Origin of the sequence: Aliiroseovarius sp. S1339, from assembly GCF_023195695.1 — a bacterium.
Lineage (GTDB): Bacteria > Pseudomonadota > Alphaproteobacteria > Rhodobacterales > Rhodobacteraceae > Aliiroseovarius.
On sequence record NZ_JALPQG010000003.1, the window covers coordinates 339,559 to 382,622 of the forward strand.

Genomic DNA, 43,064 nt, shown 5'->3' on the forward strand with positions numbered 1-43,064 from the left:
CAGACTTCCCCGAAATGATGGACGGTCGCGTGAAAACCCTGCACCCGATGGTGCATGGTGGCCTTTTGGCCCTGCGTGACAATGATGACCACGTCGCGTCGATGGAAGAACACGGTATCTGGGCCATCGACCTGCTTGTCGCGAACCTTTATCCGTTTGAGACAACCGTTGCCTCGGGTGCCGATTATGACACCTGTATCGAGAACATCGACATTGGCGGCCCCGCAATGATTCGCGCTGCCGCCAAGAACCACGCGTTTGTGAGCGTCGTGGTGGATGTTGAAGATTACCCCAAGCTGTTGGGTGATCTGGACCAGCACGTTGGGTCCACCTGTCCGAAATTCCGCAAGAAACTGGCGCAGAAAGCCTATGCGCGCACGGCAGCATATGACGCGGCTGTTTCGAACTGGATGGCAGAGGCACTTGAACTGAAAGCGCCTCATCGGCGCGCCTTTGCGGGCACGTTGAAGCAAACCCTGCGCTATGGTGAAAACAGCCACCAGAAGGCAGCGTTTTATGCCGACGGTTCGAACCGCCCCGGTGTTGCCACCGCGACCCAGCTTCAGGGCAAAGAACTGTCATACAACAACATCAACGACACCGACGCCGCGTTCGAATTGGTGGCGGAGTTTGACCCGGCAGACAGCCCCGCCGTGGCGATTATCAAACACGCGAACCCCTGTGGTGTGGCCCAAGGCGCGACACTGGCCGAGGCCTATCAGAAGGCGTTCGACTGCGACCGCACCTCGGCTTTCGGAGGAATCGTCGCGCTGAACCAGCCGCTGGACGCGGACACCGCCAAGAAAATCACCGAGATTTTCACCGAGGTCGTGATTGCCCCCGGCGCGTCTGATGAAGCACGCGAAATCTTTGCGGGTAAGAAAAACCTGCGCCTTCTACTGACGGATGGCTTGCCCGACACGCGTGCGCCGCTGACGGCATATAAGCAGGTTTCCGGCGGTCTGCTGGTGCAGGACAAGGACGTGGGCTATGTCGGCATGGATGACCTGACGGTTGTGACCGAAAAAGCGCCGACCGAAGAGCAGATGCGCGATTTGCTGTTCGCATGGAAGGTCGGAAAACACGTCAAATCCAACGCGATCGTATATGTGAAAGACAAGGCGACCGTGGGTGTTGGCGCAGGCCAGATGAGCCGACTGGACAGCGCCAATGTTGCCGCAGCCAAAGCGCAGCGGATGGCGAACGAACTAGGGCTGTATGAGAGCCTTGCCAAAGGTTCGGCAGTCGCATCGGACGCCTTCTTCCCGTTTCCCGACGGCCTTTTGGAAGCCGCCGCCGCCGGGGCGACCTGCGTTATTCAGCCCGGCGGCTCGATGCGCGACAATGAAGTGATCGACGCGGCCAATGACGCAGGCCTTGCGATGGTGTTCACCGGCATGCGCCACTTCCGGCACTGATCAGACGATGCGTTTGATTCTGATAGCTGCCGTTTTGGCCTTCGCCCTTGATCAGGGCAGCAAGTATCATGCGCTCTACGTGCTTGATCTGGACCGCGTTGGCGTGGTCCAGATCTGGCCGCCTTATCTGGTTTACCAAATGGCGTGGAACACGGGCGTTAATTTCGGCCTGTTCGGGTCTGACGGCGCGGCCATGCGTTGGGTGCTGGTGGCGCTTAGCTTCGTGATCTCGGCTTGGGTCGTCATCTGGGTTCGCCGCGAAAAGCTTGGCAGACTGGCACATATATCCGCTGGGCTATTGGTTGGTGGCGCGCTGGGCAACGTCGTTGATCGTATCTATTACGGGGCGGTGGTCGATTTTCTGAACATGTCCTGTTGCGGCATACAGAACCCGTTTTCCTTCAACGTTGCCGACATTTTTGTATTTGCGGGGGCTATTGGTCTGGTTCTCTTCTCATCAACGCACAAGACCCCGTGACGCGCGTTTCCAGATGGGCTAAGAAGCGGTAGGAAACGAGGGTTTTTCGTCACATGCGATTTTTTTCCGTAAAGCTTTTGACCGTTCTTGGTGCCGGTTTTCTTCTGACTGCTTGTTCCGGCGGTGATCCCAAGTTGATGAACTTGCGGTCCAGCCAGGCGGGTCCGGATGAATTTGCGATTCTGCCGACAAAGCCGCTGCAAGAACCCGAAAACTATGCTGCACTGCCGCCTCCGACACCGGGCGGAACCAACGTTAGCGACCCGACACCCAACGCGGATGCGGTCGCAGCACTTGGTGGACAGCTGCGCAATACCGGCCTGCGCGGTGGTGAAGGCGCGCTTGTGACAGCCGCCAGCCGTTATGGCGTTGGGTCCGGCATTCGCAATCAACTTGCGGCGGAAGACCTGAAATGGCGTCAGGAAAATCGCGGTAAAGTGCTTGAGCGGTTGTTCGGCGTGAATGTCTATTACAGCGCTTACGAGGCGCACGAACTGGACCAGCATCGCGAACTGGAACGGATGCGCCGCAGCGGCGTTTGGACGCCTGCGGCCCCGCCCGATCCGGCGGCTGCGCAATAACACGGGGGGCCAAACGGCCCCCTTTTTCGTCTTGTGATGGCCGTTGGGATCGACAGTGATCACATCTGTGTTTTCATGCCTTGAAGCTCGCGCCATCGCGCGTAACTTGATCACCAACAGACAGGAGTTACGAATGCGGTTCTTACTTGCTGCTTTTCTTGCCATTGGGTTGGGCACGCCCGCCGCCGCCAAGGAAGGCGTCACAGATTTCACCTTGGACAATGGGCTTGAGGTCGTGGTGATCGAAGATCACCGTGCGCCAGTTGTGGTCCATATGTTGTGGTACCGGGCAGGTGCGGCAGATGAAAAACCCGGCGTTTCGGGCATCGCGCATTTTTTGGAGCATTTGTTGTTCAAGGCGACCGAAACCATGGAGTCAGGCGAGCTTAGCCGTGTGGTTGCCGAAAATGGCGGGTCTGACAATGCATTCACGTCGCAGGATTACACCGCGTATTTTCAGCGTGTCGCGGCTGATCGACTGGGTCTGATGATGCAGATGGAAGCGGACCGGATGCGCAATCTGCGGCTGACCGAAGATGATATTGCGACCGAACGAAACGTCATTCTGGAAGAACGCGCACAGCGCACCGACAGCGATCCGTCAGCGTTGTTTCATGAGCAGATGAATGCGGCAGCTTACCTGAATCACCCTTACGGCACCCCGATCATCGGCTGGCGCCATGAAGCCGCGCAGCTTTCGCGCGAAGATGCGTTGGCCTATTATGAACGCTATTACGCGCCCAATAATGGTATCCTGATCGTTGCGGGCGACGTCACGCCCGATGACGTCAAAGTGCTGGCGCAGGAACATTACGGCCCCTTGATGCCGACGCCTGATCTGACAGAACGCAAACGGTTGGTCGAGCCGCCCCAACTGGCCGCGCGTCGCATTCGATTTGAAGACGCAAGGGTGTCGCAACCTTATGTTTTCCGCCAATATCACGCGCCGGAACGCGATGCAGGCGCGCAGGAACAGGCCGCAGAGCTTGTTTATCTGGCTGAAATTCTTGGCGGCAATGGGGCCACCTCGGTTTTGGGGCGTGCGCTACAGTTTGAAGATCCAATCGCTGTCTATGCCGGGGCTGGCTATGGCTCGGTGATGCTGGATGACAGTGAATTTTCACTCGTGGTCTATCCGACTGCCGATACCAGCCTTGCCGAAGCCGAGGCTGCGCTGGATCGCGAGATTGCCGAATTCCTTGAAACCGGAATTGATCCTGAACAGTTCGAACGTATCAAATTCCAGATCCGTGCTGATCAGGTATATGCGCTAGATAATGCGATGTCGCGCGCACAGCGCTATGGGCGTGCGCTGACCTCGGGCCTGACGATCGAAGATGTGCAGGCGTGGCCTGATGTCTTGCAAGCTGTCACCGCTGACCAAGTGATGGACGCCGCGCGCAAGGTGTTTGACGACCGCAAATCCGTAACCGGCTGGCTTGTCCCCGCAGGTGGAGAGGAAATGAAATGATGCGCCTGATTTATGCCCTTGCCACGCTGGTGATCGTGACCCTGCCAGCCCGCGCGGAGATTGCCATTCAAGAGGTAACGACCCCCGCAGGTATCAATGTTTGGTTGGTGGAAGAACACAGCTTGCCTTTTACCGCGCTGGAAATCCGGTTTCGTGGTGGCACCTCGCTGGATCGTCCCGGCAAACGCGGCGCGGTGAATCTGATGGTCGGTCTGCTGGAAGAGGGGTCGGGCGATTTGGACGCCCGCGCCTTTGCCGAAGCGCGCGAAAGTTTGGCCGCCTCGTTCAGTTTTGGGGCCTATGATGATGCGGTCACCGTTTCGGCGCAGTTTCTGACTGAAAACCGCGACGCCGCCACCACTCTTTTGCATGCAGCACTTACCGAGCCCCGGTTTGACGACGCCGCGATTGATCGGGTGCGTGGGCAAGTAATGTCTCATCTCACAGCTCGCGTTACAGACCCCAACGCAATTGCGGGTGAGACATGGGACAGCATGGCCTATGGCGACCATCCGTATGGCACCTATCGATCCGGTACGCCCGAAAGTGTGGCATCCCTTACACGAGACGACCTTGAGGCTGCTATGTCAGATGCGATTGCCTTGGATCGGATATATGTTGCCGCCGTCGGCGATATTTCGGCGGATGAGCTTAGCCAACTGCTTGACACCTTGTTCGACGGGTTGCCCGCAAAGGGTGCGCCGCTTCCGGACCTTGTCGACTTCACCTTGAAAGGTGGCACAACAGTTGTGCCCTTTGATACGCCGCAATCTGTCGCCATGTTTGGCCAAGATGGCATCGCGCGTGATGACCCAGATTTTTTCGCGGCCTTCGTGCTGAACGAGGTTCTGGGCGGGCGCAGTTCGAACTCGCGCCTGATGAAAGAGGTGCGCGAAAAGCGCGGGCTGACTTATGGGGTGGGGACCTACTTGGCTGATGCCGACCTGTCCGAAACCATCATGGGGCATTTTTCCAGCCAGAACGGCTCGATGGGTGAAGCAATAGGGGTCGTGCGCGCGGAATGGGCAAAGATCGCCGAAAACGGTATCACGCAGGACGAACTGACAGCTGCGCAAACCTATCTGACGGGGTCTTATCCGCTACGGTTCGATGGCAACGCCAATATTGCCAATATCATGGTGTCCATGCAGATGGAGGGTTTGCCTGTCGATTACATCGCAACCCGAAATGATCAGGTAATGGCGGTGACGCTGGACGAGGCCAAGCGTGTGGCAGCGCGCATCTTTGACCCGGAAGCACTGCATTTCGTGGTTGTTGGTCAGCCCGAAGGCGTTGTGTCGAATTAGCCGATTATCGCGCGGCGCAAAGGCGATTTCACAATGGTAGAATCGGCGCAGTTCATGCTAGGTTTTGTGGTATGTCCGTTGATACCCCCCAGATAAGCCCGGCGTGCGCCTCTGACAGCCGCCCGATGATCCGCCAGTTGGATGACGCCGCGATAAATCGGATCGCGGCGGGCGAGGTCGTGGAACGCCCCGCATCCGCCGTGAAAGAGCTGGTTGAAAATGCGTTGGATGCAGGGGCGACGCGGGTTGACGTAACATATGCGGATGGCGGCAAGACCCTGATCCGCGTCACCGACGATGGATGCGGAATTGCGCCCGATGATCTGCCTTTGGCCCTGTCGCGTCATGCGACGTCGAAGATCGACGGCTCGGACCTTCTGGACATTCACACCTTCGGCTTCCGCGGTGAGGCATTGCCCTCGCTTGGGTCGGTTGGTCGATTGACCATCATTTCGCGGGCCGATGGGTTTGATGCTGCCACGATCCGGGTGGCAGGGGGCGAAACAAGTGCGGTCAAACCCGCCGCCCTGTCCGGCGGTACCGTGGTCGAACTGCGCGACCTGTTTTACGCAACACCCGCGCGGCTGAAATTCATGCGCACCGACCGGGCCGAGGCGCAGGCGATCACCGACGTGATCAAGCGCCTTGCGATGGCTGAACCGCATGTGGGTTTCACCCTGCGCGATGTGTCGGGTGGCGGTGAGGGCCGTGTGACCTTCCGCGCCGATCCTGAAACCGGCGATATGTTCGATGCGCTTGGCGGGCGGCTCGGGTCGATCCTTGGGCGCGATTTTTCGGATAATGCGATCCAGATTGATGCCGAACGCGACGGGTTGCGCCTGACGGGGTTTGCAGCCTTACCAACCTATTCGCGCGGCGCGGCAGTGGCGCAGTTCCTGTTCGTCAATGGTCGCCCCGTGAAGGATAAGCTGCTGACCGGCGCACTGCGGGCGGCGTATTTCGATTTCCTCAGCCGTGACCGGCATCCCGCTGCCGCGCTGTTCGTGTCCTGCGACCCGCATCTGGTCGATGTGAACGTGCACCCGGCAAAATCCGAGGTGCGGTTCCGCGAACCCGGCATCGCGCGTGGTTTGATCGTATCAGGCCTGCGCCATGCGTTGGCAAACGCGGGACATCGTGCGTCAACGACTGTCGCGGGGGCGACTTTGGGCGCGATGCGCCCTGAGCCGATCGGCCCGAGGGTCTATCAAATGGACCGCCCCGGCGCGGGCGCGATACGGCAGGCGTATACCTCGCAGGCCCCCGGCTCTGACATGCCGGGATTTGCCGAAATGTCCACGCCCTCGGCCCGCTTTGATCCGGTGGTTGAGGCGGATAGCGAAGCCCCGCAAGAGGCGCTGCCCCTTGGCGCCGCCCGCGCGCAGGTGCATGAGAACTACATCATCGCGCAGACCGAAACCGGCATGGTTATCGTTGATCAGCACGCGGCCCACGAACGGTTGGTCTATGAAAAGCTCAAACGCCAGATGGCCGAAATCGGTGTCGCGCGTCAGGCGCTTCTGATCCCCGAAATTGTTGAGCTGTCCTCCGGTGATGTGGCGCGGGTGTTGGAAGTCGCGGATGACCTTGCCCAGATGGGGCTTGTCATCGAACCCTTCGGCGGCGATGCCATCGCCGTGCGCGAAACGCCGGCCATTCTGGGTGAAATAAACGCCACCGCGATGATCAAGGACGTGCTGGACGAACTGGCCGACCTTGGCGACAGCAACAAGGTCCAAGCCAAAGTCGAGGCCGTGTTGTCCCGCGTCGCCTGCCATGGCTCGATCCGGTCGGGTCGCTGGATGCGACCCGAGGAGATGAACGCCCTGCTGCGCGAGATGGAGGCGACGCCCCATTCCGGCCAGTGCAATCACGGCCGCCCCACTTATGTGGAACTGAAACTTGCAGATATCGAAAGGCTGTTTGGCCGCACATGATCCAGATTGGTGACACCACTTATGACCTTTCCGACCCGCTGGTTCTGGCGACCATCGGGGGAGCATTCTTAGCGCTGGTCATGTTCGTCCTGCTTATCGTCGTGGTGCGCCGGGCGGGGCAATCGGCACGCGTGGCCCAAGACCTTGCGCGCGATATGGGCGGTCTTGGTCAAGCCGTGCAGGTGTTGGGTGCGGGGCAGGATCAACTGTCGGGCGGGTTGCGCACTGTGTCGGATGCGCAGTCCACTGGGCAAGCGCAGGTGTTGCAGGCGATGGAAACGCGTCTGGCGCATGTGCAGCAGCAGATGAATGACCGGCTGCATGACAACGCGATGAAATCTGCCCGCGCCATGTCGGAATTGCAAGAGCGGATGAAGGAAAGCCTGCAAGGCAACACGGTGAAAACCACCCAGAGCCTGACCCAATTGCAGGAGCGGCTGGCGGTGATCGACAAAGCGCAGGACAACATCACGCGGCTGTCGGGCGATGTGCTCAGCCTTCAGGACATCCTGTCAAACAAGCAGACGCGCGGCGCATTTGGCGAGATACAGCTGCACGACATCGTGTCCAAGGCGCTGCCCAAAGACAGCTATGACCTGCAACAGACCCTGTCCAACGGAAAACGCGCCGATTGCCTGATCCACCTGCCCAACCCGCCGGGGCCGATTGTGATCGATTCAAAATTCCCGCTGGAGGCCTATGAAGCCCTGCGCGCCGCGGACACGCCTTACGAGGTGAACGAGGCGGCAAAGGCCATGCGCATCGCGGTCAAGGCGCATATCAAGGCGATCGCTGAGAAATATATCATCGAAGGCGAAACCGCAGACGGCGCCCTGATGTTCCTGCCGTCCGAGGCCGTCTATGCCGAACTGCACGCCAACTTCCCCGAACTGGTCCGTGAAGGGTTCGCAGCGCGTGTCTGGATCGTGTCCCCCACGACGTGCATGGCGACGCTGAACACGATGCGGGCGATCCTGAAAGATGCCCGAATGCGTGAACAGGCGGGCGAGATCCGCAAGATGCTAAAGCACCTTCACCGCGATGTGGAGCTTGTTGTCGAGCGCGCGGGCAAGTTGGAGACTCACTTCGATCAGGCACGACGCGATGTTGAGGGGATTACCACAGCGGCAGAACGCGCCGGGAAACGCGCGGCGCGGCTGGATAACTTCGATTTTGAGGAGTTGTCAGACGAGGCCGAGAATGTGGTGCCGATTGGGAAGGGGTGAGGTGTCGTGGACGTGCGAGATGGTAGCATTGAGCCCCCTTTGCAGATTTCTACGGTGCGTCTAAGCTCTGCTTCACGCATGTCCTGATCAGCACCCGGACAAAAGCCATCGAGGTTTTTCCTAGGATGATTTCTCGCTACGCTATTCGAAGAAATGAAAGGGTACTCGAAAATGTCGGAACATGGATATGAGGCCGGGCGTCTTAATCTTCCATTTGTCGGAATTTGTACGTTTGGCAAATATCCATACATCGAAGACTGGAATGCAATAGACGCTGATGTGGCCGTTCTGGGTGCCCCTTTTGATTTCGGGTGCCAATGGCGGTCAGGTGCCCGCATGGGTCCGCGCGCCATCCGCGAAGCCTCCACTCTCTTTTCCTTCGGACATGCCGGCGCATATGATCACGAGGATGACATAACTTATCTGGAACCATCGAAGGTCAAGATCGTCGATATCGGTGATGCTGATATCATTCATACCGATACGATGAAAAGCCACGCTAACATCGAATATGGCGTTCGCAAAATTCTTGCAGCGGGCGCAATTCCCGTCGTTATTGGGGGGCGATCATTCGGTCAACATCCCCTGCATCAATGCCTTTGACGATCAAGGGCCGATACATGTCGTGCAGATCGACGCGCATCTCGATTTTGTCGATGAACGCCACGGCGTAAGATTTGGCCATGGAAATCCGATGCGTCGCGCCGCTGAAAAGCCCTATGTAACGGGTCTAAGCCAAATCGGCATTCGCAACGTCTCTTCGACCGCACGCGACGGTTATGTCGATGCCCGCGAAATGGGATCAGACATTCAATCTGTTCGCCAATTTCGAAAACTGGGTGTCGAGGGCATGCTGGATCGTATTCCAGAGGCTGCTCGTTATTACCTGACGATCGATATCGACGCCTTTGATCCTTCAATTGCACCCGGAACCGGAACGCCCAGCCATGGCGGGTTTATCTATTACGAGGTGTTGGAGCTAATCGATGGGCTTGCAAGGCGTGGCAGCATTGTGGGCGTCGATCTGGTCGAAGTTGCGCCTGACTACGACCCAACGGGGTGCACATCGACGCTTGCCGCACAAGTATTGATGAACACCATCGGGCGCATCCTGTATCACAGATAGGTTGCCGTCAGCTAAGCGAAGTTGGCAGTCGTGGCTTCAGCATTGGCGGTTCCTTTGTACGCGTTGCGGCCAATCGCCATTGTCACCCATGCTCCACCACCTCAACATGCTGGGCCAGTTCCTTCACATGCCCCATCCAGGCCTCGATCATCTCGGGATCATCTGTCGCTGCGGACACGCCAGCGGGGGCTTTGCCGCCTCGGATCATCTCGACGGCGAGTGAGACGGGGGTCGAGACCAGCCGCGCCATGGCGGTGCCGCGTTCGTCGCCCCAAGCGTCCATCACATAGGTCTTGTGATAGACGGGCATCCCGTCCTTTTCCGCCTTCAATGCTACGCACATGATCACGCGGTCAGGTTCGCCCTCGTCATAGGAATTCTCGTCCCAGAACTGGTCGGACATTTCTTTCAGTCGCGCGTCGCCCGCCGCGCCTTCAAGTGTCTCCACCTCGGCAAACACGTCTTTCCACGCCTCGGTCCAGCCGTTCAGGCGCAGGGTGCCGCGCACGAAAGTATCGACGTTCCAATTGGGGTCGAACTTGTAATCCTCCATGAACGGGATCGAGTCGCGGTTGGGATAGACCTCGAAGCTTTCGACCTGCTGCAAAGGCGCGTCGTAGCTGCTGATCGCATCCCAAGGCCGCGCGACGTCCAGCGGTTTGCCGTCCTTGATCGAGCGTGAGGGCGAGCGGAGTGCTTTCAGAACACCCAACGGCGACCAGCTGAATTTATAGCGAAACGGGTTCGGGATTTTCGGCACGCCGCCGCAATAGCTGATGAAACTCAGCGTGTTGTCCGGATCAAAGGCATCTGACGCGCGATAATCGGCGACGAGCCAGTGGGCCATCAAGTGGTCGATGCCGGGGTCCAACCCGATCTCGTTCACGCAAGCCAGACCAGCGTCGCGGAAGTCTTCGTCCAGCGCGCGCATCTCGGGCGAGATATAGCTGGAGGACACGAAATGCGCGCCTCTTTGCAGGCAGCGCTCGGCCAAGGGGACGTGCAGATCGCCGGGCAGCATCGACACCGCGATGTCGCCGGGGGCAAGGGCCGCGGTTACGGCGTCCAGATCGAAGGGGCGTATCTTGTCGGTCAGATCGCCAACGGCCTCGCGCGCCTTGTCGACGGTCCGGTTCCAGACAACGACGTTGCGGCCGGACTCTAGCAGGCGACGCAGGCCGGGGATGGCCGACAGGCCGGTGCCACACCAATGGATTGTCATATCAGGGCTTCCTTTCAGCCGAATTTCAGTTTGGCGGTGATGATAGATCCCACCATCACCAAGGCGATTGCGTTTGCAATGACCATAGGCCACGCGTCGAGCATCAGGCCATAGACCAGCCACAACGCGATCGAGGCGAAGACCATCACATTTGTTGGCAGGGACAAGTCGGCCGTGTGTTGCGTGCGCCATGCCCGAAGGGTTTGTGGCAGCCAGCAGATGGTGCTGATGACGCCGGCGGTGCTGCCGATCAAGGTTTCCAAATCAGATGTCCTTCATATGGGTGCGGAACGTCGCCTCGGCACGGCCCCAGACCCCCGTTGTTAGATCGGTCAGGGTCAGAAGCGACGGCAGAAGCTGTCCGGCGTAGTCGATGGAACTTTCCAAGGGCAGCATAGACGGTAGGTTGTCGATTGCCATCACATCCAGCGCGGGGTTTTCCGCAACGCGCAGGACGGGGGCGTCCCAACTGGTCGCCTTGTCATAGACCGGCACGGGATTGTAGTCGCTGTCCGGGTCGCAGGCCACATCGCCGATGGCGGTCAGCTTGCGGTCAGCCGACAGCGCGTCGCGCGGCACGAACACGGGAGTTTGCGGCCCGGCGAGGATGCAATTGATGAACAGGTTGTGGTTCAAAATTTCGGGGAAAGGGCCACCGCCTACGGTTTCGGCCATGTCCCATTTGGTGACGGTGACGCCCATGGCTTCCATCAGGTCGGACGCGCCTGTTCCGACGCGGCCAAGGGCACCGATCACAATGGCAGTCGGGCGCGGGGTGTTGGTTGCGTCGAGTTCAGAGCGAAGCTCGTCCAGCAACGCGTCCTTGTTCTTGTAGGCCCCAACGGGACCGCATGGCTTTCCGTGTTGCTGCGCGGCCCATGCTTTCAGCGTCACCGCTGCGCCCGCAAACCCAGCCCAGTAACCGAAGGCGGCAACCCGCCGCCCGTTTTCATCCACCAGATATTCCAGATCATAAAGCGTGCCGCCCCCGGCCTTGAACCGCTCAAGCAACGCGCGGCCGGAATGCTGGCCCTTGAAGGCGTGACCGAACATGATGTGGCGATGGGGCAGGGGGGTGCCGTCCTCGGGCAGCTCTTTCAGACCGAAAATGATGGCGTCTTTCGGCGCGTTGGGCCAGCTGTTTTCCGGTGCAATCTCACAACCCGCATCACGATAGCCGTCAATGCCGATGGCGCGGACCCGGCTTTCTTCGACCGTCACGTGCAGACCCGCATCAATCAGCGCCTTCGCACCGTCAGGCGTCAGCCCCACGCGATCTTCATTTAGGCGCTGTTCGGCGCGAACCCAAAGATGTGTCATGGACGAAGCTCCTCAAAAATGCGTTTGCGCGTGGTGGCGGTCGGTGGGTTCCAGATGCGGCACGGCGTTGAATTGGATCAGGCTTAGCCCCGCAGGTGTCAGTCGCATCCGGTGGACCGAACTGTTCATAATAGGCAGGATCGTGCGGGTGAACGGGCCAATATCAAGCCCCATGACCACCCGCGTTGCCATACCGATAAACCCGCCCGAGGTGAATATGATCGCATCCTCGCCGCGTTCAGCGATGTCGTGAATCACGTCGCTGACACGGGTTTGAAAGTCGTGGAACGTCTCGGGCGCATTGTCGATCTTGCCTTCCTGCCACGCCGAAAAGGTCAGTGGCAGGTGGTCGACGAAATCTTCATGGGTGCGGGGATGCGGAATGCCAAACTGCGTGTGCATCCGTTCGGACAGATCGAAATAGCGCACTTCGTCCAGCCGGGCGTCCTGTGTGAATTCGTCAGCCCCCCATTCCTGCGCGGTTTGGCGGTGCCGTGTCAGCGTGCCGGTATAGGCCTTGCTGTAACGCTGCCCGGTGTCGCGCATGTAGTCGCCCAGCCAACGCGACTGCTGGCGGCCCAGATCGGACAGGCGGTCATAGCCAGTCTCATCCGTTGCGGTGTTGTTGGCCTGGCCGTGGCGGATCAGCGTAATCGTGGTCATGGGGTCTCCTTTCGGCCTATTGCTAGACAGTTGGGTGCAGTTCGAAAAGGGGGTCTGGCGCAAAATCGGTGCGGGGCGTCGGGATTGAAGGACTGACGTGCCCCATCGCATGGTTTATACTGGTCAGGACTAGACGGAGGTTTCCATGAGCGACGGCATCAAGTTCACCTTGGACGGACAAGAGGTTACGGCACGCAAGGGCGAGAGCATTTGGGACGTGGCCAAGCGCGAGGGCACCCTGATCCCGCATCTGTGCCACAAGGATGTGCCGGACCTGCGCGCCGATGGGAACTGCCGCGCCTGCGTGGTCGAGATTGAGGGCGAACGCGTCCTTGCGGCTTCATGTATTCGCGAACCTGCTGAGGGTATGGTTGTCACCACCGACAATGCCCGCGCGCGGACGGCCCGCAAAATGGTGGTTGAACTGTTGATGGCCGACCAGCCGGAGACCCCACATGATGCTTCGTCGCATCTGCTGGACATGGCCGACCTGACCGGCGTGGAAACCAGCCGCTTCCCGAAGCTGGAATCCGGGCGCATTCCCCTGCTTGACGACAGCCATGTCGCGATGAGCGTCAATCTGGACGCCTGCATTCAGTGCAACCTTTGCGTCCGTGCCTGCCGCGAGGTGCAGGTCAATGACGTGATCGGCATGGCGGGGCGGGGGCATGATGCCTATCCGGTGTTTGATATTTCCGACCCGATGGGCGCCTCGACCTGCGTGGCGTGTGGCGAATGCGTGCAAGCCTGCCCCACCGGGGCGCTGATGCCAGCCAAAGTGACAGACACCGAAGACTATGACCGCGAGGTCGAAAGCGTCTGCCCGTTCTGTGGGGTTGGCTGTCAGGTCAGTTTGCGCGTCAAAGATGACAAGGTTGTCTATGTCGAAGGGATCAATGGCCCCGCCAATGAAGGTCGTTTGTGCGTGAAGGGCCGGTTCGGGTTCGACTATATCAACCACGACCACCGCCTGACCAAACCCCTGATCCGTAAAGAGGGCGCACCCAAGGGGCTAAACGTCGATCCCGCCAACCCGCTGACCCATTTTCGTGAAGCAAGCTGGGACGAGGCGTTGGATTTCGCGGCAAACGGTCTTGCCAAACTGCGTGATACCCATGGCGGCGACGCGGTCTCTGGCTTTGGATCGGCGAAATGCACCAATGAAGAGGCCTATCTGTTCCAGAAACTGATCCGCGCGGGCTTTGGCCACAACAACGTGGACCACTGCACCCGGCTGTGCCACGCGTCCTCTGTGTCGGCCCTGCTGGAAAACGTAGGCTCGGGCGCTGTGACCGCCACCTTTAACGAGATCGAAAACGCCGATGTGGCGATCGTCATCGGGTCAAACCCGATCGAAAACCACCCGGTCGCGGCAACCTATTTCAAGCAATTCACCAAGCGCGGCGGCAAGCTGATCGTGATGGACCCGCGCGGCACGTCGCTTAGCCGGTTCGCGACGCATATGTTGCAGTTCAAGCCGGGCGGTGACGTGTCGATGCTAAACGCGATCATGCATGTGATCGCCGAAGAAGGTCTGACCGACGACGCCTATATCGCTAAGCACACCGAGAATTGGGAGGCGATGCGCGAACACCTGAAAGCGTTCCCGCCCGAGGATATGGCCGAGATTTGCGGCATCTCCGCAGATGAGCTGCGCGCCACCGCCCGCACCTTTGCGGCTGGCAAGGCCGGTATGATCTTCTGGGGCATGGGTATCAGCCAGCACGTGCACGGCACAGATAACTCCCGCTGTTTGATCTCGCTAGCGTTGATGACCGGCAATGTGGGGCGTCCGGGCACGGGCCTGCACCCGCTGCGCGGTCAAAACAACGTGCAGGGCGCGTCTGATGCGGGCATGATCCCGATGTTCCTGCCCGACTACAAATCGGTGAAGGACCCCGCCGTTCTGGCCGAATTCAGCGCCGAGTGGGGTGTGGACAACTTGTCCGACAAGCCCGGCTTGACCGTGGTCGAAATCATGGACGCGGTGCATGATGGCCGCATCAAAGGCATGTATATTCTGGGCGAAAATCCGGCCATGTCTGATCCCGACATCACCCACGTGCGCGAAGCGTTGCAGCGGATGGAGTTTCTGGTCAGTCAAGATATCTTCCTGACCGAAACGGCCAGCTATGCCGATGTGGTCCTGCCCGCCGCTGCCTTTGCCGAAAAAACCGGGACGGTGTCCAACACCAACCGGCAGGTCCAGATGGGCCGCCCCGCCGTGCCGCCTCCGGGTGAGGCACAAGAGGATTGGTGGATCACGATTGAGCTTGCGAAACGTTTGGGGCTGGATTGGACATACACCCATCCCAGTGAAGTGTTTGCCGAAATGGGTCGCGTGATGCCGTCGCTCGATCATATCACGTGGGACCGGCTCGAGGCGCAGAATGCCGTCACCTACCCGTCGCTTTCCCCCGAAGATCCGGGGCAGGCGGTTGTGTTCGGTGATGGCTTCCCGCGCCCAAACAAGCGCGCGCGCTTCACCCCGGCAGCCATCCTGCCCCCTGCCGAACTGCCGGATGCCGACTATCCGATGGTCCTGACCACCGGGCGGCAGTTGGAGCATTGGCACACCGGTTCCATGACCCGCCGCGCCACCGTGCTGGACGCGATTGAGCCAGAGGCCAATTGTTCAATGAACCCCAAAACCCTGCGCGAAATGGGGGTTGAGCCGGGCGATATGGTCCGCCTGACCACGCGACGCGGCACAATCGACATCATGGCCCGTGCGGATTATGGCGTCGCCGAAAATATGGTGTTCCTGCCATTTGCCTATGTCGAGGCGGCGGCCAACACGCTGACCAACCCTGCGCTTGACCCCTATGGCAAGATCGCCGAGATGAAGTTCGCGGCGGTGAAGGTTGAGAAAGTGGCGCAGGTGGCGGCAGAGTAGTTGGGAGTGTCGAGGAAGTCGGTTTCGCGCTTGAACCTACTTGGCACTCCTGCTTCGAACAGCGTTTTCCGTCGGGAACACCTTGGCGCGAATTATGTCAGGGCCTTCCTGACGTATGGATTGCCTTTGCAGGAAGTCGGGATGAGAAATCCAGACTGCTCGAATTACGGCAAGGCAGACAAGGATGTCGAGAAATTAGCGGCTGGGCCGGGCGGGCTTCACATTTGCAATGAATGCGTCGAAGCGTGCCATCTGTTCTTGAATGGGGTCGAGGTTCCGATTGAGGTGTTTGATCCACATACCTGGCGAACTGAACGTCCGTTCGGGGTGCGTGCTGGGCTGGGTGCAACCGCTGAAACCATTCGGCAGCATCTTGCGAATGCGGTTGATGCTTTGAGGGAACGCAACATGAGTTGGACCAAGATCGCGGAACCGCTCGCCGTGTCTCGGCAATCGGTTTGGGAGCGTTTCGCGTGACTCTGATGAACCGAAAAAGGCTGTTGAGACCAAGGCATCTGTTCCTTTCTTGCGGATTGTTCATCCTGATCTACTTTGGCGCAAACTACAGCTGGTCACATGCCGCGATAGCTGGCGCTGTCAATGGAGAGGAATGCCCAGCCCACCTCGTTGATAAAGCAGAGTATTCTGTTGCGAATTTGCTTGGAGAAATGACTGCGAATCCTTGGGTTTACTGCATGGATCAACCCGCCGCCAGCCTCTCGGTCCAGTATGGCACAACCCGTTTTGCGCCCCTCCTTCCGTCCATCATCATCCTTGGCACGCTTGGTCAAAACCCCGATGTCGCTTCGCACGAATATGTTCATGCTGAAGTGGCGGAAAGAACAAGTGCCCTATTGCGAACATATCGAATTCCCACCTGGTTTGACGAAGGGCTGGCAATGCAAGTCGATACCCGTGCCGAGTTTGATACGAATGCACTTCGGCGACTTGTCGTCGAATACCGATCGACTCCACTTCAACTGGGTTCCATGTCCACCCCCTCGGAGTTTTTTGGTCACGGCGAGAAAAGTGTCCTCCATTACGCGCTTTCGAAATGCGTGGTGGCAGGTGCCATTTCAGAATGGGGAATCAATGCAGTGCGCGACCTTCTGGTGGATGTCAGATGGAGGTCGGCATTTCCAAGCGACAAATTCCAACCTTTTGTTGAAATCTGTATTACCTGATGAGCCAAATGGAGAAGGCGCGGATTAGAACGGTAGCAAAGCCCGGCAAGCTCGACATAGATGTCATCCCCACTTCACATCCCCCAAAAAGATATACCCCGCGCCGTAGATGGTCTTGATCAGGCGCGGGTTTTTGGGGTCTTCCTTAAGTTTGGTGCGCAGGCGCGAGATGCGGACGTCCATGGCGCGGTCGAAGCTTTCACCGGCGACACCACCCAGTGTTTCTTGCATTTGCGCGCGCGATATGAGCCGCTTGGGGGCGTCAAGGAACAGGCGCAGCACTTCGCCTTCGGCGTGGGAAAAGGCGGTTTCCTCGCCGCTGTCGTCTTCCAGCATGTAACGGTCGAAATGCGCGGTCCAGCCGTTGAACGTCGCGGTTTGCGCCGTCTTCAGGCTGGATTTCGGCCCGCGCAGGCGCGCGCGGACGCGGGCGACGACCTCGGCGGGTTCGAATGGTTTGACGATATAGTCGTCGGCTCCAAGCTCCAACCCGGTGACGCGATCCTGCACTTGGGTGCGGCCAGAAATGATGATGATCGACGCACCGCTTTCCAGCGCCAGCCGATGCACCAACGTCAGCCCGTCACGGTCCGGCAGACCGAGGTCTACAAGACAGACATCCGGGGACATGGTGTTCAAGGCGGCCTCGAACTCGGTGGCGCGGGCGAAACTGGCGGTGCGAAAACCGGCGTCTTCCAACGCCTCTGACAGCATCCGTCGGATTTCCGGTTCGTCGTCAAGGATGGCGACCAATGGCTGGGTCATACGCGGACCTCTTCAGACAGGAACGTGGCGAGTTCGCCCTTTGTGAAGGGTTTGGGCAAAACCGGGAAACCGGCTTCTGCCCTGCGCGGATCATCGGCGGGTAGGGAGGTCATGACCAGCATAGGGACATCAATACCTGCCATGCGCAACCCCTGCAGAAATTCTGGACCGGTCTGCGCGCCTTCCAACATCACGTCGCTTAGGATCAGACCAAGCCCGTCTAGGTCGACCAACCCCAGTGCTTCTTCGGCGGATGTTGCCTCGATCACCTGATGACCCATTTCGGTCAGCATCTCGCGAACGGATGTGCGAATGTCCTGATTATCCTCGATCAACAGGACAAGGCGCGGAGATATGGGCTGGAGCGGTTTGCGCAGCGGCAGGCGGACAGACACAACCGCGCCGCCCGTGTCGGCCGAATTGAACAGTTTCACCTGTCCGCCAGCAACCTTGGTCTGGTCATAAACCATTGATAAGCCTAGCCCGGAGCCTTCGCCGCCCTTGGTGGTGAAAAACGGGTCAAGTGCGTGCTCAAGCGCCTTTCGCGAAAAGCCGGGCCCGCTGTCGGTGACACGGAATTCCACCCATGTGTCGCGGATCGGGCGGGCCGTCAGGTGGATGGTGCCGGGCGACGATCCGATCGCATGGGTCGCGTTCAGGATAAGGTTCAGAATCCCGTCCTGCACCGCGCCTGCGTCCAGCACAATCGGGTCGTTCAAGTCCGCGACGTTGATTATCAGGTCGATGTCATCGGGCAGCGTTGACCGCGCGAGGGTTTCCAGACCATTCAGCATGTCGGGCACGAGGGTCGGTTCGAAATGCAGCTCGCGCCGGCCCGAGATCGAAGCGATCCGGTCCAGCAACGTCCCACCGCGCCGCACCGCGGCCGTGGTGGCGGCAACCATCTGCTGTGCATCATCGCCAAGTGGCATCTGGGCCAGACGGCTTTGCAGCCCAAGGATGATGGTCAGCAGGTTCGAGAAATCATGCGCCACGCCCGACGTGAGTTGCGCGGCCAGCTCGCGTTTGCGGGTCTGGGCCAAGGCCGCACGGGCTTGTGCTTCCTCAGTGACGTCCATCGACAGGATGTAGACGCCCGAGATTTCATCACCGTCTTGATCAGGGGTTAGTGCGACCCGAATACGGCGTCCTGACCCTTCGTGCGAGAATTCAAACACGCTGGGTTCGCCGTTAAAAGCGCGGGCGAAGTAGGGCGAGATATGCGCATAAGCCTCGTCGCCCAAGGCTTCGATTGCGTGCAACCCGATCAGATCGCTCGGCCGCCCGGTGATGACGGATCCAAGGCGACGGTTCGAGAACGTGTAGTGTCGATCACGGTCAATGCGCGCGATATGGGCAGGCATCATTTCGGCGGTCAGGCGGGTGCGGCTTTCCATCTCGGTCAGCTCGCGTTTGGTTTCTTCCAGCGCTGCGATTGTCGAGGCCAGTGCCCGGTTGGTCTGGGTCAGTTCTTCGGTATAGCTCAGCACTTGGTCGGACAGTTCCTCGGATCGGGCGCGCAACAGTGCCTCTTGCCGCTTGATTGGTGTGATGTCCGTATAGACAGTCACCCACCCCCCTTGCGACAGCGGATGACCTTCGACCGAAATCACCCGACCGTTGGCGCGCGTGCGCTCCATATAATGTGGCTCGAATGCCAAAGCCTGATCGACGCGCGATTTGACGAAAGATTCGATATCACCAACAGCCCCGTAATCGCCGCGCTCTGCCAGAAATCGGATGGTGTCCGAGAACTCCGCACCGGGGGTGGCAAGGTGGTCTGGCAGGTCAAACATATCCTGAAACTGGCGGTTTCCAACAACCAGCCGAAGCTTGCGATCATAGATGGAAAGCGCCTGCTGAATAAGGTTCAAACCGGCTTGAGTCAGGGCCGAGGTTTCGTTGAAATTCTGTCCCAATGGCGCCTCCTGTTACGCTCTTTCGCTAACACCTGAACCGGCGCATGAAAAGGAGTTTGACTGGGTCGCACACCTCTGGACCCGCCATGTAACAATTCGTTAGGATTGCGAAAAAGTGGCGAAACCTTTGACGGCCAAGTTTTTTCAGTCAGGGTTGCAAAGGAAGATTCGCTTTGCGATCGGGAACGTCGCCCGTACCGACGGTGGGAGGAAAATTTGTCACAGGAACTAGCCGCAGCAGGCGACTTTGCTTCCGTTCCCGCGCTACTTGCGCGGAACGTGAAGAAGTATGGGGATCGCCCGGCCTATCGTGAAAAAGAATTTGGCATCTGGCAGAGCTGGACATGGGCCGAGGCCGCCAAGGAAATCGAGAACCTGGCCCTTGGGCTTTTGGCGCTTGGCATTGATCGTGGCGATCATGTTGCCATCATCGGCCGCAACCGTCCCGCCCATTACTGGGCGATGATTGCCGCGCAGAAAGTCGGTGCGGTTCCGGTGCCTTTGTATCAGGACGCTGTTGCCGAAGAAATGGAATTCGTGCTGGACCATTGTGGCGCGCGGTTCGTGATCTGTGGCGATCAGGAACAGGTCGACAAGGTCATTGAGGTTCAGGAAAACGTCAAACATATCGAGCATGTGATCTACTACGACAAGCGCGGCTTGCGGAAATATGATCACAGCCACCTGCATTGGTATCGTGACATTCAGGAAGAAGGCCGCGTTGCACATTCCCGCCTTGAAGGCGAGATGGCTGCCCGCGAGGCAGAGCTGACTTACGATAGCACCTGCGTCATGCTTTACACATCGGGCACCACCGGGCGCCCGAAAGGTGTGGTTCTGTCGAACCGCAATATCGTCGAAAGCGCCAAGAACACCTCGGAATTCGACAATCTGGGTCTGAACGAAGACATTTTGGCCTATCTGCCGATGGCATGGGTAGGTGACTTCATCTTCTCGCTGGGTCAGGCGATGTGGTGCGGGTTCTGTGTGAACTGCCCCGAAAGCCCGGAAACGATGATGACGGATCTGCGCGAAATCGGGCCGACCTATTACTTCGCCCCGCCCCGCGTGTTTGAAACCCAGTTGACCAACGTGATGATCCGGATGGAAGACAGCGGCGATCTGAAATACGCGCTGTTCCACCACTTTATGGATTTCGCCAAAAAAGGCGCCGGCGAGAAGTTCGGCATGCCGCGCCGCAAAGTCACCACCCAGAAGAAGACCCTGGAGCAGAAACTCCGCCATGGCTTCCGCTATGCAATGGGGATTGGTTTTGCCGCCGAAACGATTGTGGAGAACGCGATCCGGTTGGGCTTTGCAAAGCTGCGGCATGGCAAAAATGCGCGCAAGCACTTCAAGGCCAAAGATCCGCTGGGTCTGAAGCTCTACAGCGGCAAGGCGTATGAATACTTCAAATATCGTTGCGGCGATGTTCTGGTCTATGGCCCGCTGAAAGACACGCTGGGCTTTGGACGCATCCGCGTCGGATACACGGCTGGTGAAGCGATCGGCCCCGAGATTTTCGAGTTCTACCGCTCGATGGGAATCAACCTGAAACAGCTATACGGTCAGACCGAAGCCACCGTGTTCATCACCGTGCAACCCGATGGCGAGGTGCGCAACGATACCGTTGGCGTTCCCGCGCCGGGCGTTGAAATCAAACTGGCGGACAATGGCGAGATCTTCTATCGCAGCCCCGGCACGTTTGTTGAATACTACAACAACCCCGAAAGCACCGCCGACACCAAAGACCCGGAAGGCTGGGTCGCCACGGGGGATGCGGGCTTCTTTGATAAGGTGAACGGTCACCTCCGCATTATCGACCGCGCCAAAGACGTTGGCAAAATGGCCGATGGCCGTCTGTTCGCGCCGAAATATGTCGAGAACAAACTGAAGTTCTATCCCGACATTCTGGAAGCCGTGGTGTTTGGCAATGACCGTGACATGTGCACGGCGTTCATCAACATCGACCTGACTGCGGTTGGCAACTGGGCCGAACGTAACAACGTCGCCTATGGGTCCTATCAGGAACTGGCGGGCCACCCGGACGTGGTGTCGACCATTCAGGAGCACGTTGAAGCCGTTAACAAATCCGTTGCCGAAGACGAGATGTTGTCGGGCTGTCAGATCCACCGCTTCCTGATCCTGCACAAGGAGCTGGATGCGGATGACGGTGAAATGACCCGGACCCGGAAAGTACGCCGCAAGATTGTGGAAGAGAAATACGCGCCACTGATCGACGCGCTTTATGGCGGCAAGTCCGAGCAATATATCGAAACCGAGGTCACTTATGAGGATGGCCGCAAGGGCTCGATCACGGCCACCTTGGAAATCCGCGACGCGGCTGTGGTTGGCACCAAACAGGGGATGGCGGCAGAATGACGACAACAACTGACATCAACGCCGACAGCTATGTCACCGCAGATGGCCGCACGATTGGCCCGGTGGTGATGGATATGAAAAACATCACCCTGCGCTTCGGCGGTGTGGTGGCGATCAAGGACATCAGCTTTGACATTCGCGAAGGTGAAATCCGCGCGATCATCGGTCCGAACGGGGCTGGTAAATCCTCGATGCTGAACGTCATCTCGGGCTTTTATAAGCCGCAAGAAGGTGAAGTTTGGTTCCGTGGTGAAAAACGCCCGCCGATGAAGCCCTATCAGGTTGCGCGGCAAGGTTTGGCGCGGACCTTCCAGAACATCGCTTTGTTTGACGGGATGACCGTGCTGGACAACATCATGACCGGCCGTCTGAACCATATGAAGGCGAACCTGCTTCAGCAGGCGATCTGGAAAGGCAAAGCCGAGCGGGAAGAGATTGCGAACCGCGAGATTTGCGAGAAGGTCATCGACTTTCTGGAAATCCAGCACATCCGCAAAACGCCTGTTGGACGTCTGCCCTATGGCCTGAAAAAGCGGGTCGAGCTGGCGCGTGCGCTGGCCGCACAACCCTCGCTTTTGCTGTTGGATGAACCCATGGCGGGCATGAACGTTGAGGAAAAAGAGGACATGTCCCGCTTTATCCTCGACATGAATGACGAATTCGGAACCACCATCGCGCTGATTGAACACGATATGGGTGTGGTTATGGATCTGTCCGACCGGGTGGTCGTGATGGATTACGGAAAGAAAATTGGGGACGGCACACCGGACGAAGTGCGCAACAACCAGGATGTGATCGACGCCTATCTTGGCGTGGCACACGATTAAGGGGGGACTTATGCCTGAACAGCTACTCTTTGCGATGGAAGTCACCCTGAACGGCCTGATGGCCGGGGTGCTTTACGCGCTGGTCGCGCTGGGGTTTGTCTTGATCTTCAAGGCCTCCGGCATCTTCAACTACGCTCAAGGTGTTATGGCGCTGTTCGCAGCACTGACGCTGGTGGGTATTCAACAAGGGCAGGTGCCTTTCGCCCATTTGATCAACGCGGTCTTTGGCACCGAGGTGCATCATTTCCCATGGCAGGTTCCATCGCTGATCGCGATTGTGCTGGCTGCGGGGGTTATGATCCTGTTCGCCTGGATCGTCGAAAAATACGTCCTGCAACACCTGATCGGACAGCCTGACATTATCCTGTTCATGGCGACCATCGGACTGGCGTATTTCATGGAAGGTTTTGGCGACATCATGTGGGGTTCAGACATCAAGAAACTTGATGTCGGTCTGCCGCAGGGTATGAACGCCACCATAGATCAGGTCACCTTCGACTGGTTCGGCTATGGGTTCTTCATTGATAATCTGGACATCGTCGCGGCGATCGTCGCCTCGCTTTTGGTGGCCGCGCTGACGATTTTCTCGCAATACTCCAAGCAGGGCCGGGCGCTGCGCGCCGTGGCGGATGATCACTCGGCGGCTCTGTCGGTTGGTATCTCGTTGCGCTTCATCTGGGTGCTGGTTTGGTCGATTGCAGGCTTCGTGGCCTTGGTCGCGGGCATCATGTGGGGCGCCAAGTCTGGCGTCCAGTTCAGCCTGTCGCTGATCGCACTGAAAGCCTTGCCGGTTTTGATGCTGGGCGGGTTTACCTCGATCCCCGGCGCCATCGTTGGCGGTCTGATCATCGGCGTGGGCGAGCAGCTGTTTGAATTCACCATCGGTCCCATGATCGGCGGCGCAACCCAGAACTGGTTCGCCTATGTGCTGGCACTTATTTTCCTGATCTTCAGGCCCCAAGGCCTGTTTGGCGAAAAAATCATCGAGAGGGTCTGATCCATGTTTTACCGCGAAGCAGGTGACTTCAAAACGTCCTACCGTGACGACAGCCAGACCTTCCCGATCCGCCTGGATCGGATGGGCTATTACATCCTGATGTTCGTGGCCTTCTTGGTGGTCCCGTTCTTCATCAACGACTATTGGGTCAACGCCGTCTTTGCGCCGTTCCTGATCTATGCGATTGCGGCGCTGGGCCTGAACATCCTGACCGGTTACGCCGGGCAGGTGTCGCTGGGCACCGGTGGCTTCATGGCTGTGGGGGCGTATGCCAGCTATAAGCTGATGACGAGCTTTCCAGAGGTCAGCATCCTGATCCACATCATACTTGCCGGCGGGATCACCGCGGTTGTAGGTGTGGCGTTTGGTTTGCCATCCTTGCGCATCAAGGGGTTCTATCTGGCGGTGGCCACGCTGGCCGCACAGTTCTTCCTTGTGTGGGTCTTCAACAAGGTGCCGTGGTTTTACAACTATTCGGCGTCGGGCCAAATCAACGCGCCTGAACGCTCTGTCTTCGGTGTCATCGTGACCGGCCCCAATACCGAAGCCTGGGCGAAATACATGATCTGCCTCGTGTTTGTCGTGGTGCTGGCATGGGTGGCGCGCAACCTGACGCGCGGCATGATGGGCCGCAAATGGATGGGCATCCGTGATATGGATATCGCGGCCGAGATCATCGGGGTGAACCCCCTGATGGCCAAGATGTCGGCTTTTGCGGTATCGTCCTTTTTTGTTGGCATTGCCGGAGCGCTGTTTTTCACGGTCTATCTTGGCGCGGCCGAAGCAGGCGAGGCCTTCGGGATCACCAAGTCGTTCCTGATCCTGTTCATGATCATCATCGGTGGTCTGGGATCGATCTTCGGATCATTCGCAGGCGCGGCCTTTATGGTGCTTATGCCAGTGTTTTTGAAGAACGTGCTGGTGGGGGGACTTGGCTGGCCGACCGATCTGGCCGCGCATTTCGAGTTCATGATCGTGGGCGGCCTGATTGTCGTCTTCCTGATTGTGGAACCGCACGGTCTGGCGCAACTATGGCGCCTGACGAAAGAAAAACTGCGTCTGTGGCCCTTCCCGCACTAGGGCCCGCGCAACTCATCTTATCCTCTGAACCAATGAGGAAACGGTTCAGAGGGTCAAAGCAATGTGACCCGCAACGGGCACGAAAATTTGCTAATCTAGGGAGGAAGCAAATGAAATACTCGAAACTCGCAGCAGCCAGTGTTACGGCGCTTATGGTGGCAACTCCGGTCCTTGCGGATCTGGTGTTCCCCTCGCTCAGCTACCGGACTGGTCCTTACGCCGCAGGCGGCATCCCCTATGCGGATGGCTTTGCGGATTACTTCACTCTGCTGAACGAACGTGACGGCGGCATCGGTGGCGTGATGACATCAGCCCCAGAATGTGAGACGGCTTATAACACCGAAAAAGGCGTCGAATGCTACGAAGCCACCAAAGGTCAAGGCGCGCTGGCTTATAACCCGCTGTCGACCGGCATCACCTATCAGCTGATCCCGAAAGTGACGGCAGACGACATTCCGCTTTACACGCCCGGTTATGGCCGCACGTCGGCTGCAAACGGCAAAGTGTTCAGCCACGTGTTCAACTTCCCCGCCAACTACTGGAATGCAGCCTCGCTCGCTGTGAACCACCTGAAAGAGGTTAGCGGTGGCGATCTGGCGGGCAAGAAAATCGCGCTGGTCTATCACAACTCGGCTTACGGTAAAGAACCGATCCGCACGCTGGAAGGTCTGGCTGAAAAGCACGGCTTTGAGCTTGTGACACTTCCGGTCGATCACCCCGGGCAGGAACAGAAAGCGCAATGGCTGCAAATCCGCCGCGAGCGTCCTGATTTCGTTATGATGTGGGGCTGGGGCGTGATGAACCAGGTTGCCATTCAGGAAGCTGCCAACATCCGCTTCCCGATGGAAAACTTCATCGGCGTTTGGTGGTCGGGTGGTGACCATGACGTTTCTCCCGCCGGTGACGCAGCCACGGGTTACAAGGCTGTGACCTTCCATGGTGTTGGATCGGACTATCCGGTTTTTGCTGATATCCAAAAGCATGTTGTGGATGCAGGTAAGGCAGCCGGCAATGGCGACAACATCGGCAAGGCCCTTTACAACCGCGGTGTCTATGCCGCGATGTTGCTGGCTGAATCCGCCAAGAAGGCACAGGAAATCCACGGCACGCCGGACATCACGTCATCCATGATGCGTGACGGTATGGAAGCTCTGGAAATCACCGAAGCCCGGATGACTGAACTTGGTATGCCCGGATTTGGCCCCGAATTCACCGTCAGCTGTGAAAACCACGGTGGCCCCGGCACGGGTGCGATCCAGCAATGGGACGCAGCCGCTGGCACCTGGTCGCTGATTTCAGACTTCGGTCCGTCGGATATGGATGTGATCCAACCTTTGATCGACGAAGACTCGGCCGCTTATGCCGCCGAGAACAACATCGAAGAACGCTGCAACTAAGCCGCGTGCATGACCTTTCGTCCGGGCCGTCTGGCCCGGACGATCCCCGAACAACGAACACAGACAGGACGACCGATATGCTGGACGCCGAGAAGACTACCGAAATTGCAGGTGAGAACCTTTTGGAGGTCAACAACATCGAGGTGATCTATAATCACGTGATCCTTGTGTTGAAGGGCGTCAGCCTGCATGTGCCGAAAGGTGGCATTACAGCCATTCTGGGCGGCAACGGCGCGGGCAAGACAACCACGCTGAAAGCCATATCGAACTTGCTTCAATCCGAACGGGGCGAAGTCACCAAAGGCTCAATCCTGCACAAGAATGAAAACGTCGCCGATCTGGGCCCGTCCGAGCTGGTCAAGCGCGGCGTTATCCAGGTGATGGAAGGCCGTCGCTGCTTTGAACACCTGACCGTCGAAGAAAACCTGCTGACGGGCGCCTACACCCGCACGGACGGCAAAGGCGCGATCGCTGCTGATCTTGAGATGGTCTATGAATATTTCCCCCGCGTCCGCGAGCGCCGCAAAAGTCAGGCGGGCTATACCTCGGGCGGTGAGCAGCAGATGGTGGCGATGGGTCGCGCGCTGATGTCGCGCCCCGAGATGATCTTGTTGGACGAGCCGTCCATGGGCCTCGCCCCTCAGTTGGTCGAACAGATCTTCGAGATCGTTAAAAAAGTGAACGAAAACGAAGGCGTGACCTTCTTGCTGGCTGAACAAAACACCAACGTGGCCCTGCGCTATGCGCATTACGGCTACATTCTGGAAAATGGCCGCGTTGTGATGGACGGCCCCGCCGCTGAATTGCGCGAAAACCCGGACGTTAAGGAATTTTATCTCGGCATGTCGGATGAGGGCCGCAAAAGCTTCCGCGATGTGCGGTCGTATCGCCGCCGGAAGCGTTGGCTGGCTTAACACCGCCCCGCACACTGACATTTTTCAACGAAGGGCCGGCGGATACCCGGCGATGACAAGGGGTCGCTCATGTCCAAGTATTTTGACGCGCTGGAAACCCGTTCGAACGACGAACGCACAAGCGCATTGATCGACGGCTTGCGTGCACAAATCGCTCGCGCCAGAGACGCCAGCAACGCGTGGCAACTGTCCGGCCCGGACATCAATTCGCTGTCTGATCTGGCGCAATACCCGGTGTTGCGAAAGTCGGACCTTAGCAAGTGGCAATCAGAAAATCCGCCTTTTGGTGGATTTGTGGTTAAGAAGCCCGCGCATATTTTTCAATCTCCGGGGCCGATTTACGAACCCGGCGGCGTCAGCCATGACTGGTGGCGGATGGGGCGGTTCCTGCATGCCTGTGGCATTGGCAAAGACGATATCGTGCAGAACTGCTTTGGTTATCACCTGACACCGGCGGGCATGATCTTTGAGAACGGCGCGCAGGCGGTTGGAGCCTCAGTTGTTCCGGCAGGCGTCGGTCAGACTGAACTTCAGGTGCGCGCTGCCGCAGATATCGGCACCACCGCATATGCTGGCACGCCGGATTATCTGAAGATCATCCTGGATCGCGCGGATGCGGACGGCGTGACGCTGAAGATCACCAAAGCTGCGGTTGGCGGCGGCGCGCTGTTCCCGAGCCTGCGTCAGGAATACGCGGATCGTGGCATCACCTGCCTGCAAAGCTATGCAACTGCCGATTTGGGCAATATCGCTTATGAAAGCAATGCGATGGACGGGATGATCGTTGACGAAGGTGTGATCGTCGAAATCGTGCGCCCCGGCACCGGTGATCTGGTTGCGGAAGGCGAGGTGGGCGAGGTTGTCGTCACCACGCTGAACCCCGATTACCCCCTGATCCGCTTTGCCACCGGCGATTTGTCGGCAGTTCTGCCGGGCACCAGCCCCTGCGGACGCACCAACATGCGCATCAAAGGCTGGATGGGTCGCGCCGATCAGACGGCAAAGATCAAAGGTATGTTCGTGCGTCCCGAGCAAGTCGCCGACTTTGTTGCCAAACATACCGAAATCGCGAAGGCCCGCGTCATCGCCACCCGCGAAGGCGAGATGGACGCGATGACCGTTCAGGTCGAAGCGGAAGGTGGCAACGCCGATGCCTATGCCAAGTCGGTGGCTGAAACTCTGAAATTGAAGGGCAAGATCGAACTGGTTGCGCCTGGCAGTCTGCCCAACGATGGCATCGTGATCGACGACAAGCGTGTCTACGACTAACGCCCGCCGCGCCAGCTTATCATTATTGCCTACCCCACTTTCCCGCCGGTGACGTTCCCGGCGGGTTTTTCCCGTTGTATGCGGCTCGTTTTCCCTCACAATGGATGGGACCTTGCGCATAGGCGCGTTTTCTAGGTGGAGGTGAGTATGACCAAGCGGTTTCAAACAGCAGTGGCAGTCGCAGCGCTTTGCTGCTCTGCAGGGTTTGCATCGGCCAACGACGCGGCATTGCTGCTGACACAAAGCGACTATCGCTATCTTGACGATGTGCCGGGCGTAGAGAGCGCGAAAATGCTGAAGCGTCGACTGAGGGACGAAGGGTTTACCTTTCTCGACAGCCAGTCCGAGCGGGCGGAGGATGCCTGGGAGGTGATGTCGCAGTTTCGCACCGAGGCTGATGCGGCGGAGCGAGTTTTGGTCTTCCTCTCCGGGCGGTTTGCCAATAACGGTGACGAGACTTGGTTGATCACGCGTTACGCCTACGATTTGAATGACCTGTCGATTGGTGGGGCCGGGGTGCCGCTTAGCGCAATTTTGCGCAGCATGGCCGACCACCCCGAACACGCCTTGGTTCTGCTGGCGCCGCAAGGCAATGATACTCCGCTTGGCACGGGGCTAACGCCGGGCATCGGCGAGCTTGATATTCCCGAGGGCGTCGGCGTCCTCATAGGACCGGCAAAGGGGCTTGCGCGGTTTGTTGACCAGACCGCTTTGACGCCGGGCGCGGCAATGCAGAGCATTCTGCGAAAAAGTCACCCCGCCATTGAGGCGTTCGGGCAATTTTCTGACAACACGCCCTTCACGCGCGGTGAAGTTTCAATAGCTGAGCGCGCAGAGGATGCATTAGGTTTGGGGCATGGCGATCGTCGCGACATTCAGCGCGATTTGACCATTCTGAATTACAGCCCCGGCGGCATCGACGGTATCTTCGGTCGCGGCACGCGCGCGGCGATCGCGGACTGGCAGGAAGATCAGGGCCGCCAAGCAACCGGGTTCTTGAACGAACGCCAGATCATAGCCTTGCAACGGCAGGCGTCCAAACGTGCGGCTGACTTGGATGAGCAAGCCCGCAAACGTGCCGCAGAACTGACGCGGCAGGATCACGCGTTCTGGGCGAAAAATGGGAAAGACGGCAGCATCAAGGGGTTGTTGGCCTATCTGAAGCGCTATCCAGATGGGCTGCACGCGGATCAGGCCAATGCTGCACTTGCCAAGTGGCAACGCGGCGATGGCATTGTGGCAAGCAAGTCCGAGAAAACCGTTTGGAACAACGCGAAGGCCGCAAATTCAGTGAAGGCATACCAGACCTATCTGCGCAAATATCCGAACGGTCAGTTCGTCGGAATTGCCAACAACAAGATTGCGGAACTGCAACAAGCGCAAAAGGGCCAGGCGGAACGAAAGGCTGCCGCCGCTGGCGAAAAAGCCCTTTTGAAGAGCGGCCCGGCGCGGCTTATCGTCGAGCAACGCCTGAGTGGGTTGGGGTTTGATGTCGGACAGATTGACGGCACTTTCAATGCGCAGACCCGCAAGGCCTTGCGCCAGTATCAGAAAAGTCGCGGGATCAAAGTGACTGGATTTGTGGACCAGATCACACTGGCCCGTTTGCTGGTCAACATGTGAGTTAATAGCACAGCAATAAGACAGGACTGCCCGGCACAGGTAAATGTTGTCGGGCAGTTTGTTATTCAGCCGTCAGCGATTGAACCAGTTCGGGGGTCAAACACAAAAAAGCCGCCCACGGGGCGGCCTTTTCGATAACGCTGCTGATGCGTTCAGCCCTGACGGGCTTTGAACCGGCGTTGCGTTTTATTGATCACGTAGACGCGGCCTTTACGGCGCACCACGCGGCAATCGCGGTGGCGGTTTTTCAGCGAGCGGAGCGAGTTGCGAACTTTCATGGTCCTTCTCCTTCAACGCGGCGCTGCGGTTGCGCCTAAGCTACATTTTGCCGTCTGACCTTTTGGCCATAGGCGGTTCATGGTGGGCGATACTGGGATCGAACCAGTGACCCCTTCGATGTCAACGAAGTGCTCTACCGCTGAGCTAATCGCCCCGAAAATCTTTCCGAACCAGTCAATTTGACCAATCCAAAAAACGCGACGCGGGAAAACCCGCGCCGGTTCGCGGTTCTATAAAAGGAGTCGTGGTCGTGCGCAAGGCCTTTTGACGTGAGAAATTTTGCCTTTATATACATTGTAGCAAAGGCACAAAGGACCTCGGATGTCGACACACCCATATACGCTGACGATGCCGAAGTCACGCACGACAAGCGTCGTCTTTGCCTCGCCCCATAGCGGTCGGGATTATCCAGCGGCGTTCCTGACAAACAGTGTGCTTGACGAACAAGCTGTTCGGTCGTCGGAAGATGCCTATGTCGATCGGTTATGCGCCGTGGCCCCGGACCATGGCGCGCCGCTTTTGGTAGCAAATACGCCGCGCGCCTATGTCGATCTGAACCGCGGGCCCGAGGAGTTGGACCCAGCCCTGATCAAAGGTTTGCGACGGGTGGACCATAACCCGCGCGTGTCGTCGGGCTTGGGGGTTATTCCGCGCGTGGTGGCCGGCGGCCGGGTGATTTATCGAGGCAAGATGTCCCTGCGCGACGCGCAAGTCCGCTTGGCGGATCACTGGCACCCCTATCATACAGCGCTTCAAACCTTGCTGGACCGAAGTCGCGCGATGTTTGGCGAGGCGATCCTGATTGACTGCCATTCGATGCCGCACGAGGCCGTGACAAGCCTGTGCAAGGGCGCACGCCGCTGCCCAGAAGTTGTGCTGGGTGATCGGTTCGGCGCCTCAGCGGCCCCTGAAATTGTCAGCCGGGTTGAGGCCGCCTTTATCCGCGCCGGGTTCGAAACGGCGCGCAACACACCCTTTGCAGGGGCATATATGGCCCAGCATTATGGTCGCCCGTCGCGCAGGCAGCATGTCGTTCAGGTCGAGATTGACCGGGCGCTTTATCTGAATGAACAGATGGTGCGGCCCAACGGGGATTTTCAGCAGGTCCGGGCGCGTCTGGCGTCTGTTATTGCCGAAATCGCTGAGATTGGGCGGTGTGAGAAAGCGATGGCGGCGGAGTGACGCTAGCGGATTGCGCGCCCTTTCACGATGATGTTGTCGCCGAAGCGGGCGCGGATTTTGTCTGTCGCACGTTCCGCCGCGCGTCGCTGGGCGGCTTGGGGGTCCAAAAGGTCGTCGCTTAGGTCAGCGCCGTCCGCCGAGCCAAGGTGGCTTAATCCCACGCCGATCAAACGAAACGGTCCCTTGTCAGCGACGGTATCAAACAATGACCGGACGGTGTGATAGATGCGGTCCGCCGATTGCGTCATGTCGCCCAGATTGGTTTGCCGGCTGAGCGCACGGAAATCGGCGCGCTTCAACTTCAGGGTCACGACACGCCCGGCAATATCGCGGGCTTTGGCGCGGTCTGACACTTTTTCGGACAATCGCCACAGGTGGCCGTCCAGCAGGGCGACGTCGGATGTGTCCTCAAAAAACGTGGTTTCGTTTGAGATCGACTTGACCGGCGTATGCGCCGACACGCGCCGCTTGTCTTCCCCGCGTGCCAGATGCCACAGCCGCTCACCCATCCCCCCGAACCGGGCGACAAGGTCGGTCTGTTCCCAACGTAACAGGTCTGCAAAGGTGCGAATGCCCGCCTTTTCCAACGCCGCCTGACTGACGCCGCCCACGCCCCAGATCAGCCCCACCGGTTTGTCATGCAGGAAGGTCGCGGTTTCGGCCTTGCCGATCACGGAAAACCCGCGCGGTTTGTCCAAATCAGAGGCGACCTTCGCCAAGAACTTGTTGTGACTTAGCCCGATGGAGCCACTTAGCCCCAATTCGTCTTGCATACGCTTAACCAAGCCTGCCAGCATCACGGCAGGCGGCGCGCCATGCAGTTTCTGGGTGCCAGTCATGTCTAGAAACGCTTCGTCCAGCGACAGTGGCTCGATTGACGGGGACAGGTCGTCCATCATCGCCCGGATCTGCTTGGAGACCGCCGCGTAATGGCTGCCGCGCGGTGGGATCACCACCGCATCAGGGCAAAGCTTTAGGGCCTGAAACATCGGCATCGCGGATCGCACACCCCGAATACGCGCGACATAACAGGCGGTCGACACGACCCCCCGCTTGCCGCCGCCGATGATCACCGGTTTGTCTGCCAGTTCGGGATTGTCGCGCTTTTCGACCGATGCATAGAACGCGTCGCAGTCCATATGCGCGATGGTCAGGTCGAACAATTCGGGATGCGATGTCACCCGTGGGCTGCGGCAGGACGGGCAGCGGCGACCATCGTCAAACTGGGTCAGGCATTCTCGGCACAAGGCGGGCATGTGGTACTTTATCCGATGCAAAGGCGCGGCTCAAATACTAGGCTACCGGAGAGGAGGACACTATGGGTGATTTCAGCGGTGCGAAACTGGTTCTGTTGATTGGCGGGCAGGTTGTGACGCTGCTGCGCGACAATATTGCGGGCATCCCGTTTCCCAACATGTGGGACTTTCCCGGTGGCGGGCGTGACGAAGGCGAGACGCCTGAAGCCTGCGTGTTGCGCGAAACACGGGAGGAAATCGCGTTGACGCTGTGTGTGGGCGAGCTGATCTGGAGGCGTGAACTCGACAGCCCGACGGTGCCGGGGACAACGTCTTGGTGGTTTGCCGCCACGCTGCCAGCCCACAGGGCGCAGGACATCATATTGGGGGACGAGGGGCAGCGCTGGGCCCTGATGGACCCTCAGGCATGGCTGGCGAACCCGCAAGCGATCCCTCATTTTAAGCCTCGATTGCAGGCCGCGCTTGCTGGACTTGCGCTTCATAATGTTGAACAAGCAAGCAAATGATACCATCTTCTAAAGCATACACGGACAGTGAAAGGTTCTTTCCATGAATGAGATTCCCGCAGAGTTGGTTGGCGGAAACAGCGTTTTGTTGCTGCTTGCCGCTTTCCTGATTGTCGTTGTCTTTCTGGGCGTCAAGATCGTGCCGCAAAGCGAGAAATACGTCGTGGAACGCTTTGGCCGATTGCAAGCGGTGCTTGGGCCGGGGATCAACTTCATCGTGCCGTTTCTTGACCGCGTGCGCCATAAAGTGTCGATTTTGGAACGCCAGTTGCCGACCGCCAGTCAGGACGCCATCACCTCGGACAACGTGCTGGTGCAGGTCGATACTAGCGTGTTCTACCGCATTCTTGAGCCTGAAAAGACGGTTTATCGTATCCGCGATGTGGACGCCGCGATTTCGACGACTGTGGCGGGGATCGTGCGGTCCGGCATTGGTGAGATGGAGTTGGACGAGGTTCAGTCGAACCGCCAGCAGTTGATCTCAAAAATCAAGCAACAGGTCGCGGATGCGGTTGATGATTGGGGGATCGAGGTGACGCGCGCGGAAATCCTTGACGTCAATCTGGACAACGCAACCCGAGAAGCGATGTTGCAGCAGTTGAATGCTGAACGTGCGCGGCGTGCGCAGGTGACGGAAGCCGAAGGAACGCGCCGCGCGGTCGAACTGGCCGCAGATGCAGAGCTTTACGCCGCCCAACAAACAGCCAAAGCGCGCCGGATTTCTGCCGACGCGGAGGCCTATGCAACCCAAGTGGTGGCAAAGGCAATTGCGGAAAACGGGCTTGAGGCCGCACAGTATCAGGTGGCTCTGAAGCAAGTTGAGGCGCTGGTGGCCGTCGGCAAGGGCGATGGTAAGCAGACCATAATCCTGCCCGCACATGCGATGGATGTGTTTGGCGACGCCTTCAAGCTGCTAAAAGGAAAATCCTGATGTTGTGGGCAACATGGTGGGTCTGGGTCGCGGGGGCGATCGCGCTTGGCATCTTCGAGATGTTGGCGCCCGGCTTCATCTTCCTTGGCTTCGCGGTTGGCGCCGCGGTTGTCGGGTTCCTTCTGCTCTTCGGGATTGCGCCTAGCTTGCCGTGGATGCTGGTCTTGTTCGCCGCCATATCCCTTGTGACATGGTTGATCCTGCGTCAGGTGATCGGCGTGCGCAAAGGGCAGTCCAAACGCATCGACGTCGATATCAACGAACACTGATAAGATTGGAGCAGGGGCTAGTTTGCCTCTGCGCCAAACAAGAATGGCATCTGTTCTGCCAGAATACCGCCTTTCAAAAGCCAGCTTAGCCCAAGCGCCCACAGCGCGACGCTTTCCGCCCAGAAGGTAAAATTCCAGTTGGCGTCCCAGACGTCGCCAAGTTCGGGTAACAGCAGCTTTACCACGCCGATCAAAACAACCATCGCAAGGATGGTCCAGCCAAAGATGCGATAACACTGATTCCTGCGCCGTTTGTGGAGGAGCGGGTTTGCGGTCGTGCATCTTGTGAACAGCCGCAGCGATGTAATGCCCATGCAAACCAGAAATATCCCGGCTGCCGAAAAGTGGATGTTTTGCTGTATTTGATCCATGGACGGCGGGATCAATCGGTCAAACAAGGCCAATGGCGTGTAGCAAACTTCGCTATGGCACAAGGTGGGCACGAAGGCGGTCGTGAAAACCGCGACGCCGGAAATCGTTGACACCAAGCGGTCGGTCAGAACTTCGTCTGGTCGCCGCGAATAACCTTCATACGCGACCAGAAACAAGCCAACGCCGGCCGAGGCCGAGACAAAGACTTCGCGCAGTTCGGTGAAGAAGAAGGCGGAAATCGAATCCTGCATCGGCACATCAAACAGGAAGACATTTGCGATCAGCACAAACGGTAAGGTCAGCCCGATCGCCCCAATGGCACGGCGCAGGCGCAACACGGTGGACATGTCGGGGTTGTAGTAGGTGTCAGACATAAAAGCCCTCGGATATGCAGCGGTTGAAGTCGTGGTGTTCGCGGGTGCCTTCGTCGGAGGGCACATTTAACCACATGTTCTGGATATTGTCCGCACCGCGCAAGGGCACACAGGTCAGAAATGGCTCACGTTTTCACGAGTTCGAAGTGAGCGATCAAGCTGACGAAAACCGGTCAGGTCTGGTTTGTTTACTGCGCTTGAGGAGCGTTGAGCTCGGCCAAAATTGCTTGCGCCGCAGCCCTTGGGTTGTCGGCGTGGCAGATCGGACGACCAACGACGATGTGATCGACACCGTCCGCTACGGCCTGCGCAGGGGTTGCGATCCGCTTTTGGTCGCCACGATCCGCGCCTGCAGGTCGCACGCCGGGCGTGACGATCAATTTGCCCTCTGCTTCGGGCAGGGCGCGGATCAGTTTGGCCTCCTGCGGCGAGGCGATGACGCCATCGGCGCCCGCTTCAAACGCACGGGACGCGCGTTCCAATACCAGATCGGGAATACCGCCAGACTTGATCAGGGAAGCATCCAGATCGCTTCGGTCCAGCGAGGTCAGGATAGTGACAGCGAGGATTTTCATGTCGCTGCCACCTTTGCCTTCTTGCGCGGCGCGCACCACGTGGGGGTCGCCATGCACCGTTAGGAAATCCAGATCAAACTGCGACAGCCCGCGCACGGCGGCTTCGACCGTGTTGCCAATGTCAAAAAGCTTCATGTCGAGGAAGATTTTCTTGCCATGTTCGCTTTTCAACTCGTTGGCCAGGGCCAGCCCGCCACCTGTCAACATGCCCAGCCCGATTTTATAGAAATTCACCGCGTCACCAAGGGTTCCGGCAAGTTGCAGCCCCTCAAGCGCGTTGGGGACATCAAGGGCGACGATCAGGCGGTCATCAGACATGGAGGGCTCCTTTTGGCGGGTTGGCCCGTCCTAACTGCAGTCGGGCGCAAAGGCAATTCATGCTGGACCCGCTGCGCCTTTGTGACACGCGAAAACGGTCGATTTTCGCGCCAATCTTGCGGTTCGATGTCTTGCATTTTTCCGCGACCAACCCATCTTTATTGTGAGGCCCGAAAGGGATGTGCCGCTAGGGTGGGCATTCCGCAAATGGGCGCTTTAAAAGGAGAGTGACATGGACTTAAACAAGTTCACTGAACGGTCGCGCGGCTTCATTCAGGCTGCCCAGACCATCGCGATGCGCGAAAACCACCAGCGACTGGTGCCTGAACACATCTTGAAAGCCCTCATGGATGATGAGGAAGGGATGAGCGCCAACCTGATCCGCAAGGCAGGTGGGTCGCCTGAACGCGTGCGTGAAGCCGTCGATACGGCCATCGGCAAACTGTCTAAGGTGACGGGGGATGCCGCCCAAGTTTACATGGACAACGCCACCGCCAGCGTTTTGGACGAAGCGCAGAAGCTGGCCAAGAAGGCCGGTGACAGCTTTGTGCCGGTTGAACGGCTTCTGACGGCTTTGGCCGTTATCAAATCCAAAGCGCGTGACGCGCTGGATGCAGGTGCCGTGGACGCCAAGAAGCTTAACGCTGCGATCAACGATGTGCGTCAGGGCCGGACTGCCGACAGTGCCAGCGCCGAAGACAGCTATGAAGCGCTGTCGAAATACGCAATGGATCTGACCAAAGCCGCCGAAGAGGGTAAGATTGACCCGATTATTGGCCGTGACGAAGAAATTCGCCGCACGATGCAGGTTCTAAGCCGCCGCACCAAAAACAACCCGGTTTTGATCGGGGAACCCGGCGTGGGTAAAACCGCGATTGCGGAAGGTCTTGCCCTTCGCATCATCAACGGTGATGTGCCGGAAAGCCTTCGCAACAAAAAGCTGTTGGCGCTCGATATGGGGGCGCTGATCGCGGGGGCGAAATATCGCGGTGAGTTCGAAGAGCGGTTGAAGGCCGTGCTGAACGAAGTCACCGGCGCTGCGGGCGAAATCATCCTGTTCATCGACGAAATGCACACGCTTGTCGGGGCCGGTAAGGCCGACGGCGCGATGGATGCCGCCAACCTGATCAAGCCAGCTTTGGCGCGGGGCGAATTGCACTGTGTCGGTGCCACGACGCTGGATGAATACCGCAAATATGTCGAGAAAGACGCGGCTTTGGCGCGTCGGTTCCAGCCCGTGATGGTCGAAGAGCCGACGGTCGAGGATACGATTTCGATCCTGCGCGGCATTAAGGAGAAATACGAACTGCACCACGGTGTCCGTATTTCCGACAGTGCGCTGGTGTCGGCGGCCACTTTGAGCCACCGCTATATCACCGACCGGTTCTTGCCTGACAAGGCGATCGACCTAGTAGATGAAGCCGCCAGCCGTTTGCGGATGGAAGTGGATTCAAAACCGGAAGAACTGGATGCGCTTGACCGTCAGATCCTGCAAATGCAGATCGAAGCGGAAGCGCTGCGCGTTGAGGATGACAAGGCGTCGAAAGACCGGCTTGAGAAGCTTGAAGCAGAACTGTCTGACCTTCAGGAAAAGTCTGGGTCGATGACGGCCAAATGGCAGGCTGAACGGGACAAGCTGGAAGGCGCGCGTGATCTGAAAGAGAAGCTGGATCGTGCACGCGCTGAGCTTGATTCCGCGAAGCGCGAAGGCAACCTGGCGAAGGCTGGCGAACTTTCCTATGGCGTGATCCCCGAACTTCAGAAAAAGCTTGAGGATGCCGAGAGCGCCGAAGCCGACATGATGGTCGAAGAGGCTGTGCGTCCGGAACAGATCGCCAGTGTGGTCGAGCGTTGGACAGGTATTCCGACATCGAAAATACTGGAAGGCGAGCGTGACAAGCTGCTGCGTATGGAAGACGCATTGCACAAGCGTGTGATTGGTCAGTCTTCCGCCGTGACGGCTGTTGCCAACGCCGTGCGCCGTGCGCGTGCGGGGCTGAACGACGAGAACCGCCCGCTTGGCTCGTTCCTGTTTCTTGGGCCGACCGGCGTGGGTAAAACCGAGCTGACGAAAGCTGTGGCCGAATACCTGTTTGACGACGACAACGCGATGGTTCGCGTGGACATGTCCGAGTTCATGGAGAAACACGCGGTTGCCCGCCTGATCGGTGCGCCTCCGGGTTATGTTGGCTATGACGAAGGTGGTGTTCTGACCGAAGCTGTGCGGCGCAGACCCTATCAGGTCGTGCTGTTTGACGAGGTCGAAAAGGCGCATCCGGATGTGTTCAACGTGCTGTTGCAGGTTTTGGACGATGGTGTTCTGACCGACGGACAGGGCCGCAAGGTCGACTTCAAGCAGACGCTGATTATCCTGACGTCAAACCTTGGCGCGCAGGCGCTGAGCCAGTTGCCGGATGGGGCGGATGCCTCTGATGCCAAACGCGACGTGATGGATGCAGTGCGGGCGCACTTCCGCCCCGAGTTCCTGAACCGTCTGGACGAAACGATCATCTTTGATCGCCTCAGCCGTGGCGACATGGGCGGGATTGTCGATATCCAGCTGGAGCGTCTGGCCAAACGTCTTGCACGGCGCAATATCGGGCTTGAGCTTGATGATGGCGCCCGCAAATGGCTGGCCGACGAAGGCTATGACCCTGTGTTCGGCGCGCGCCCCCTGAAGCGCGTAATCCAACGAGCCTTGCAGGACCAGTTGGCTGAGATGTTGCTGGCAGGCGATGTGATGGACGGCGATACCATTTCGGTAACTGCCGGGGCCGAAGGGCTGATTATCGGTGATCGGGTCTCAAGCTCGAACCAGCACCCGCCACAGGATGCGGTGGTTCACTAAGCCAGCCTGACGTGAAGAAATAAGCCCCGCCGGTATGAACCGACGGGGCTTTTTGCCGTGAGTAGGGAGAGGCGGGGAGCCTTACATCTCGGTCGGGATCGTTCCGGCTTCTTGAGCGGCTGCAAGTTCGTCAGCGCTCAAGGTGCCGCTTGCGTCTGCGTCAGCTGCCGAGAAAGCTTCAGCGGTCACATCAGGATAAGCTGCGACCAGCTCTTCCATTGTGATTTCGCCATCCTCGTTTGCATCCAGTACAGCGTCCTGAGCCATCAGTGTAGTCGAACCGGCAATCAGAAGTGCGGCGGCAAGAGATGTGATTTTCATACGAAATACTCCAAGTTTTGTTGTTCGCACCCAACAACTGGGTACAGGAGTAGATGACCATGGAAAAGATCAGGGGGCTTGAGGGTTTCGCGGCAACGCTCTGTTTGGGCGCTAATCTGCAAAAAACACCTCTACCTTCAGGCGAAGTTCCGCATGACCAAATTGATGTATCCGAAAGCGGCAGAACGGCTCTTATCTGAGCAGGTGATTTGGGCGATTCGCAGCCGAGAAAACGCCTGATCGACCTGCGTGCAACTTTGCGCTTGCGTGGAATCACATCTCGCGGGTGATTCCTTTCCCCGATTCGTCTGATTCAAGAGGGCTGACCGGCACTCCTGCACTATCCGTTCGCGTGCAGGTCGGTAAACTTGTCCCGAATCACAGGGGGATGCCATGCAATCCATGTTTTGGGCGATCGAGCTATTGGCGCAGGTGCTATTCTTTTTGTTGGGCACAGGTTTTGCGGTGCTTGTGGTGCTTTATCTCATAGACCGGTTTCAAACCCATGATGCGGTGCGCCGCAATTATCCGGTGATTGGACGCTTCCGGTCGCTGTTCAGCAATCTGGGCGAATTCTTTCGGCAATACTTCTTCGCGATGGATCGCGAGGAATTACCGTTTAACCGCGCCCAACGGGAATGGGTGGAGCGGGCAGCCTCGGGTCATGGCAACACGGTCGCGTTTGGGTCTACGCGCAATCTGGGCGTGACTGGCACGCCGATCTTCGTAAACGCCGCCTTTCCGCCCGTCAGCGATCAATATGCCCAGTCCGTCCCGCTGGTGATTGGCCCCACGGCGCGCGAGCCGTTTAAGGCGAGGTCGATCTTCAACCTTTCCGGCATGAGTTTCGGCGCATTGTCCCGCCCGGCAGTCGAGGCGCTGTCGATGGGGGCCGCCAAGGCCGGTATCTGGATGAACACCGGCGAAGGCGGCTTGTCGCATTATCATTTGAAGGGCGGCGGCGACATCGTGTTCCAGATAGGCACCGCAAAATATGGGGTGCGCGATGCCGACGGCAACTTGTCCGACGAAAAGCTGTGCGAAGTCGCGGCGCATCCTGAAGTGAAGATGTTCGAGGTGAAGCTGGCGCAAGGGGCTAAGCCAGGGAAGGGGGGTATCCTTCCGGCTGCCAAGGTCTCGGCCGAGATCGCGGCGATCCGTGGCATCACGGAAGGGGTCGCATCGATCTCGCCCAACCGGCACCTTGAAATTGACGACTGGGACGACCTGTTGGACGTGGTGGCGCATATTCGCGACGTGACGGGCAAGCCGGTTGGTTTCAAAACCGTCGTCGGATCGGTCGAGCCGTTTGATCAGCTGTTCGCTAGGATTGTCGAGCGCGGCATTACTGACGCGCCGGACTTCATCACAATCGATGGCGGCGAGGGGGGCACCGGGGCTGCCCCCATGCCGCTGATTGATCTTGTCGGGATGCCGATCCGCGAAGCCCTGCCGCTGGTGTGCGATCTGCGCGACCGGCATGGCTTGCATGATCGGATACGACTGGTTGCCTCGGGCAAACTGGTCAATCCCGGCGACGTGGCATGGGCGCTCTGTGCGGGGGCGGATTTTGTCACCTCGGCGCGCGGGTTCATGTTTTCGCTTGGCTGCATTCAGGCGCTGAAATGCAATCGCAACACCTGTCCCACGGGAATCACCACTCATGACCGACGTCTTCAGAAAGGTTTGGTGCCGGAAGACAAATTTGAAAAGGTCGCGCGCTATGCTGAATGTATCGTGCACGAGGTCGAAACCATCGCCCATTCCGTTGGCGTGACCGAGCCCCGTCAGATGGGCCGCCATCATGTCAGGCTGGTGCAAGAGAATGGGCGTTCGGTGCCGATGAGCCAAGTCTACCCTTCGGTTCAGCCGTCTGTTTGATTGAATGTTACAATCGTCTGGCGCGGACGTGAGCCATTGTGCTTTGGATTTGGGCGCGCGCTGCCTTAGATCAAAGGGAGACGATCAAAAAAGGTGCGCCAAATGGCCTATAAAAATGTGCTGAAATACTCCGATGTGACGCCGCGGGCGGATTTCATGAACCGTCGCCAACTGATGGGCGGTGCCGCAGGGCTGGCGGCCGGGTTGGCACTTGGCCCCGCGCTGGGTGCCTCGAAATACTCGGTCGATCTGAAGCCCAATCCGCTTGAGGATATCACGGCCTATAACAACTTCTACGAATTCGGCACTGGCAAGACCGATCCCGCAGATAATGCTCATATGCTGACAACGGACCCATGGTCGGTGGAAATCGACGGCATGGTGGATCGGCCCGGGTCTTATGGGCTTGAGGACATCTTAAAGAACGTCACGCTGGAAGAACGCATCTATCGGTTCCGCTGTGTTGAAACCTGGTCGATGGTTGTCCCGTGGGTCGGGTTTGAGCTGAAACAGCTTCTTGAACGGGCTGGTGTGCAAGGGTCGGCCAAATACGTCGCCTTCCAAACGCTGCTGCGCCCCGAAGAAATGCCGGGGCAAAGGACTCGCAGCCTTGAATGGCCTTATCGTGAAGGCTTGCGTCTGGACGAAGCGATGCATCCGCTGACCCTGATGGCCACGGGCATCTATGACCAGCCAATGCCGAAACAGAACGGCGCGCCCCTGCGGCTCGTTGTGCCGTGGAAATATGGCTATAAATCCATCAAGTCGATTGTGCGCGTGACCCTGACAGATAAAGAGCCGCAAACAACGTGGAACATGTTGCAGCCGCGCGAATACGGCTTTTATTCGAACGTGAATCCAGAGGTCAGCCATCCCCGTTGGTCGCAGGCCTATGAGAAACCGATCGGTGGTGGACTGTTTGCGAAGCGGCAAGAGACTCTGATGTTCAATGGCTACGCTGACGACGTTGCCAGCCTATATGACGGCATGGACTTGGTGGTGAACCACTGATGAGCGTCACGGACCGGATCAACACCACCCTGCGCAAGGTGCCGGTCTGGGTGCTGTATTCCATAGGTGCGTTGTGGCCCGCTTGGTTGCTATATCAGGCGGCAACAGGGGCGATGGGGGTTGAGCCGGTCAAAGCGCTTGAACACGAATTGGGAGAGCTGGGGTTGCAAGCCCTGATCGTCGGTTTGGCGATCACACCGCTTCGGGCGATCACGGGCGTGAACCTGATCCGGTTTCGCCGTGCGATTGGCGTTCTGACGTTCTATTTCATATCCACCCATTTGTTGGTTTGGCTGGTGCTTGATGTGCAGATCCTGTCCGAGATCTGGAAAGACATCCTGAAACGGCCGTATATCACGGTCGGCATGGCGGCGTTTCTTTTGATGACGCCACTCGCGATCACCTCGAACAACTGGTCGGTGCGCAAGCTGGGCCCATCGTGGCGCAAGCTTCATCGGTTGGTTTATCCGACCGTTCTTCTGGGTGGCGTACATTACATCATGGTCGGCAAGACGTGGGAGGTTGAACCGCTTCTTTATATGGCGGTCATCCTGACGCTGCTTGGCTGGCGCGTCACGCAAGCCCGCAAGAAAAGCAAATCCCGCCGCCAGCCTTCTGCGGGTGCATCGCGAGTCGCGTCCTAAGGGCTTGTCTCCGGTGATTTGTCGATTCTACGCTGAATCACTCCAATTCTCGGACCGCCTATTTTCCAATCCTTTGGATAAGGCCGGGTGCCGCAAGGGCAGCCCTGAAGGACGGCAAATATTATTGCGCAAAGCTCCAAATTCCTTGCCGTTCATTACCGCAACCTACCAAAAACAAAGAAAAAATTGGAAATCTGCAAAAACCTTCGTTTTTCTTTAAAAAGGGGTTGCGACTCTGATTGGTTGGGCCTAGAACCCCCTTCACCGGCGGCGCTGATGGCGCGGTTGGGTCGCG

At 58.4% G+C, this 43,064-nt stretch carries 37 protein-coding genes, 1 tRNA gene and 1 pseudogene (1 of these 39 running past the window's edge); 27 read left to right on the forward strand and 12 right to left on the reverse strand.

The window, feature by feature from the left end:
- The 8 genes and pseudogenes from purH to MUY35_RS06465 form a co-directional block, all read left to right on the forward strand.
- Positions 1-1,418: the 3' portion of a bifunctional phosphoribosylaminoimidazolecarboxamide formyltransferase/IMP cyclohydrolase gene (purH, locus tag MUY35_RS06430; protein WP_248364861.1), read on the forward strand. Its footprint begins 172 nt before the window's first position; the window shows 1,418 of its 1,590 coding nt (coding positions 173-1,590); its start codon lies off the left edge, out of view; its stop codon occupies positions 1,416-1,418.
- Between the two features lie 7 nt (positions 1,419-1,425).
- Complete coding sequence (lspA, locus tag MUY35_RS06435) at positions 1,426-1,896, forward strand: signal peptidase II (RefSeq protein ID WP_248364862.1); 471 nt, start codon at positions 1,426-1,428, stop codon at positions 1,894-1,896.
- A gap of 53 nt (positions 1,897-1,949) precedes the next feature.
- A complete protein-coding gene (locus tag MUY35_RS06440; RefSeq protein ID WP_248364863.1) occupies positions 1,950-2,477 on the forward strand; it encodes a DUF3035 domain-containing protein in 528 nt (175 codons plus the stop codon).
- A 133-nt stretch (positions 2,478-2,610) separates the two neighbouring features.
- Positions 2,611-3,948 carry a pitrilysin family protein gene (locus MUY35_RS06445; RefSeq protein WP_248364864.1) on the forward strand — a complete coding sequence of 446 codons (1,338 nt, stop codon included), beginning with the start codon at positions 2,611-2,613 and terminating at the stop codon, positions 3,946-3,948.
- Entirely contained in the window at positions 3,945-5,255 is a 1,311-nt protein-coding gene (locus tag MUY35_RS06450; RefSeq protein ID WP_248364865.1) for a pitrilysin family protein, read from the forward strand. The genes MUY35_RS06445 and MUY35_RS06450 overlap by 4 nt, the downstream gene beginning before the upstream one ends.
- A gap of 71 nt (positions 5,256-5,326) precedes the next feature.
- Positions 5,327-7,192, forward strand: coding sequence for a DNA mismatch repair endonuclease MutL (mutL, locus tag MUY35_RS06455; protein WP_248364866.1), 1,866 nt, complete (start codon positions 5,327-5,329; stop codon positions 7,190-7,192).
- A complete protein-coding gene (gene rmuC / locus MUY35_RS06460) occupies positions 7,189-8,418 on the forward strand; it encodes a DNA recombination protein RmuC (protein WP_248364867.1) in 1,230 nt (409 codons plus the stop codon). The genes mutL and rmuC overlap by 4 nt, the downstream gene beginning before the upstream one ends.
- Positions 8,419-8,589: 171 nt before the next feature.
- Positions 8,590-9,544: pseudogene (locus MUY35_RS06465) on the forward strand (agmatinase).
- An 82-nt stretch (positions 9,545-9,626) separates the two neighbouring features.
- Here the strand turns inward: MUY35_RS06465 and MUY35_RS06470 are convergent.
- The 4 genes from MUY35_RS06470 to MUY35_RS06485 are packed head-to-tail and all read right to left on the reverse strand — an operon-like array spanning position 9,627 to position 12,749.
- Complete coding sequence (locus MUY35_RS06470) at positions 9,627-10,766, reverse strand: saccharopine dehydrogenase family protein (RefSeq protein WP_248364869.1); 1,140 nt, start codon at positions 10,764-10,766, stop codon at positions 9,627-9,629.
- 14 nt (positions 10,767-10,780) lie between these two features.
- Complete coding sequence (locus tag MUY35_RS06475; RefSeq protein ID WP_248364870.1) at positions 10,781-11,029, reverse strand: SemiSWEET family transporter; 249 nt, start codon at positions 11,027-11,029, stop codon at positions 10,781-10,783.
- A 1-nt stretch (position 11,030) separates the two neighbouring features.
- On the reverse strand, positions 11,031-12,086 hold the full coding sequence (locus tag MUY35_RS06480; protein WP_248364871.1) for a saccharopine dehydrogenase: 1,056 nt from the start codon (positions 12,084-12,086) through the stop codon (positions 11,031-11,033).
- 12 nt (positions 12,087-12,098) lie between these two features.
- Positions 12,099-12,749 carry a histidine phosphatase family protein gene (locus MUY35_RS06485; protein ID WP_248364872.1) on the reverse strand — a complete coding sequence of 217 codons (651 nt, stop codon included), beginning with the start codon at positions 12,747-12,749 and terminating at the stop codon, positions 12,099-12,101.
- Positions 12,750-12,894: 145 nt separating this feature from the next.
- On the opposite strand from MUY35_RS06485, the gene fdhF reads away from it, so the two are divergent.
- The 3 genes from fdhF to MUY35_RS06500 all read left to right on the forward strand — a co-directional run bounded on the left by fdhF (position 12,895) and on the right by MUY35_RS06500 (position 16,829).
- Positions 12,895-15,645, forward strand: a complete 2,751-nt coding sequence (fdhF, locus tag MUY35_RS06490) for a formate dehydrogenase subunit alpha (RefSeq protein ID WP_248364873.1) — start codon at positions 12,895-12,897, stop codon at positions 15,643-15,645.
- 141 nt (positions 15,646-15,786) lie between these two features.
- Positions 15,787-16,122, forward strand: a complete 336-nt coding sequence (locus tag MUY35_RS06495) for a ClpX C4-type zinc finger protein (RefSeq protein ID WP_248364874.1) — start codon at positions 15,787-15,789, stop codon at positions 16,120-16,122.
- A complete protein-coding gene (locus MUY35_RS06500) occupies positions 16,119-16,829 on the forward strand; it encodes a hypothetical protein (protein ID WP_248364875.1) in 711 nt (236 codons plus the stop codon). The genes MUY35_RS06495 and MUY35_RS06500 overlap by 4 nt, the downstream gene beginning before the upstream one ends.
- A 63-nt stretch (positions 16,830-16,892) precedes the next feature.
- Here MUY35_RS06500 and MUY35_RS06505 read toward each other — a convergent pair whose 3' ends face one another.
- Together MUY35_RS06505 and MUY35_RS06510 are read right to left on the reverse strand one after the other, a co-directional pair.
- Positions 16,893-17,594 carry a response regulator transcription factor gene (locus MUY35_RS06505; RefSeq protein ID WP_248364876.1) on the reverse strand — a complete coding sequence of 234 codons (702 nt, stop codon included), beginning with the start codon at positions 17,592-17,594 and terminating at the stop codon, positions 16,893-16,895.
- Positions 17,591-19,513, reverse strand: a complete 1,923-nt coding sequence (locus tag MUY35_RS06510) for a PAS-domain containing protein (protein ID WP_248364877.1) — start codon at positions 19,511-19,513, stop codon at positions 17,591-17,593. Before MUY35_RS06510 ends, MUY35_RS06505 begins: the two co-directional genes overlap by 4 nt.
- A gap of 216 nt (positions 19,514-19,729) precedes the next feature.
- On the opposite strand from MUY35_RS06510, the gene MUY35_RS06515 reads away from it, so the two are divergent.
- From MUY35_RS06515 to MUY35_RS06550, 8 genes are all read left to right on the forward strand, one after another.
- Positions 19,730-21,895, forward strand: a complete 2,166-nt coding sequence (locus tag MUY35_RS06515) for an AMP-binding protein (protein ID WP_248364879.1) — start codon at positions 19,730-19,732, stop codon at positions 21,893-21,895.
- A complete protein-coding gene (locus MUY35_RS06520; protein ID WP_248364881.1) occupies positions 21,892-22,722 on the forward strand; it encodes an ABC transporter ATP-binding protein in 831 nt (276 codons plus the stop codon). The genes MUY35_RS06515 and MUY35_RS06520 overlap by 4 nt, the downstream gene beginning before the upstream one ends.
- 10 nt (positions 22,723-22,732) lie before the next feature.
- Positions 22,733-23,719: a branched-chain amino acid ABC transporter permease gene (locus MUY35_RS06525; RefSeq protein WP_248364882.1), complete on the forward strand. Its 987-nt coding sequence runs from the start codon at positions 22,733-22,735 to the stop codon at positions 23,717-23,719.
- A 3-nt stretch (positions 23,720-23,722) separates the two neighbouring features.
- On the forward strand, positions 23,723-24,799 hold the full coding sequence (locus MUY35_RS06530) for a branched-chain amino acid ABC transporter permease (protein WP_248364883.1): 1,077 nt from the start codon (positions 23,723-23,725) through the stop codon (positions 24,797-24,799).
- Between the two features lie 110 nt (positions 24,800-24,909).
- Positions 24,910-26,196 carry an ABC transporter substrate-binding protein gene (locus MUY35_RS06535; RefSeq protein ID WP_248364884.1) on the forward strand — a complete coding sequence of 429 codons (1,287 nt, stop codon included), beginning with the start codon at positions 24,910-24,912 and terminating at the stop codon, positions 26,194-26,196.
- Between the two features lie 77 nt (positions 26,197-26,273).
- Positions 26,274-27,110, forward strand: a complete 837-nt coding sequence (locus MUY35_RS06540; RefSeq protein ID WP_248364885.1) for an ABC transporter ATP-binding protein — start codon at positions 26,274-26,276, stop codon at positions 27,108-27,110.
- A gap of 69 nt (positions 27,111-27,179) precedes the next feature.
- Positions 27,180-28,379 carry a phenylacetate--CoA ligase family protein gene (locus tag MUY35_RS06545; RefSeq protein WP_248364886.1) on the forward strand — a complete coding sequence of 400 codons (1,200 nt, stop codon included), beginning with the start codon at positions 27,180-27,182 and terminating at the stop codon, positions 28,377-28,379.
- Positions 28,380-28,526: 147 nt separating this feature from the next.
- Positions 28,527-30,002 (forward strand): peptidoglycan-binding domain-containing protein, encoded by a 1,476-nt coding sequence (locus MUY35_RS06550; RefSeq protein WP_248364887.1) that lies wholly within the window; start codon positions 28,527-28,529, stop codon positions 30,000-30,002.
- 152 nt (positions 30,003-30,154) lie between these two features.
- Here MUY35_RS06550 and ykgO read toward each other — a convergent pair whose 3' ends face one another.
- Positions 30,155-30,280, reverse strand: coding sequence for a type B 50S ribosomal protein L36 (ykgO, locus tag MUY35_RS06555; protein ID WP_005850168.1), 126 nt, complete (start codon positions 30,278-30,280; stop codon positions 30,155-30,157).
- Positions 30,281-30,360: 80 nt separating this feature from the next.
- Positions 30,361-30,435, reverse strand: a tRNA-Val gene (locus MUY35_RS06560).
- A gap of 167 nt (positions 30,436-30,602) precedes the next feature.
- Here MUY35_RS06560 and MUY35_RS06565 point away from each other — a divergent pair.
- Positions 30,603-31,463 carry an N-formylglutamate amidohydrolase gene (locus MUY35_RS06565; RefSeq protein WP_248364889.1) on the forward strand — a complete coding sequence of 287 codons (861 nt, stop codon included), beginning with the start codon at positions 30,603-30,605 and terminating at the stop codon, positions 31,461-31,463.
- Positions 31,464-31,465: 2 nt separating this feature from the next.
- Here the strand turns inward: MUY35_RS06565 and MUY35_RS06570 are convergent, their stop codons facing one another.
- Positions 31,466-32,719, reverse strand: coding sequence for a DNA polymerase IV (locus MUY35_RS06570; protein WP_248364891.1), 1,254 nt, complete (start codon positions 32,717-32,719; stop codon positions 31,466-31,468).
- Between the two features lie 62 nt (positions 32,720-32,781).
- Here MUY35_RS06570 and MUY35_RS06575 point away from each other — a divergent pair, with 62 nt between their 5' ends.
- From MUY35_RS06575 to MUY35_RS06585, 3 genes are read left to right on the forward strand one after another with little or no spacing between them, the layout of a single operon-like run.
- Positions 32,782-33,225 (forward strand): NUDIX hydrolase, encoded by a 444-nt coding sequence (locus tag MUY35_RS06575; protein ID WP_248364893.1) that lies wholly within the window; start codon positions 32,782-32,784, stop codon positions 33,223-33,225.
- A 43-nt stretch (positions 33,226-33,268) separates the two neighbouring features.
- On the forward strand, positions 33,269-34,156 hold the full coding sequence (locus MUY35_RS06580; protein WP_248364895.1) for an SPFH domain-containing protein: 888 nt from the start codon (positions 33,269-33,271) through the stop codon (positions 34,154-34,156).
- Positions 34,156-34,425, forward strand: a complete 270-nt coding sequence (locus MUY35_RS06585) for a hypothetical protein (RefSeq protein ID WP_248364897.1) — start codon at positions 34,156-34,158, stop codon at positions 34,423-34,425. Before MUY35_RS06580 ends, MUY35_RS06585 begins: the two co-directional genes overlap by 1 nt.
- Before the next feature lie 17 nt (positions 34,426-34,442).
- Here MUY35_RS06585 and MUY35_RS06590 read toward each other — a convergent pair whose 3' ends face one another.
- On the reverse strand, positions 34,443-35,171 hold the full coding sequence (locus tag MUY35_RS06590; protein ID WP_248364899.1) for a hypothetical protein: 729 nt from the start codon (positions 35,169-35,171) through the stop codon (positions 34,443-34,445).
- Between the two features lie 188 nt (positions 35,172-35,359).
- Positions 35,360-36,064, reverse strand: a complete 705-nt coding sequence (gene pyrF / locus MUY35_RS06595; protein WP_248364901.1) for an orotidine-5'-phosphate decarboxylase — start codon at positions 36,062-36,064, stop codon at positions 35,360-35,362.
- Between the two features lie 232 nt (positions 36,065-36,296).
- Here pyrF and clpB point away from each other — a divergent pair, with 232 nt between their 5' ends.
- Positions 36,297-38,912 (forward strand): ATP-dependent chaperone ClpB, encoded by a 2,616-nt coding sequence (clpB, locus tag MUY35_RS06600; RefSeq protein ID WP_248364903.1) that lies wholly within the window; start codon positions 36,297-36,299, stop codon positions 38,910-38,912.
- A gap of 81 nt (positions 38,913-38,993) precedes the next feature.
- Here clpB and MUY35_RS06605 read toward each other — a convergent pair whose 3' ends face one another.
- Entirely contained in the window at positions 38,994-39,233 is a 240-nt protein-coding gene (locus tag MUY35_RS06605) for a hypothetical protein (protein ID WP_248364904.1), read from the reverse strand.
- A gap of 393 nt (positions 39,234-39,626) precedes the next feature.
- On the opposite strand from MUY35_RS06605, the gene MUY35_RS06610 reads away from it, so the two are divergent.
- The 3 genes from MUY35_RS06610 to msrQ all read left to right on the forward strand — a co-directional run bounded on the left by MUY35_RS06610 (position 39,627) and on the right by msrQ (position 42,769).
- Positions 39,627-41,114 (forward strand): FMN-binding glutamate synthase family protein, encoded by a 1,488-nt coding sequence (locus MUY35_RS06610; RefSeq protein ID WP_248364905.1) that lies wholly within the window; start codon positions 39,627-39,629, stop codon positions 41,112-41,114.
- 102 nt (positions 41,115-41,216) lie between these two features.
- On the forward strand, positions 41,217-42,125 hold the full coding sequence (gene msrP / locus MUY35_RS06615; protein WP_248364906.1) for a protein-methionine-sulfoxide reductase catalytic subunit MsrP: 909 nt from the start codon (positions 41,217-41,219) through the stop codon (positions 42,123-42,125).
- Positions 42,125-42,769 carry a protein-methionine-sulfoxide reductase heme-binding subunit MsrQ gene (gene msrQ, locus MUY35_RS06620; RefSeq protein WP_248364907.1) on the forward strand — a complete coding sequence of 215 codons (645 nt, stop codon included), beginning with the start codon at positions 42,125-42,127 and terminating at the stop codon, positions 42,767-42,769. Before msrP ends, msrQ begins: the two co-directional genes overlap by 1 nt.
- Positions 42,770-43,064 lie beyond the last annotated feature (295 nt).

Excerpts from the sequence above, each read along its gene's own strand:
- lspA (WP_248364862.1), top strand. The coding sequence starts at position 1,426 with ATGCGTTTGATTCTGATAGCTGCCGTTTTGGCCTTCGCCCTTGATCAG.
- MUY35_RS06440 (WP_248364863.1), top strand. The coding sequence starts at position 1,950 with ATGCGATTTTTTTCCGTAAAGCTTTTGACCGTTCTTGGTGCCGGTTTT.
- MUY35_RS06445 (WP_248364864.1), top strand. The coding sequence starts at position 2,611 with ATGCGGTTCTTACTTGCTGCTTTTCTTGCCATTGGGTTGGGCACGCCC.
- MUY35_RS06450 (WP_248364865.1), top strand. The coding sequence starts at position 3,945 with ATGATGCGCCTGATTTATGCCCTTGCCACGCTGGTGATCGTGACCCTG.
- mutL (WP_248364866.1), top strand. The coding sequence starts at position 5,327 with ATGTCCGTTGATACCCCCCAGATAAGCCCGGCGTGCGCCTCTGACAGC.
- rmuC (WP_248364867.1), top strand. The coding sequence starts at position 7,189 with ATGATCCAGATTGGTGACACCACTTATGACCTTTCCGACCCGCTGGTT.
- MUY35_RS06470 (WP_248364869.1), bottom strand. The coding sequence starts at position 10,766 with ATGACAATCCATTGGTGTGGCACCGGCCTGTCGGCCATCCCCGGCCTG.
- MUY35_RS06480 (WP_248364871.1), bottom strand. The coding sequence starts at position 12,086 with ATGACACATCTTTGGGTTCGCGCCGAACAGCGCCTAAATGAAGATCGC.
- MUY35_RS06485 (WP_248364872.1), bottom strand. The coding sequence starts at position 12,749 with ATGACCACGATTACGCTGATCCGCCACGGCCAGGCCAACAACACCGCA.
- fdhF (WP_248364873.1), top strand. The coding sequence starts at position 12,895 with ATGAGCGACGGCATCAAGTTCACCTTGGACGGACAAGAGGTTACGGCA.
- MUY35_RS06495 (WP_248364874.1), top strand. The coding sequence starts at position 15,787 with ATGAGAAATCCAGACTGCTCGAATTACGGCAAGGCAGACAAGGATGTC.
- MUY35_RS06505 (WP_248364876.1), bottom strand. The coding sequence starts at position 17,594 with ATGACCCAGCCATTGGTCGCCATCCTTGACGACGAACCGGAAATCCGA.
- MUY35_RS06520 (WP_248364881.1), top strand. The coding sequence starts at position 21,892 with ATGACGACAACAACTGACATCAACGCCGACAGCTATGTCACCGCAGAT.
- MUY35_RS06525 (WP_248364882.1), top strand. The coding sequence starts at position 22,733 with ATGCCTGAACAGCTACTCTTTGCGATGGAAGTCACCCTGAACGGCCTG.
- MUY35_RS06530 (WP_248364883.1), top strand. The coding sequence starts at position 23,723 with ATGTTTTACCGCGAAGCAGGTGACTTCAAAACGTCCTACCGTGACGAC.
- MUY35_RS06535 (WP_248364884.1), top strand. The coding sequence starts at position 24,910 with ATGAAATACTCGAAACTCGCAGCAGCCAGTGTTACGGCGCTTATGGTG.
- MUY35_RS06540 (WP_248364885.1), top strand. The coding sequence starts at position 26,274 with ATGCTGGACGCCGAGAAGACTACCGAAATTGCAGGTGAGAACCTTTTG.
- MUY35_RS06545 (WP_248364886.1), top strand. The coding sequence starts at position 27,180 with ATGTCCAAGTATTTTGACGCGCTGGAAACCCGTTCGAACGACGAACGC.
- MUY35_RS06550 (WP_248364887.1), top strand. The coding sequence starts at position 28,527 with ATGACCAAGCGGTTTCAAACAGCAGTGGCAGTCGCAGCGCTTTGCTGC.
- ykgO (WP_005850168.1), bottom strand. The coding sequence starts at position 30,280 with ATGAAAGTTCGCAACTCGCTCCGCTCGCTGAAAAACCGCCACCGCGAT.
- MUY35_RS06565 (WP_248364889.1), top strand. The coding sequence starts at position 30,603 with ATGTCGACACACCCATATACGCTGACGATGCCGAAGTCACGCACGACA.
- MUY35_RS06570 (WP_248364891.1), bottom strand. The coding sequence starts at position 32,719 with ATGCCCGCCTTGTGCCGAGAATGCCTGACCCAGTTTGACGATGGTCGC.
- MUY35_RS06575 (WP_248364893.1), top strand. The coding sequence starts at position 32,782 with ATGGGTGATTTCAGCGGTGCGAAACTGGTTCTGTTGATTGGCGGGCAG.
- MUY35_RS06580 (WP_248364895.1), top strand. The coding sequence starts at position 33,269 with ATGAATGAGATTCCCGCAGAGTTGGTTGGCGGAAACAGCGTTTTGTTG.
- MUY35_RS06585 (WP_248364897.1), top strand. The coding sequence starts at position 34,156 with ATGTTGTGGGCAACATGGTGGGTCTGGGTCGCGGGGGCGATCGCGCTT.
- MUY35_RS06590 (WP_248364899.1), bottom strand. The coding sequence starts at position 35,171 with ATGTCTGACACCTACTACAACCCCGACATGTCCACCGTGTTGCGCCTG.
- pyrF (WP_248364901.1), bottom strand. The coding sequence starts at position 36,064 with ATGTCTGATGACCGCCTGATCGTCGCCCTTGATGTCCCCAACGCGCTT.
- clpB (WP_248364903.1), top strand. The coding sequence starts at position 36,297 with ATGGACTTAAACAAGTTCACTGAACGGTCGCGCGGCTTCATTCAGGCT.
- MUY35_RS06605 (WP_248364904.1), bottom strand. The coding sequence starts at position 39,233 with ATGAAAATCACATCTCTTGCCGCCGCACTTCTGATTGCCGGTTCGACT.
- MUY35_RS06610 (WP_248364905.1), top strand. The coding sequence starts at position 39,627 with ATGCAATCCATGTTTTGGGCGATCGAGCTATTGGCGCAGGTGCTATTC.
- msrP (WP_248364906.1), top strand. The coding sequence starts at position 41,217 with ATGGCCTATAAAAATGTGCTGAAATACTCCGATGTGACGCCGCGGGCG.
- msrQ (WP_248364907.1), top strand. The coding sequence starts at position 42,125 with ATGAGCGTCACGGACCGGATCAACACCACCCTGCGCAAGGTGCCGGTC.